General features: G+C 54.4%; 54 protein-coding genes (1 of these 54 cut by a window edge). 28 read left to right on the plus strand and 26 right to left on the minus strand.

All coding sequences use genetic code 11. The features are described from left to right. The 5 genes from livF to livK all read right to left on the minus strand — a co-directional run. Positions 1–229, minus strand: the 5' end (the start) of a protein-coding gene (gene livF / locus OGV94_RS21990; RefSeq protein ID WP_087050797.1) for a high-affinity branched-chain amino acid ABC transporter ATP-binding protein LivF. 485 nt of this gene lie to the left of the window's left edge; the window shows 229 of its 714 coding nt (coding positions 1–229); its start codon is at positions 227–229; its stop codon lies off the left edge, out of view. Between the two features lie 17 nt (positions 230–246). After that, positions 247–1,014 (minus strand): high-affinity branched-chain amino acid ABC transporter ATP-binding protein LivG, encoded by a 768-nt coding sequence (livG, locus tag OGV94_RS21995; protein WP_003827578.1) that lies wholly within the window; start codon positions 1,012–1,014, stop codon positions 247–249. Next, positions 1,011–2,288, minus strand: a complete 1,278-nt coding sequence (gene livM / locus OGV94_RS22000) for a branched chain amino acid ABC transporter permease LivM (RefSeq protein ID WP_043018609.1) — start codon at positions 2,286–2,288, stop codon at positions 1,011–1,013. The genes livG and livM overlap by 4 nt, the downstream gene beginning before the upstream one ends. Beyond that, the gene (gene livH / locus OGV94_RS22005) at positions 2,285–3,211 is read right to left on the minus strand and encodes a high-affinity branched-chain amino acid ABC transporter permease LivH (protein ID WP_047408085.1); all 927 of its coding nucleotides are present in this window, start codon (positions 3,209–3,211) and stop codon (positions 2,285–2,287) included. The genes livM and livH overlap by 4 nt, the downstream gene beginning before the upstream one ends. Before the next feature lie 61 nt (positions 3,212–3,272). Continuing rightward, a complete protein-coding gene (gene livK / locus OGV94_RS22010; RefSeq protein ID WP_043018611.1) occupies positions 3,273–4,382 on the minus strand; it encodes a high-affinity branched-chain amino acid ABC transporter substrate-binding protein LivK in 1,110 nt (369 codons plus the stop codon). Positions 4,383–4,804: 422 nt separating this feature from the next. Here livK and panM point away from each other — a divergent pair, with 422 nt between their 5' ends. After that, positions 4,805–5,188, plus strand: coding sequence for an aspartate 1-decarboxylase autocleavage activator PanM (panM, locus tag OGV94_RS22015; protein WP_080626357.1), 384 nt, complete (start codon positions 4,805–4,807; stop codon positions 5,186–5,188). A 104-nt stretch (positions 5,189–5,292) separates the two neighbouring features. On the opposite strand, the gene livJ is transcribed toward panM, so the two are convergent. The 5 genes from livJ to ftsY all read right to left on the minus strand — a co-directional run bounded on the left by livJ (position 5,293) and on the right by ftsY (position 11,028). Continuing rightward, positions 5,293–6,396 (minus strand): branched chain amino acid ABC transporter substrate-binding protein LivJ, encoded by a 1,104-nt coding sequence (livJ, locus tag OGV94_RS22020; RefSeq protein ID WP_140389828.1) that lies wholly within the window; start codon positions 6,394–6,396, stop codon positions 5,293–5,295. A 270-nt stretch (positions 6,397–6,666) separates the two neighbouring features. Next, on the minus strand, positions 6,667–7,521 hold the full coding sequence (gene rpoH, locus OGV94_RS22025; protein WP_286524401.1) for an RNA polymerase sigma factor RpoH: 855 nt from the start codon (positions 7,519–7,521) through the stop codon (positions 6,667–6,669). A gap of 270 nt (positions 7,522–7,791) precedes the next feature. Continuing rightward, positions 7,792–8,850 (minus strand): permease-like cell division protein FtsX, encoded by a 1,059-nt coding sequence (ftsX, locus tag OGV94_RS22030; protein WP_016154839.1) that lies wholly within the window; start codon positions 8,848–8,850, stop codon positions 7,792–7,794. Next, a complete protein-coding gene (ftsE, locus tag OGV94_RS22035) occupies positions 8,843–9,511 on the minus strand; it encodes a cell division ATP-binding protein FtsE (RefSeq protein ID WP_003023420.1) in 669 nt (222 codons plus the stop codon). The genes ftsX and ftsE overlap by 8 nt, the downstream gene beginning before the upstream one ends. 2 nt (positions 9,512–9,513) lie before the next feature. Next, entirely contained in the window at positions 9,514–11,028 is a 1,515-nt protein-coding gene (gene ftsY, locus OGV94_RS22040; RefSeq protein ID WP_181230994.1) for a signal recognition particle-docking protein FtsY, read from the minus strand. A 346-nt stretch (positions 11,029–11,374) separates the two neighbouring features. Here ftsY and rsmD point away from each other — a divergent pair, with 346 nt between their 5' ends. Together rsmD and OGV94_RS22050 are read left to right on the plus strand one after the other, a co-directional pair. Further along, positions 11,375–11,971 (plus strand): 16S rRNA (guanine(966)-N(2))-methyltransferase, encoded by a 597-nt coding sequence (gene rsmD, locus OGV94_RS22045; protein WP_043018614.1) that lies wholly within the window; start codon positions 11,375–11,377, stop codon positions 11,969–11,971. After that, positions 11,961–12,236, plus strand: a complete 276-nt coding sequence (locus tag OGV94_RS22050; protein WP_043018615.1) for a DUF1145 family protein — start codon at positions 11,961–11,963, stop codon at positions 12,234–12,236. Before rsmD ends, OGV94_RS22050 begins: the two co-directional genes overlap by 11 nt. A gap of 100 nt (positions 12,237–12,336) precedes the next feature. Here OGV94_RS22050 and OGV94_RS22055 read toward each other — a convergent pair whose 3' ends face one another. Further along, a complete protein-coding gene (locus OGV94_RS22055) occupies positions 12,337–12,696 on the minus strand; it encodes a DUF2500 domain-containing protein (protein WP_075145527.1) in 360 nt (119 codons plus the stop codon). Positions 12,697–12,837: 141 nt separating this feature from the next. Between OGV94_RS22055 and OGV94_RS22060 the strand changes: the two genes are divergently transcribed. Together OGV94_RS22060 and zntA are read left to right on the plus strand one after the other, a co-directional pair. Further along, positions 12,838–13,464: a lysoplasmalogenase gene (locus OGV94_RS22060; RefSeq protein WP_043018617.1), complete on the plus strand. Its 627-nt coding sequence runs from the start codon at positions 12,838–12,840 to the stop codon at positions 13,462–13,464. Positions 13,465–13,538: 74 nt separating this feature from the next. Beyond that, positions 13,539–15,737: a Zn(II)/Cd(II)/Pb(II) translocating P-type ATPase ZntA gene (gene zntA, locus OGV94_RS22065; RefSeq protein ID WP_286524404.1), complete on the plus strand. Its 2,199-nt coding sequence runs from the start codon at positions 13,539–13,541 to the stop codon at positions 15,735–15,737. A 94-nt stretch (positions 15,738–15,831) separates the two neighbouring features. On the opposite strand, the gene tusA is transcribed toward zntA, so the two are convergent. Next, complete coding sequence (gene tusA / locus OGV94_RS22070; protein ID WP_003827551.1) at positions 15,832–16,077, minus strand: sulfurtransferase TusA; 246 nt, start codon at positions 16,075–16,077, stop codon at positions 15,832–15,834. A gap of 168 nt (positions 16,078–16,245) precedes the next feature. Between tusA and OGV94_RS22075 the strand changes: the two genes are divergently transcribed. Beyond that, positions 16,246–16,911: a 7-cyano-7-deazaguanine/7-aminomethyl-7-deazaguanine transporter gene (locus OGV94_RS22075; protein ID WP_019078120.1), complete on the plus strand. Its 666-nt coding sequence runs from the start codon at positions 16,246–16,248 to the stop codon at positions 16,909–16,911. Positions 16,912–16,983: 72 nt separating this feature from the next. Beyond that, positions 16,984–17,541, plus strand: a complete 558-nt coding sequence (locus OGV94_RS22080) for a DcrB family lipoprotein (RefSeq protein WP_016154847.1) — start codon at positions 16,984–16,986, stop codon at positions 17,539–17,541. A gap of 3 nt (positions 17,542–17,544) precedes the next feature. Here the strand turns inward: OGV94_RS22080 and OGV94_RS22085 are convergent, their stop codons facing one another. Then, positions 17,545–18,762 (minus strand): MFS transporter, encoded by a 1,218-nt coding sequence (locus OGV94_RS22085; RefSeq protein ID WP_047408076.1) that lies wholly within the window; start codon positions 18,760–18,762, stop codon positions 17,545–17,547. Positions 18,763–18,895: 133 nt separating this feature from the next. On the opposite strand from OGV94_RS22085, the gene OGV94_RS22090 reads away from it, so the two are divergent. The 3 genes from OGV94_RS22090 to nikR all read left to right on the plus strand — a co-directional run bounded on the left by OGV94_RS22090 (position 18,896) and on the right by nikR (position 21,037). Continuing rightward, complete coding sequence (locus OGV94_RS22090) at positions 18,896–19,945, plus strand: AI-2E family transporter (RefSeq protein WP_043018840.1); 1,050 nt, start codon at positions 18,896–18,898, stop codon at positions 19,943–19,945. Between the two features lie 62 nt (positions 19,946–20,007). Continuing rightward, positions 20,008–20,586, plus strand: coding sequence for a 4'-phosphopantetheinyl transferase AcpT (gene acpT / locus OGV94_RS22095; protein WP_075145525.1), 579 nt, complete (start codon positions 20,008–20,010; stop codon positions 20,584–20,586). 49 nt (positions 20,587–20,635) lie between these two features. Further along, the gene (gene nikR, locus OGV94_RS22100; RefSeq protein ID WP_043018621.1) at positions 20,636–21,037 is read left to right on the plus strand and encodes a nickel-responsive transcriptional regulator NikR; all 402 of its coding nucleotides are present in this window, start codon (positions 20,636–20,638) and stop codon (positions 21,035–21,037) included. Positions 21,038–21,150: 113 nt separating this feature from the next. On the opposite strand, the gene OGV94_RS22105 is transcribed toward nikR, so the two are convergent. The 6 genes from OGV94_RS22105 to hpaR form a co-directional block, all read right to left on the minus strand. After that, positions 21,151–21,510: a type II toxin-antitoxin system HicB family antitoxin gene (locus OGV94_RS22105; RefSeq protein ID WP_003837808.1), complete on the minus strand. Its 360-nt coding sequence runs from the start codon at positions 21,508–21,510 to the stop codon at positions 21,151–21,153. Further along, entirely contained in the window at positions 21,507–21,782 is a 276-nt protein-coding gene (locus OGV94_RS22110) for a type II toxin-antitoxin system HicA family toxin (protein WP_003837806.1), read from the minus strand. Before OGV94_RS22110 ends, OGV94_RS22105 begins: the two co-directional genes overlap by 4 nt. Positions 21,783–21,859: 77 nt before the next feature. Next, complete coding sequence (locus OGV94_RS22115; RefSeq protein ID WP_286524407.1) at positions 21,860–22,984, minus strand: ABC transporter permease; 1,125 nt, start codon at positions 22,982–22,984, stop codon at positions 21,860–21,862. Next, positions 22,984–25,731, minus strand: a complete 2,748-nt coding sequence (gene rbbA, locus OGV94_RS22120; RefSeq protein ID WP_043018623.1) for a ribosome-associated ATPase/putative transporter RbbA — start codon at positions 25,729–25,731, stop codon at positions 22,984–22,986. The genes OGV94_RS22115 and rbbA overlap by 1 nt, the downstream gene beginning before the upstream one ends. Further along, complete coding sequence (locus OGV94_RS22125; RefSeq protein WP_043018624.1) at positions 25,728–26,795, minus strand: HlyD family secretion protein; 1,068 nt, start codon at positions 26,793–26,795, stop codon at positions 25,728–25,730. The genes rbbA and OGV94_RS22125 overlap by 4 nt, the downstream gene beginning before the upstream one ends. A gap of 442 nt (positions 26,796–27,237) precedes the next feature. Then, positions 27,238–27,678: a homoprotocatechuate degradation operon regulator HpaR gene (hpaR, locus tag OGV94_RS22130; RefSeq protein ID WP_043018625.1), complete on the minus strand. Its 441-nt coding sequence runs from the start codon at positions 27,676–27,678 to the stop codon at positions 27,238–27,240. Between the two features lie 283 nt (positions 27,679–27,961). On the opposite strand from hpaR, the gene OGV94_RS22135 reads away from it, so the two are divergent. The 11 genes from OGV94_RS22135 (at position 27,962) to OGV94_RS22185 (ending at position 38,403) form a co-directional block, all read left to right on the plus strand. Beyond that, on the plus strand, positions 27,962–28,594 hold the full coding sequence (locus OGV94_RS22135) for a fumarylacetoacetate hydrolase family protein (RefSeq protein ID WP_043018626.1): 633 nt from the start codon (positions 27,962–27,964) through the stop codon (positions 28,592–28,594). After that, a complete protein-coding gene (locus OGV94_RS22140; RefSeq protein WP_100193716.1) occupies positions 28,591–29,355 on the plus strand; it encodes a fumarylacetoacetate hydrolase family protein in 765 nt (254 codons plus the stop codon). Before OGV94_RS22135 ends, OGV94_RS22140 begins: the two co-directional genes overlap by 4 nt. Further along, positions 29,352–30,818 (plus strand): 5-carboxymethyl-2-hydroxymuconate semialdehyde dehydrogenase, encoded by a 1,467-nt coding sequence (gene hpaE, locus OGV94_RS22145; protein WP_286524410.1) that lies wholly within the window; start codon positions 29,352–29,354, stop codon positions 30,816–30,818. Before OGV94_RS22140 ends, hpaE begins: the two co-directional genes overlap by 4 nt. 1 nt (position 30,819) lies before the next feature. Continuing rightward, the gene (gene hpaD, locus OGV94_RS22150) at positions 30,820–31,677 is read left to right on the plus strand and encodes a 3,4-dihydroxyphenylacetate 2,3-dioxygenase (RefSeq protein ID WP_075145523.1); all 858 of its coding nucleotides are present in this window, start codon (positions 30,820–30,822) and stop codon (positions 31,675–31,677) included. A gap of 10 nt (positions 31,678–31,687) precedes the next feature. Continuing rightward, positions 31,688–32,068 (plus strand): 5-carboxymethyl-2-hydroxymuconate Delta-isomerase, encoded by a 381-nt coding sequence (locus OGV94_RS22155; protein WP_047408060.1) that lies wholly within the window; start codon positions 31,688–31,690, stop codon positions 32,066–32,068. Between the two features lie 107 nt (positions 32,069–32,175). Beyond that, complete coding sequence (hpaH, locus tag OGV94_RS22160; protein ID WP_100193717.1) at positions 32,176–32,979, plus strand: 2-oxo-hept-4-ene-1,7-dioate hydratase; 804 nt, start codon at positions 32,176–32,178, stop codon at positions 32,977–32,979. Between the two features lie 10 nt (positions 32,980–32,989). Further along, complete coding sequence (gene hpaI, locus OGV94_RS22165) at positions 32,990–33,781, plus strand: 4-hydroxy-2-oxoheptanedioate aldolase (RefSeq protein WP_043018632.1); 792 nt, start codon at positions 32,990–32,992, stop codon at positions 33,779–33,781. Positions 33,782–33,852: 71 nt separating this feature from the next. Next, positions 33,853–35,229, plus strand: a complete 1,377-nt coding sequence (gene hpaX, locus OGV94_RS22170; RefSeq protein WP_286514308.1) for a 4-hydroxyphenylacetate permease — start codon at positions 33,853–33,855, stop codon at positions 35,227–35,229. 9 nt (positions 35,230–35,238) lie between these two features. Further along, the gene (gene hpaA / locus OGV94_RS22175; RefSeq protein ID WP_286524413.1) at positions 35,239–36,129 is read left to right on the plus strand and encodes a 4-hydroxyphenylacetate catabolism regulatory protein HpaA; all 891 of its coding nucleotides are present in this window, start codon (positions 35,239–35,241) and stop codon (positions 36,127–36,129) included. Between the two features lie 179 nt (positions 36,130–36,308). Further along, complete coding sequence (gene hpaB, locus OGV94_RS22180; protein ID WP_087050786.1) at positions 36,309–37,871, plus strand: 4-hydroxyphenylacetate 3-monooxygenase, oxygenase component; 1,563 nt, start codon at positions 36,309–36,311, stop codon at positions 37,869–37,871. Positions 37,872–37,890: 19 nt separating this feature from the next. Beyond that, positions 37,891–38,403, plus strand: coding sequence for a 4-hydroxyphenylacetate 3-monooxygenase reductase subunit (locus OGV94_RS22185; protein ID WP_043018636.1), 513 nt, complete (start codon positions 37,891–37,893; stop codon positions 38,401–38,403). A 143-nt stretch (positions 38,404–38,546) separates the two neighbouring features. Here OGV94_RS22185 and OGV94_RS22190 read toward each other — a convergent pair whose 3' ends face one another. Then, on the minus strand, positions 38,547–39,752 hold the full coding sequence (locus tag OGV94_RS22190; RefSeq protein WP_043018637.1) for a BaiN/RdsA family NAD(P)/FAD-dependent oxidoreductase: 1,206 nt from the start codon (positions 39,750–39,752) through the stop codon (positions 38,547–38,549). A 229-nt stretch (positions 39,753–39,981) separates the two neighbouring features. On the opposite strand from OGV94_RS22190, the gene pitA reads away from it, so the two are divergent. Beyond that, positions 39,982–41,481 carry an inorganic phosphate transporter PitA gene (pitA, locus tag OGV94_RS22195; protein WP_043018638.1) on the plus strand — a complete coding sequence of 500 codons (1,500 nt, stop codon included), beginning with the start codon at positions 39,982–39,984 and terminating at the stop codon, positions 41,479–41,481. A gap of 64 nt (positions 41,482–41,545) precedes the next feature. Here pitA and uspB read toward each other — a convergent pair whose 3' ends face one another. Then, a complete protein-coding gene (gene uspB / locus OGV94_RS22200; RefSeq protein ID WP_003023371.1) occupies positions 41,546–41,881 on the minus strand; it encodes a universal stress protein UspB in 336 nt (111 codons plus the stop codon). A gap of 392 nt (positions 41,882–42,273) precedes the next feature. Between uspB and uspA the strand changes: the two genes are divergently transcribed. Then, the gene (gene uspA, locus OGV94_RS22205) at positions 42,274–42,711 is read left to right on the plus strand and encodes a universal stress protein UspA (RefSeq protein WP_003023368.1); all 438 of its coding nucleotides are present in this window, start codon (positions 42,274–42,276) and stop codon (positions 42,709–42,711) included. Between the two features lie 281 nt (positions 42,712–42,992). Continuing rightward, positions 42,993–44,465, plus strand: a complete 1,473-nt coding sequence (gene dtpB / locus OGV94_RS22210) for a dipeptide/tripeptide permease DtpB (protein ID WP_043018639.1) — start codon at positions 42,993–42,995, stop codon at positions 44,463–44,465. A gap of 86 nt (positions 44,466–44,551) precedes the next feature. Here dtpB and OGV94_RS22215 read toward each other — a convergent pair whose 3' ends face one another. After that, positions 44,552–45,055 carry an RrF2 family transcriptional regulator gene (locus OGV94_RS22215; protein ID WP_003023361.1) on the minus strand — a complete coding sequence of 168 codons (504 nt, stop codon included), beginning with the start codon at positions 45,053–45,055 and terminating at the stop codon, positions 44,552–44,554. Between the two features lie 232 nt (positions 45,056–45,287). On the opposite strand from OGV94_RS22215, the gene OGV94_RS22220 reads away from it, so the two are divergent. Then, a complete protein-coding gene (locus OGV94_RS22220) occupies positions 45,288–46,487 on the plus strand; it encodes an NAD(P)/FAD-dependent oxidoreductase (protein WP_043018641.1) in 1,200 nt (399 codons plus the stop codon). 43 nt (positions 46,488–46,530) lie between these two features. On the opposite strand, the gene rsmJ is transcribed toward OGV94_RS22220, so the two are convergent. Next, the gene (rsmJ, locus tag OGV94_RS22225; RefSeq protein ID WP_043018642.1) at positions 46,531–47,280 is read right to left on the minus strand and encodes a 16S rRNA (guanine(1516)-N(2))-methyltransferase RsmJ; all 750 of its coding nucleotides are present in this window, start codon (positions 47,278–47,280) and stop codon (positions 46,531–46,533) included. A gap of 8 nt (positions 47,281–47,288) precedes the next feature. Next, positions 47,289–49,331, minus strand: coding sequence for an oligopeptidase A (gene prlC / locus OGV94_RS22230; protein ID WP_221922601.1), 2,043 nt, complete (start codon positions 49,329–49,331; stop codon positions 47,289–47,291). A gap of 214 nt (positions 49,332–49,545) precedes the next feature. Here prlC and OGV94_RS22235 point away from each other — a divergent pair, with 214 nt between their 5' ends. Both OGV94_RS22235 and gorA read left to right on the plus strand, forming a co-directional pair. Beyond that, positions 49,546–50,388 (plus strand): 23S rRNA (adenine(2030)-N(6))-methyltransferase RlmJ, encoded by an 843-nt coding sequence (locus OGV94_RS22235; RefSeq protein WP_043018644.1) that lies wholly within the window; start codon positions 49,546–49,548, stop codon positions 50,386–50,388. A 104-nt stretch (positions 50,389–50,492) separates the two neighbouring features. Beyond that, entirely contained in the window at positions 50,493–51,845 is a 1,353-nt protein-coding gene (gorA, locus tag OGV94_RS22240; RefSeq protein ID WP_043018645.1) for a glutathione-disulfide reductase, read from the plus strand. A 41-nt stretch (positions 51,846–51,886) separates the two neighbouring features. Here the strand turns inward: gorA and OGV94_RS22245 are convergent, their stop codons facing one another. Then, entirely contained in the window at positions 51,887–53,281 is a 1,395-nt protein-coding gene (locus tag OGV94_RS22245) for a cytochrome-c peroxidase (RefSeq protein ID WP_043018646.1), read from the minus strand. A gap of 425 nt (positions 53,282–53,706) precedes the next feature. On the opposite strand from OGV94_RS22245, the gene OGV94_RS22250 reads away from it, so the two are divergent. Further along, the gene (locus OGV94_RS22250; protein ID WP_043018647.1) at positions 53,707–55,356 is read left to right on the plus strand and encodes an alpha,alpha-trehalase; all 1,650 of its coding nucleotides are present in this window, start codon (positions 53,707–53,709) and stop codon (positions 55,354–55,356) included. Between the two features lie 27 nt (positions 55,357–55,383). Here the strand turns inward: OGV94_RS22250 and OGV94_RS22255 are convergent, their stop codons facing one another. Next, on the minus strand, positions 55,384–56,973 hold the full coding sequence (locus OGV94_RS22255) for an STY4199 family HEPN domain-containing protein (protein WP_286524415.1): 1,590 nt from the start codon (positions 56,971–56,973) through the stop codon (positions 55,384–55,386). Between the last annotated feature and the right edge of the window lie 54 nt (positions 56,974–57,027).

A 57,027-nucleotide genomic window follows, 5' to 3' on the forward strand; every position in this document is an offset into this window, starting at 1 on the left:
TTTTCGCCGTCTGCCAGTCGGTAATGTCTTTACCATCAAAGACAATTCGCCCGCTGGTCGCACGCGGATCGCCGCATAACGTACCGAGCAGCGTGGTTTTTCCCGCGCCGTTGGCGCCAATCAGGGTAACGATTTCACCCTGGTTGATATACAAGCTGACATCGTGCAGCGCCTGTATCTTGCCGTAGTGGGCGCTGACTTTGTCGAACGATAACATCACGTTATCCATATTATGCCTCGCCCCCATTATGCTTCTCCTAAATAGGCGCGGATAACATCCGGGTTATTACGAATCTGTTCCGGCGTCCCGTTCGCCAGCGGCGTGCCCTGGTTCACCACGTAAATACGGTCGGAAATCCCCATCACCAGCTTCATATCGTGCTCAATCAACAAAATGGTAGTGTTGTGATGGTTACGCAGTTCAGCAATCAGCTCGTCCAATTCTTTGGTCTCTTTCGGATTGAGGCCTGCGGCGGGTTCGTCGAGCATCAGGATTTCCGGCTGGGTCACCATGCAGCGGGCAATCTCCAGACGGCGCTGATCGCCGTAGGCCAGGTTACTGGCCTGCCGGTTGGCATGCTCCAGCAAACCAATACGCGCAAGCCAGGTGGCGGCGCGATCCAACGCTTCACTCTGCGCGCGACGGAACGACGGAGTTTTCAACAGACCGGAGAAGACACCGGTTTTCAGCTGCTGATGTTGCGCCACCAGCAGGTTTTCAATCACCGTCATTTCGCGAAACAGACGCACGTGCTGGAAAGTACGCACCACGCCCATACGCGCAATTTGCTGGCCCGGCAGCCCTTCCAGATGCTGGTCGCGCAGCTTAATCGTGCCGCCTGTCGGTTTATAAAAACCGGTCAGACAGTTAAAGACCGTGGTTTTCCCCGCGCCGTTTGGCCCGATTAACGAGACGATTTCCTGCGGACGCAGTTCCAGCTCAACGTTGTTTACCGCCAGCAGACCGCCGAAGCGCATCATCAGGCCGTTAACGGATAATAATGGCTGACTCATGCCTGCTCTCCTTTCGCTTCCCCGTTTTTCAGCTTCAACTGCGGACGGGTCATCGGCAACAAGCCCTGCGGACGCCAGATCATCATCAGTACCATTAAACCACCCAGCATTAACATGCTGTATTCGTTGAAATCACGCATTAGCTCACGTGACACCACCAGCAGGATAGCCGCGAGGATCACCGCAAACTGTGAGCCCATTCCGCCCAGTACCACAATCGCCAGCACAAAGGCCGACTCGGCAAAGGTGAACGATTCCGGGCTGACAAAACCCTGGCGCGCAGCAAACAGCGTACCGGCAAAACCCGCGAACGCAGCGCTGATGGTAAAGGCGGTCAGCTTGATGCGCGTAGGGTTTAAGCCCAGCGAGCGACAGGCAATTTCATCTTCACGCAGCGCTTCCCACGCACGGCCCAACGGCATACGCAGTAGACGGTTGATGACAAACAGCGAGAAGACCACCAGCAGCAGCGCCACCAGATAGAGGAAAATGACGCGGTCAGACGGATCGTACTTCACATTAAAGAAGTTGCTGAAAGTATCCCAGCCGCCTTCACGGGCGGTACGGCTGAACTCCAGACCGAAAAAGGTGGGTTTCGGGATCTGGCTGATACCATTTGGGCCACCGGTCACTTCGGTGTTGTTGAGCAGCAGGATACGGACGATTTCGCCGAAGCCTAACGTCACAATAGCCAGATAATCACCGCGCAGGCGCAGTACCGGGAAGCCGAGCAGGAAGCCCGCAGCAGCGGAAACCAGCCCTGCCAGCGGCAGACAGGTCCAGAAGCCGAGTCCGTAATAATGGTTCAGCAGTGCGAAGGTGTAAGCGCCGATGGCATAGAAGCCGCCGTAGCCCAGCACCAGCAGGCCGGAAAGCCCCACTACCACGTTTAAGCCGAGGCCGAGGATGATATAAATCATCGTCAGCGTGGCGATATCCACCGTTCCGCGCGACACCATAAACGGCCACGCCACGGCAATCACCAGCAGCGCCACCAGGAACAGCTTCTGTTTAACGGTGGAGCCATCAATCGCCGGCAGAATAAACTTCGGTCCGGAGACGCTCTTCAGCCCCTTCTGGAAAGCAGGACGCAACAGTTGAAAGAGAAAGACCACGCCAGTGCCGATAAATACCCACTGCCAGCGGATATCCGCAGCGGTATCCACCACCAGTTTGGTGCCGTCAAGTTCCAGTTGAACGCCCATAAAGACGCCCGCCAGAATGAAGAACATAGCGGCGGAAAGCAGCGCCATTGCAAAATGCATCGGTTTCATACTTTCTCTACCTCCGGGCGACCCAGAATACCGGTCGGCATCACCAGCAGCACCAGAATCAGCAGCGCGAACGACACCACGTCTTTGTATTCGGTACTCAGGTAAGCAGAGGAGAGCGCCTCGGCAACGCCCAGAATCAGGCCGCCGATCATCGCCCCAGGAATGCTGCCGATGCCGCCCAGTACCGCCGCGGTAAAGGCCTTCATCCCGGCCATAAAGCCGATGTACGGGTTAATTACCCCGTAGAACTGACCGAGCAGCACGCCTGCTACCGCCGCCATTGCCGCGCCAATCACAAAGGTCAGCGCAATCACGCGATCGGTGTTAATACCGAGCAGGCTGGCCATCTTCAGATCTTCCGCGCAGGCACGACAGGCGCGACCCATACGCGAATAGCGGATGAAAATCGTCAGTGCCAGCATCGCCAGGAAGGTTACGATCCAGATAACCAACTGCATGGTGGTGATAGACGCAGAGAAGTTTTCGCTACTGCCGATAGTCCACTGGCCGTTGAACAGGCTGGGCAGCGCCACATCACGCGAACCTTCGGTGAGGCTGACGTAGTTTTGCAGGAAGATAGACATCCCGATGGCGGAAATCAGCGCAATCAGGCGCTTGGAGCTGCGCACGGGCCGATACGCCACGCGTTCAATACTCCAACCGTAGGCGCTGGCAATCACAATCGCGCCGACGAAACCCGCCGCGACCAGTAGCCAACTGGAATCAATACCCATCATCATTAGCGCAGCGATGATCATAAAAGAAACATAGCTGCCGATCATATACACCTCGCCGTGGGCGAAGTTGATCATGCCGATAATGCCGTACACCATCGTGTAACCGATAGCGATCAGCGCGTAGGTGCTTCCCAGCGTGACGCCGTTAAACATCTGCTGCAAGAAATAGAGGAACTGCTCGGACATAAGGTAACCTTTCTTAACCCGCCCGTTTTGTACGGGCGGTGGGATAACTCGTCTTCAGCGATTACTTCGCGACGGTCGATGATCCGTCCGCGTGCCACTGGAAGACACCAAACTCAAATCCCTTCAAATCGCCTTTTTCGTCCCATTTCAGCGGCCCAATCACGGTATCAGCCCCGTGTGCTTTCAGATCTTTCACCAGGTCCAACGGCTCTTTGCTACCGCTGCGATCCATTGCAGTTGCCAATGACTGGACGGCTGCATAAGTGATCCACACGTACGGACCAGTTGGATCTTTCTTGTCAGCTTTGAGCGCATCGACGATAGCTTTATTCGCCGGATCCTGGTCATAGCGTTTTGGCATGGTCACCAGCATGCCTTCAGCGGCATCACCGGCGATGTTAGACAGCGACGCATTGCCGACGCCCTCTGGTCCCATAAACTGGGTTTTCAGCCCGACAGAACGCGCCTGGCGCAGCATTTGCCCCATTTCCGGGTAGTAGCCGCCGTAATAAACAAAGTCGATATTTTCTTTTTTCAGGCGGGCGATCAGCGCAGAAAAATCTTTTTCCCCGGCGGTGATCCCATCGAAGAAGACGATGTTGCCTTTGCCCGCTTTCAGGCTGTCCTGAACTGAACGCGCCAGGCCTTCACCGTATTGCTGTTTATCGTGAATGATGGCGATGCGCTGCGGCTTCACTTTCTCCAGGATGTATTTCGCGGCGGTCGGCCCCTGAGAGGAGTCCAGGCCCGCTGTACGCATAATGTGTGCATAACCGCGCTGGGTCAGTTCTGGATTGGTTGCGCCAGGAGAAATCATCAGAATGCCTTCATCTTCATAGATATCTGATGCAGGCTGCGTAGAAGATGAGCACAGATGACCAATAACGTACTGAATGCCGTCATTGACGATTTTGTTCGCTACCGCAACGGCTTGTTTTGGATCGCAAGCGTCGTCATATTCCACAGCGACCAGTTTGTCGCCTTTGACTCCACCTTTGGCATTGATATCTTTTATGGCCTGACGTGCGCCATTAAATTCCATATCACCCCACTGCGCGACCGGACCTGACATCGCGCCAACAACAGCGACCTTGATATCTTCCGCCATGACCGCATGCGACATTGCCAGTGCTATCACCCCTGCGATGATTGTTTTCGCATTCCGTTTCATTTCTGAATCCCCATTCGTGACGTAATTAATATTTTGTATTTATGTGGTTAAAAAGCAGACTGTGCTTTTTTTGCGCTGTGCTATTTTTACCAGTCTCATTAATGGCTTAGCACAGTTTTTTAAGCAAATTACGGCTAAAAGCTCTATTTTTCAGTCGATTAAGAAAAGATAATATTCTGCTTTTCACTATAGATAAACAAAAAAAAGCGCGTTTGTCAGCATAAAATAATGGCACAAAGAGCGGAATAAAATGCTGCATTCCAGGGGATTATCCTGCCTGTTTTTCAATCTCTACTGTTTCAATCTGTCATTACCGTTGTTACAAAACTATTAACCTGGTGAATCATGTAAAAAAGAGAAAGCATCCGGGCGAATTATTTCGGTACACTGATTCCATCTTTTGTGATTTGGACATGCTGTTAATGAAGCTGACCATCGTTCGTTTAGATAACTTTAGCGACCAGGACCAGATTGATCTGGGTAAAATCTGGCCGGAATATTCCGCCTCATCGTTAAGCGTAGATGAAACGCACCGGATTTACGCCGCGCGCTTTAACGAGCGTCTGTTAGGCGCAGTTCGCGTAACCCTGAGCGGCACACAAGGCGCGCTGGATTCATTGCGCGTGCGCGATATCACCCGCCGTCGCGGCGTCGGGCAGTATTTGATCGAAGAAGTGATCCGGGAAAACCCTGACGTGAGTTCATGGTGGATGGCCGACGTCGGCGTTGAAGACCGTAGCGTGATGGCCGCGTTTATGCAGGCGTTAGGGTTTACGGCCCAGGCGGATGGCTGGGAGAAGCGCTAAAAGAAAGCCGGATGGCGCTGACGCTTATCCGGCCTACGAAGTGCTCGTTGTAGACCTGGTAAGTATGTAGGCCGGGTAAGGCGAAGCCGCCACCCGGCACTCAATTACTTGGCGTCTGTCGCCGTCCCGTTTGCGTGCCAGTCAAACACGCCGAACTCGAAGCCTTTCAGATCGCCCTTCGCATCCCATGACAGCGGCCCCATTACGGTTTCCACTGAGTTTGCTTTCAGGTATTTGGCAATTTCAGCCGGATCGTCAGACTGGTTCAGGCCGGCCTGTAAGGATTGCAGCGCGGCGTAGGTGGTCCAGACGAATGCGCCGCTCGGATCCTGTTTCTTGGCTTTAATAGCATCTACGATGGGTTTGTTCGCGGGAACCTGATCGTAGTTCTTCGGTTTCGTCACCAGTAAACCTTCCGCAGACTCACCCGCGATGTTAGACAGCGATACGTTCGCTACCCCTTCCGGTCCCATAAACTGGGTTTTCAGGCCAGCAGCGCGCGCCTGACGCAGAATCTGCCCCATTTCCGGGTGGTAACCACCGTAGTAAACGAAATCAATATTTTCTTTCTTCAGACGCGCCACCAGCGTAGAGAAATCTTTTTCGCCGGCGGTGATACCGTCGAAGAACACCACATCAGCGTTGGCTTTCTTGAGGTTGTCCTGCACGGAGCGCGCCAGGCCTTCGCCGTACTGCTGTTTGTCGTGAACGATGGCAATGCGCTTCGGTTTCACTTTATCGACGATATATTTCGCCGCAGTTGGGCCCTGATCGGAATCGAGACCGGTGGTACGCAACACCAGATTATAGCCGCGCGCGGTCAGTTCTGGCGCCGTTGCCGCTGGGGTGATCATCAGAATACCTTCGTCTTCATAGATGTCTGATGCAGGCTGAGTGGAAGAAGAGCACAGGTGACCAATAACGTATTTAATCCCGTCGTTGACCACTTTGTTAGCAACCGCTACCGCTTGTTTCGGGTCACAGGCATCGTCATATTTCACCATGACCAGTTTGTCGCCTTTCACGCCGCCCTTGGCGTTGATATCTGCAATCGCCTGCTCTGCGCCAGTAAATTCCTGATCGCCATACTGCGCTACCGGACCGGACATCGCGCCGACGACGGCCACTTTAATATCCTTAGCAAACGCCATATTGCTCAAAGACAGGGCGATACATCCTGCCAATAACGCTTTACCCTTCATATTCATCCTGACAATCCCCATTATTGTGGTTATTACGTGTGTTGTGATGTTGTTGTTCAGCACTTTATTTCGATTATTGGATAGCCACCCGTGCTTTAGCAGCATACTCTGCTAAAACATACCCGATTTTTATTATTTTGGAATAGCTAAATTTGACATGCAGATAACAACTTGATGACAAAAAGCATAAACGTCAGGAGGGAGAGGGAGTAATAAAAACAAAAAACCCCGGATTTTCATCCAGGGTTTATCAGCATTTCCAGGTCGGCTGGAAGATTACGCTTCGATCGCCGCACGCAGTTTTTTCATGGCGTTCTTTTCAAGCTGACGAACACGTTCAGCGGAAACGCCGTAGCGATCGGCCAGCTCCTGTAACGTCGATTTGTTGTCTTCGTCCAGCCAACGGGCACGAATGATGTCCTGGCTACGCTCGTCCAGGCCTTCCATTGCGTGGGTCAGTTTGTTCGCGGCCTGATCTTCCCAGTTATCTTCTTCAATGCCGTCGGCAAAGTTAGAAGATTTATCCTGCAGATACAGCACCGGAGCCATCGGCTGGCTGCCAGACTCATCGTCTGAAGACATGTCAAACGTCATGTCCTGCGCCGCCATACGGGATTCCATTTCGCGCACGTCTTTGCTGGAAACACCCAGTTCGCGAGCAACCATTTCGACTTCATCCTGATTAAACCAGCCCAGACGCTGCTTGGTTTTACGCAGGTTAAAGAACAGTTTACGCTGCGCTTTGGTGGTCGCGACTTTAACGATACGCCAGTTACGCAGGACGTATTCGTGGATCTCAGCTTTGATCCAGTGCACGGCGAAAGAAACCAGGCGCACACCCACTTCCGGGTTGAAACGGCGCACGGCTTTCATCAGGCCGATATTACCTTCCTGAATCAGATCCGCCTGCGGCAGGCCATAGCCCGCATAATTACGAGCAACATGAACAACAAAGCGCAGGTGAGACAGGATCAGCGTTTTAGCTGCTTCCAGATCGCCCTGGTAATGCAGCTTTTCAGCCAGTGCCCGCTCCTCGTCAGCCGACAACATCGGCCACGCGTTCGCAGCCCGGATGTAAGATTCCAGGTTACCAACAGGGGCTAAAGCTAAATTTTGCATTTCTTTGGTCATTCAAATCCTCTCAATCTTTTCATCTGGCGCATTGGCTAAAAACTAATTAACAAAAACCAGTAGCAACAACCATGCCAGAGCTTATGAGCAACGAGAATATCATTCAATCTTTTATCAGACAGTGATTTTATCCACAAGTTCCATGTCGTAATGTGTATAGATTACGCACAAAATGTGACATCACAATGAATACGCTGGGAAGAGACAACAGGGACTCTTTCCCTGCAGAGCGAACTACTCAGTGCAGGGAAAGATTATACCAGAGATTTTTTAATCGGGGGTAAAGTGGCGTAAATGTTGAACCGTGGCAAGCCAGGCTGCCACCCAGCCAATCATCGAGCACACCAGCAGCAATAACAGGCATTCGTCGAATGATAAGCCGTTGATATCAAACTTGGTTCCAAAAACCTGCGCCACTTCAGTTACCGCTGACGACAGACGCATCACCAAAATTTCTGACAAAATCAGTGAAAGAAATGCGCCGGAAAAACCGAGCAGTGCACCACCATAAAGGAACGGACGCAGGATAAATCCATCCGTCGCGCCAATCAGTTTCTGCACGTTAATGGTATCGCGACGCGCAAAAATACTCAGACGCACGCTGTTACCAATGACGAGGAAGACCGCCGCCACCATCAGCACGCCAATCATCGCGGAAACGCGTCCAACAAGGCCCGTCAGCGCCGCCAGGCGAGCGAACCAGCTGTCATCCATCCGCACTTCATCAATACCGTTGATTTGTGCGATGCGGTCACGCAGCGTGTTCAGCGACTCCGTCCCCTGGAAGTCCAGTTTAGGGATAACCACCGCCACGGCCGGCAGCGGGTTCTCTTCCAGCATATCCAGCGCGCCGCCAAAACCAGACCAGTTACGGAATTCACCCAGCGCGTCGTCACGGGAAAGATAATTCACTTTCTCAACGCCCTGCTCGGCCTGCAACTGACCCACCACCCGCGCCGCCGCATCATCATCCAGCGTTTTTTGCAGGTAAACGGTGATCTGCGGGGACGGATAATACTGGCTTGCCGCATGGTCTACGTTCTTATAAACCATGTAGCACACGCTTGGCAGCGTCAGGGAGATGGCAATAACCATCACCGTCAGAAACGTCGCCAGCGGCTTGCTTTTCAGGTCCTGCAACGCGCCCTGGAACGCATAACGTACCTGCTCGTTAAAGACATTGGTTTTACGCGAGTTCGGCTTTGGCGCAGCTTTCGCCCGCTTTGGCGCGTTGCGACCGCCGTCACCCGGCGCACCGCCCGATTTACGAAAGCGATCCAGTCGGCCACCGAACTGCTTGATTTGATTAATAGCGTCACGTCTATTCATGCGCCAGGCCTCCATGCAGATGTCCATCGCTCAGAACCATTTGGCGATAGGAGCGACGGGAAATCAGGCCAATATCGTGCGTGGCCATTAATACCGTGACCCCGACGCGGTTAAACTCTTCGAACAGGCGAAGGATTCCTTCTGACAGCGCGTCATCCAGGTTCCCCGTTGGTTCGTCCGCCAGCAGTACCGCAGGTTTGTTCACCACCGCACGAGCGATGCCCACGCGCTGTTGTTCACCGCCGGAGAGCTGAATCGGGAAGTTTTTCGCTTTGTCCAGTAGCCCGACTTTATCCAGCGCCGCTGACACGCGACGACGAATATCGTCCCCGCTGGCGCCCGCGATGATCAGCGGGATTGCCACGTTGTCAAACACGGTTCGGTCCATCAACAGGTGGTGATCCTGAAAAATCATGCCAATCTGACGACGCAGAAACGGCACTTCACGGTTTTTCAAACGGCTGATGTCATGCCCGCTGAAGTAGATTTTCCCGGCGCTGGGCCGTTCAATTCCACAAATCAGCTTCAGCAGGGTACTTTTCCCCGCGCCGGAGTGGCCGGTCAGAAACGCCATCTCGCCAGGCTGCATATGGAAGGTCACTCCCTGCAGCGCTTGTCTCCCACCGAGATAGGCCTTGCTGACATGTTCAAAGCGAATCATTGTTAATCCTCTCGGGCAAAAAGTGCCTCTATAAAATCGTCCGCTTTAAACGGACGTAAATCCTCGATACGTTCGCCCACACCGATATAGCGGATAGGGATGCCAAACTGATCGGCAACCGAGAAGATGACCCCGCCCTTCGCCGTACCGTCCAGCTTGGTCAGGGTGATACCGGTTAAGCCCACCGCTTCATGGAACAGTTTGGCCTGGCTTATCGCATTCTGCCCGGTGCTGGCGTCGATAGTCAGCATAACTTCATGCGGCGCATCTTCGTCCAGCTTCTTCATGACGCGAACGATTTTTTTCAATTCTTCCATCAGGTGCGATTTATTCTGCAAACGCCCTGCGGTATCAGCGATCAGCACGTCTACGTTACGCGCCTTCGCCGCCTGGATGGCATCAAAGATAACGGACGCAGAATCGGCACCGGTATGCTGAGCAATCACCGGGATATTGTTACGCTGACCCCAGACCTGCAGCTGTTCTACCGCCGCCGCACGGAAAGTATCGCCCGCCGCCAGCATGACCGATTTACCCTGTTGCTCAAACTGACGCGCCAGCTTACCGATAGTGGTGGTTTTGCCCACGCCGTTGACGCCAACCATTAAGATAACAAAGGGTGTTTTGCCATCAACATTCAGCGGTTCGTCAACCTTCGCCAGAATCTCGCCCATCTCGTCTTTCAGCAAACCGTACAGCGCTTCCGCGTCTTTAAGCTGCTTGCGACTGGCGCCTTCCGTCAGATTCGCAATGATCTTGCGGGTCGTTTCTACGCCCACGTCGGCGATGAGCAACTGCTCTTCCAGCTCTTCAAACAGATCATCGTCGATCTTTTTACCACGGAACAGACTGATAAATCCGGAACCGAGGTTTTCTTTTGTTTTCAGCAGGCTGCGTTTCAGGCGCGCAAAGAAACCTTCTTTAGTTGGTTTTTCCTGCTCCTGGACTGCCTCTTCTTTTACCGGTTCTTCAACGGCAGGTTCTTCTACCGGCACAACCATGACGGCTTCTTCAGCAGCCTCAGCGGCCAGCGCCTGTGCTTCCAGCTCTTCATCGGTCAGTTGCGGTTCGTTTTCAGCTTCTTCTTCAGCCGCCTCAACGATTTCCACGGTTTCCGCTTCGGCCTGCCACTCTTCGGCAGAAACATCTTCGGTTTTAACCTCTTCCGGCAGCGGCAATTCTTCGCGTTCGATGACCACCGCTGCTGGCGTTTCCACAACGGTTTCAGCAACCGGCTCAATTTTCGGCTGTGGTTGTTCGGCGACAGGTTCTTCTTCCGGCTGCAGTTTTTCGATTTCCGCAACCTGTTCAGTCACTTCAACGACTTCAGCTGCAAAGGCTTGCGTTTGTGCTTCGCTACGGGTTTCCTCGGCGCGCGGCGGTTCGCCAACGACGGTAGTTTCTTCAGCAACCGGTTGTTGTTCTTCGTTTTTTACTTCTGTCTCGTTTTCCGGTGCCTGCTCTTTTTGACCAAAGCCCAGCCAGGAAAAAAAGCCACGTTTTTTCTCTTTCGCCATTTGCGACTACACTCCCCCGCTGTTGCTTCATGGCACAGCGTCAACGCTATGTACATAGCAGCTAAAAAAATGATGAAATAGTCTATCACTTATACCCAATGAATTTCGAGTTACGTCAAGGCGGCAAGCGCACGACAAATTCGTCAGGAACGAATTTGAACAACCGAAGGTCACCTTCGGTCAGGGACAAGGATGTCCCTGATTCATCCCGATGAGCTTACTTTTAGTAAGTGATTCGGGTGAGTAAGTGCAGCCAACGAAGAGGTAACTTGAAAGGCGAAGGGTTAACTTAACTCACATCACCGCCTGGAATGACATGCTATAGGCGGATTGAGCAATAATAGAAATGAAAAAACCGAATCACTCTGGTAGCGGCCAGATTCGCATTATTGGCGGGCAATGGCGTGGCCGTAAACTCCCGGTTCCGGACAGCCCTGGTCTGCGTCCGACCACTGACCGTGTACGCGAAACGTTGTTTAACTGGCTGGCCCCGGTAATGGTCGATGCCCACTGCCTGGACTGCTTCGCCGGCAGCGGCGCGCTGGGTCTGGAAGCTCTCTCTCGCTATGCGGCAAATGCGACGCTTCTGGAGATGGATCGCGCGGTATCTCAGCAGCTACAAAAGAATCTCGCCACGCTGAAAGCCCCCCATGCCCGCGTCGTCAATACCAATACGCTGACATTTTTGGCCCAGACGGGTACGCCGCATAACGTGGTATTTGTTGACCCGCCGTTCCGCAAAGGATTACTGGAAGAAACATTAACTCTTCTGGAAACTCATGGCTGGCTGGCAAATGAAGCGTATATTTACGTTGAAAGCGAAGTAGAAAACGGTTTGCCGCCGGTTCCGGTAAACTGGTCGCTATACCGTGAAAAAGTCGCCGGACAGGTCGCCTATCGCCTGTACCAACGTGAAGCACGAGGAGAACACGATGCTGATTAACCTGGGACGCCTGCTGATGCTGTGCGTCTGGGCATTTTTACTACTGAATATTTTTCAACCCTTTCCACGCCCTCTTAACATCTTCGTTAACGTCGCGCTGATATTTATGGTGCTAATGCATGGCATGCAGTTGGCGCTGCTAAAAAGCACCATGCCCAAAGATGGCCCGCAGATGACCGGTGGAGAGAAAATCCGTATTTTTCTGTTCGGCGTTTTTGAACTGCTGGTGTGGCAGAAGAAGATTAAAGATCAGTTGAAGAAGTAACTGCGCTCTTTTCGCCCGGCGGCGCGTTGCGAGCCGGGGCGACAAAATTTGTAGGCCGGATAAGGCGTAAGCAGCCATCCGGCATCAGTCAGATGAAATCTTAGCGTTCAGCCGTAAAATCAATAAAACGCGAACCTTTGTAACTCAGCGTGCCTTTATCCCCAACCGTTAACGCATGGTACTGGCGGGCGTCCAAACGAAAGGTTTGCTCGAGGCCGCCGCTTTGTGGCTTAAAGCTGGCTTCATAGCGCATGCTGGTTCCTGCCGGGCTCACTTCCTGCTGACGGGATCGCCGATCGTTAAGCGGTTTTTCCCGTTTGTTACTCACCACCACCTGCTTTTGCACCAGCGGCGCCGCATCATTATCGGCTTTTTCACGCCGCTGCTGGACAAAACGAAACGACGCGGCGACAACGATTAAGATAATGATAATAATGAAAAAAAGTGGTGGTTTGCTCATGTTATTAACCCATCAGAAAATGCGGAAATAAGCATACATTGCCTGTTATGGTGTTGTCATCTGGCTGTGTCGGCCTCTACACTGGACAGTAGAGCCGTGAGCACCCCGCTTACGAAAAAATAACGAATTCAAGGAACTAAGATGCTTTGGTCGTTTATCGCTGTCTGTCTTTCCGCATGGTTGTTCGTGGATGCTTCCTATCGTGGGCCTGCATGGCAACGCTGGGTCTTTAAGCCCCTGACATTGCTGCTCCTGGCGCTGCTGGCCTGGCAGGCGCCAATGTTTAACGCTATCAGCTATCTGGTACTGGCTGGCCTGCTTGCCTCACTGCTGGGTGATGCGCTTACGCTGTTACCGCGCCAACGCCTGCTGTACGCCGTGGGAGCATTCTTCCTGTCGCATCTGCTGTATACCATCTACTTCGCCAGCCAAATGACGCTGTCGTTTTTCTGGCCTCTGCCGTTGGTGCTGGTCGTAATGGGGGCGTTGCTGATTGCCGTGATCTGGACGCGTCTGGAAGAGCTGCGTGTCGCTATCTGCACCTTTATCGGCATCACGCTGATGATGGTCTGGATGGCCGGAGAGCTGTGGTTCTTCCGCCCGACCGCGCCGGCGCTGTCGGCATTTATGGGCGCATCGCTCCTGTTCATCGGCAACATTGTCTGGCTGGGTAGCCATTATCGTCGCCGCTTCCGCGCCGATAACGCAATTGCCGCCGCCTGCTACTTCGCCGGACATTTCCTGATTGTTCGTTCGTTGTATCTTTAAAACGCTTGACTCTGGAGTCGACTCCAGAGTGTATCCTCCGGTTAATACGAAATGATTATCAACCGGAGGATGCCATGTCGACACCCGATACCCGTGGCAAAAAGGTCCCACAATTCTCTTCTTTCAAGCCAGTGCCTGCGCCACAAAAGGTGGATGACTGCTGCTGCGAAGGAAGCTGCTCTACCCCACCGCCCGTATCCGATACCGTACAAGGTACCCGCTATTCCTGGAAAGTGGCGGGCATGGACTGTGCGGCCTGCGCCCGAAAAGTAGAGAATGCGGTCCGCCAGGTCAGCGGCGTCAACCAGGTCCAGGTTCTGTTCGCCACTGAAAAACTGGTAGTCGATGCCAGTTCCGATATCCGTCAGCAAGTTGAAAACGCGGTGCAGAAGGCAGGCTATACCCTGCGCGATGAGCACGCGTCGGACGCCGCTCCCGAGTCACGCTTTAAAGAGAACCTGCCGCTGATTTCGCTGATTATCATGATGGCGATTAGTTGGGGGCTGGAGCAGTTCAATCACCCCTTTGGTCAGATAGCGTTTATCGCCACCACGCTGGTTGGTCTGTATCCCATTGCCCTTCAGGCTCTGCGCCTGATGAAAACCGGCAGCTACTTTGCCATTGAAACGTTGATGAGCGTGGCCGCCATTGGCGCACTGTTTATCGGCGCTACGGCGGAAGCCGCCATGGTGCTGTTGCTGTTTTTAATTGGCGAACGCCTGGAAGGATGGGCCGCCAGCCGCGCCCGCAAAGGGGTCAGCGCGCTGATGGCGCTCAAACCGGAAACCGCCACACGCTTGCGTAACGGCGAGCGCGAAGAGGTGGCTATCAATACTCTCCGGCCTGGCGATGTTATTGAAGTTGCCGCAGGTGGACGTTTACCTGCCGACGGCAAACTGGTCTCTGGTTTTGCCAGCTTTGATGAAAGCGCCCTGACCGGCGAATCGATCCCCGTTGAACGCGCCACCGGCGAGAAAGTCCCGGCCGGCGCCACCAGCGTGGACCGTCTTGTAACGCTGGAAGTACTCTCCGAGCCGGGTGCCAGCGCCATTGATCGTATTCTGAAGCTGATTGAAGAAGCGGAAGAACGCCGTGCCCCCATTGAGCGCTTTATTGACCGTTTCAGCCGGATTTACACCCCGGCCATTATGGCGATTGCGCTGCTGGTCACCCTCGTACCGCCGCTGCTATTTGCCGCATCCTGGCAGGAGTGGATTTACAAAGGACTGACGCTGCTGCTGATTGGCTGTCCTTGCGCTCTGGTGATTTCAACACCCGCAGCCATTACTTCTGGTCTTGCCGCCGCGGCGCGTCGTGGCGCGTTAATCAAAGGCGGGGCCGCGCTGGAACAGTTGGGTAGAGTCACGCAGGTGGCGTTTGATAAAACCGGCACCCTGACCGTCGGTAAACCACGCGTCACGGCGATTCATCCGGCAAGCGGTATTGGTGAGGCTGAACTGCTGGCGTTGGCAGCGGCTGTAGAGCAGGGCGCGACGCACCCGCTGGCACAAGCGATTGTTCGGGAAGCACAAACGCGCGAGCTGACTATTCCTGTCGCAAAAGAGCAACGGGCGCTGGTTGGCTCTGGAATTGAAGCGCTGGTCAACGGCGAACGCGTGCTGATTTGCGCGGCCGGTAAGCAGCCTGCCGATGCCTTTGCCGGACAGATAAGCGAGCTGGAAAGCGCGGGCCAAACGGTGGTGCTGGTGCTGCGTAACGATACCGTTCTCGGCGTGCTGGCCCTACAGGACACGCTGCGAGACGACGCTCGCAGCGCCATCAGCGAGCTTAATCAGATTGGCGTGAAAGGGGTGATCCTGACCGGTGATAACCCACGTGCGGCCGCCGCCATTGCCGGTGAACTGGGCCTCGAATTCAAAGCGGGTCTTTTGCCGGAAGATAAGGTACAGGCCGTTACCCATCTTAACCAACAGTCGCCGCTGGCGATGGTCGGCGACGGCATCAACGACGCTCCGGCAATGAAAGCGGCCACAATGGGTATTGCGATGGGAAGCGGGACCGACGTCGCGCTGGAGACCGCCGATGCCGCCCTGACCCACAACCGTCTGCGTGGTCTGGTGCAAATGATTCAGCTGGCGCGCGCCACCCACGCCAATATTCGCCAGAACATTGCGATTGCGCTGGGCCTGAAGGGGATTTTTCTCGTTACCACGCTGCTCGGGATAACCGGGCTGTGGCTGGCGGTGCTGGCCGATACGGGGGCGACGGTACTGGTGACCGCTAACGCGCTGCGGTTATTGCGTAAAGGATAATGTGTGCGCCGGGTGCGGCGTTGCCTTATCCGTCCTGGAGGTTACACCGTCTTTGTAGGCCGGATAAGCGTTAGCGCCATCCGGCATAACAAGATTACTGGCCTTTGCGCACCAGATAGCGGTACGGCAGAGAGTCAGTCTCTTTGGCCACCAGCTCATGTTCCATAAAGGTACAAAAGCCGGGAATGTCACGGGTTGTTGCCGGATCGTCGGCGACAATCAGCAGCGTTTCACCCGCCTGCATGCCGCGCACGGTTTTACGTACCATCATTACGGGTTCCGGGCAGCGCAACCCCTGGGCATCAAGAGTATGGTCGGGAGAGGTAAACAGATCGCTCATCGTAGTCTCGTTCATTCAAAAACGGCGTTATTTTACGCTCTGTTGTGGCGTAAGCCAATCAGGTTAACGATTGCGTGAAAAACAACCATTGCAATGTGCTCTTAAAGCAGTATCATGCGACGGTTTTTTATTGGGTTCCCTCACCCCATCCAACAAAAAGGTCACAATATGACTCCGTTTACACAATCTCAGCGCGTAAAAGCGTTGTTTTGGCTATCGCTATTTCATCTGCTGGTGATCACCTCCAGCAACTATCTGGTGCAGCTCCCGATCTCCATTTTTGGTTTCCATACCACTTGGGGCGCTTTTAGCTTTCCGTTTATATTCCTCGCGACCGACCTGACCGTGCGTATTTTTGGCGCGCCGTTGGCACGTCGTATCATCTTTGCGGTCATGATCCCTGCGCTGCTGATCTCTTATGTCGTTTCATCCCTGTTCTATATGGGATCGTGGCAGGGCTTCGGCGCGTTGCTGCACTTTAATCTGTTTGTCGCCCGTATCGCCGCCGCCAGCTTTATGGCTTACGCGCTGGGACAAATTCTGGATGTGCATGTCTTCAACCGCCTGCGTCAGAACCGGCGCTGGTGGTTGGCGCCGACGGCTTCCACGCTGTTTGGCAACATCAGCGATACATTGGCCTTCTTCTTTATCGCCTTCTGGCGCAGCCCGGACGCCTTTATGGCCGAGCACTGGATGGAAATCGCGCTGGTCGATTACTGCTTCAAAGTGCTGATCAGCATTATTTTCTTCCTGCCAATGTATGGCGTACTGCTGAATATGTTACTGAAAAGGCTGGCAGATAAATCCGAAATCTCTGCATTGCAGACGAGTTAAAGGTTCATTTTCCGAGTTGTGATAAGATGAACGAATGAGCCGTTATGGCCGTTTATCGAAAGGAAGAAGTCAATGCGCAATCTGGTTAAATATGTCGGTATTGGCCTGCTGGTTATGGGGCTTGCGGCCTGTGATAATAGCGATACAAAAGCGCCAGCAGAGGGTGCTGCCGCGGAGAGTAGCGCCACCGGACAACCGGTCAGCCTGCTGGACGGCAAACTCAGTTTTTCCCTGCCTGCGGATATGACCGATCAGAGCGGCAAGCTGGGCACTCAGGCGAACAATATGCACGTATATTCTGACGCAACCGGCCAGAAAGCGGTGATTGTGATTGTTGGCGACAATACCAACGAAGATCTTGCCGTACTGGCAAAGCGCCTGGAAGATCAGCAGCGTAGCCGCGACCCGCAACTGCAGGTCGTCACCAATAAATCTATTGAGCTGAAAGGCCACACGCTGCAGCAGTTAGACAGCATCATCTCGGCCAAAGGTCAGACCGCTTACTCTTCCGTAGTGCTGGGTAAAGTGGACAACCAACTGCTGACTCTGCAAATCACGCTGCCTGCTGACGATCAGCAAAAAGCGCAGACGACCGCAGAAAATATCATTAACACGCTGGTTATCCAGTAACGGTTAAGACGATGACGCGGCCTCCGGTGACACCACCTGAGGCCGTTTTTTTAACCGCCAGGTCAGCAACAACGCCACCGCTACCAGCCCGGCTGCCGCCAGATAGATAACCGGCACGCCCGCCCACGTCATGACCAGCCCGGCCAGCGGCCCGGTAACCCCCAGTGATAAATCCATAAACACCGTGTAGGTCGCCAGCGCAGCGCCCTGATTTTGCTGCGGAACGGCTTTTACCGCCACCACGCCCAGCGCCGGGAAGACTAGCGAGAACCCAGCGCCGGCCAACAGAACACCGATTTTCGCCATCCACGGCATGGAAGCCATCCCGACCAGCAGCAGCCCAACAATCTCGACGCTAAAGCAGATCATTGCCACATTCAGTCCGCCTAAGCGGTTGATGCCGTTTGGGAACAGCAAACGCGTGCCCACAAACGTGCAGCTAAAAAGCGTCAGCGCGAATGCGGCGCCATCCCAGCCTTTGGCATCATAAAACAGGGTAATGAAGGTAGCGATTACCCCAAATCCAGCGGAGGCCAGGGCCAGCGCCATACCGTACAACCAGACGCGCCCAAGTACCGCGCGAAACGGCAATGGTTTGCCTTTACTGGCTTTCACCGCCGGACGAGGGAGCGCCAGCAGTATCGCCAGCAACGCCACGCCCATCACGGTCAGCGCCAGCCCCCGTAAGCCTCCCCAGGCATAAAACAGAACGCCCAGCGGAGCGCCTATCGCCATCGCGCCATAAGTCACGATGCCGTTCCACGAAATCACCCGTCCGATGTGCATTGAGCCAACAACCCCCACGCCCCACAGCGTAGAGCCGGTTCCGGCAAAGCTTTGCCCGATGCCAAGAATCACGCGCCCCAGGCATAGCAGCAGCAGACTGGCCAGCGGCCAGCCGTTCGTTGAGCCCGCCAGTAAATAGCCCAGCCCACTTAAAAAGCAGCCGCACAGCCCGAATACCACAATCTTCTTTGGTCCCAGCAGGTCGGCATAGCGACCTGCATGAGGACGGCTCAGCAGCGTAGCGAAATATTGCAGGCTGATGACCAGACCTGCCCAGAAAGCGCTAAATCCCATCACGTCATGGACGTAGCCAGGCAATACCGCGAGCGGCAGGCCGATGGTCAGGTAGCTGGCGAAATTAAACATCACCACAGAAACAATACGCAGATTCAGGCGTAAACCGCTAAGCGTCGGTTCAGCGACGGGTTCGGGCATGGAGGGTCACCACATTTTCACAACAGTGTTTCATTTCTACCATGTTGCAGACTATAAATCAGCAGCCAGTTTAGGAATAACAGACGCAAGCCAACCGCTACACTTAATGCAAAAACGCAAACAGGAAGAAAACATGACAACCGCTCAGCCCGATAAAACGGGTTTGCACATTTTGCTCAAACTGGCCGCTCTGGTGGTGATCCTCGCAGGTATCCATGCCGCGGCGGATATCATCGTACAACTTCTGCTGGCCCTCTTTTTTGCCATTGTATTGAATCCGTTAGTCACCTGGTTTATTCGTCGGGGAGTTCGTCGCCCGGTAGCCATTACGTTAGTGGTGGTGGTGATGCTGATCGTTCTTACGGCGTTGGTCGGCGTTCTGGCGTCGTCAATCACTGAATTCATGGACCTGCTGCCAAAATACAATAAGGAGCTGACGCGCAAAGTTCTGTATTTGCAAGAGATGGTGCCTTTTCTGAATCTGCATATGTCCCCAGAACGCATGCTGCAACGCATGGACTCCGACAAGCTGATGACCTTCACAACCACGCTGATGACAAGTCTATCCGGCGCCATGGCCAGCGTCGTCCTGCTGGTGATGACGGTGGTCTTTATGCTGTTTGAAGTGCGTCATGTCCCCTATAAACTGCGCTTTGCGCTGAACAACCCACAAATCCATATTGCAGGACTGCATCGGGCGTTAAAGGGTGTATCTCACTATCTGGCGCTGAAAACGTTGCTCAGCCTATGGACCGGCGCTATTGTCTGGCTGGGGCTGGCGCTGATGGGTATTCAGTTTGCTCTGATGTGGGGCGTACTGGCATTCCTGCTAAACTACGTGCCCAATATTGGCTCGGTCATTTCCGCCGTCCCGCCCATGATCCAGGCGCTGCTGTTCAACGGCGTTTACGAATGCGTGCTGGTTGGCGCGCTGTTTCTGGTGGTGCATATGGTGATTGGCAATATCCTCGAACCCCGCATGATGGGGCACCGGCTGGGATTATCGACGCTTATCGTCTTTCTCTCTTTGTTAGTGTGGGGATGGCTGCTTGGTCCGGTTGGTATGTTGCTCTCCGTGCCGTTAACCAGCGTGTGTAAAATCTGGATGGAAACGACCACAGGCGGCAGTAAGCTGGCAATTTTGCTGGGGCCCGGCAGGCCCAAAAGCCGATTACCGGGATAAACTTGCAAACGGCATGTGAAGAATGGTACACAACCCCATTATTACTAAAGGTTAGCCGTGATATGTACCGGATTGTTCTTGGGAAAGTTTCTGTTTTAAGCACTGGCGCGTTGCCTGCCGCACTGAGTAATCAGGCCCCGCAAGGTGCTCACCGTGCGCGCTGGCTGGCAGGTCGCGTGCTGCTTTCCCATGCGCTTTCGCCATTACCGGACATTGTCTACGGAGAACAAGGAAAACCGGCCTTTTCCGCCGACACGCTGCTGTGGTTCAATCTCAGCCACAGCGGCGATGATATCGCCCTGTTGCTCAGCGACGAAGGGGAAGTCGGCTGCGATATTGAAGTCGTGCGCCCGCGCGATAACTGGCAGACGCTGGCAAACACGGTGTTCAGTCTCGGAGAACATGCCGAAGTTGAGGCCGAACGCCCGGAGCAACAGTTGGCGGCGTTCTGGCGCATCTGGACGCGTAAAGAAGCTATTGTGAAACAGCGTGGCGGCAGCGCCTGGCAAATTGTCAGCGTCGATAGCACCGCACTAACCTCCTCACTCTCTGTCAGCCAGTGCCAACTCGACGCCCTGAGTCTGGCGGTCTGTACTCCCACGCCGTTTACCCTGACCGCAGACGCCGTGCAGCGTCTGTAACGCCCTCATTCCCGTGCGCCACCGCGCCATATCGTAAGGTTGAAATCGGATGCAACGTATCACCATTACCCTCGATGATGATTTACTGGAAACGCTCGACGGCCTGAGCCAGCGCCGTGGCTACAACAACCGTTCCGAAGCGATCCGCGATATTCTGCGCGGCGCACTGGCGCAGGAAACCACTCAGGAGCATGGCACTCAGGGCTTCGCGGTGCTCTCGTATGTTTATGAGCATGAGAAACGTGACCTGGCGAGCCGCATTGTTTCTACTCAACACCACCACCACGATTTATCGGTCGCCACGCTGCACGTGCACATCAACCATGACGACTGTCTGGAAATCGCCGTGCTGAAAGGCGACATGGGCGAGGTGCAGCATTTTGCCGATGACGTGATTTCCCAGCGCGGCGTGCGCCACGGTCATTTGCAGTGCCTGCCGAAAGAAGAGTAATTGCCTGTTTCGTTGCCGGATGGCGGCTGCGCCTTATCCGGCCTACGTCCGTTACCGTCTGTAGGTCGGGCAAGCGAAGCGCCCCCGGCAATGATGAGCAAACCAGCTAGCAACTATGCCTGTTTGAGACTTTTGCTGAGCGTTTCGATGATCCATGTATTGACTGATACCTGTTCTTCCGCTGCCGCAAAACTTAAACGTTCTCCGAAAGACTCTGGATAGCGCAGAGTAAATGTCTTCAGCTTTTCCGGGTTTGCGTAAGGTTCTATCCCTGCGGCAGAGCAATCATCAAGATACTCTCGTAAGGAGATCTCTCCCTCTTTTTGCAGCCCCTGAATGCTGTCAGAGACAAAATCACAATAGCCTGACAATCCCAGGAACTTACCGCGAAACGCATTAAGCTCAGGGACATAATTAATCACCGCAGGTTGACCGGCGATTTCCATTGAGTTTGGCGTTTTGGGTTTGATCATGGTTTTACCCCTATACTTGTTAACCAGTCACGTACGTTTTCGACCGCGCCTTTATCTGTATCCGGAGAAGGATGTGGTCTATGAAAACTCGCAATGCTCTTATTTAAAAGAAATTTACACCGTGAGCCTCGTCCTTCTTTGATTTCGCCACCTAACGCCTTGATCAGTGACTCAATTTCCGACCACTTGATTCCCTGCGGCGTCGGTGCTTTAAAAAGCTGATCCAGCGTGTTCTTTTGCTTTTTGCGTAAAGACAACACTTTTTCCTTCATCGCATGTCCTTATGACTTCATCCTTTGAAGTCATATTATAACAGCACACAATGCAGTCAAGATATGAAGCCAACCAATTACGCCATCGTACCAATCGTCTTTCGAAAGCGTAGTAGCGCTATCAGGAAAAACGCGCAGCCGATCGCCAGCAGCGTCAGAAACTGCGGCCAGACGATGCTAAACCCGGCTCCGCGATAAAGTATCGCCTGCGCGAGACTGACGAAATGGGTAGTCGGCATCGACAACATAATGTCCTGCACCGCCTGCGGCATACTTTCACGCGGAGTGGAGCCGCCGGAGAGCATCTGTAACGGCAGCAGCACCAGAATCATCAGCAGCCCCAGTTGCGGCATAGAACGTGCCAGCGTGCCCATAAAAATGCCGATCGAGGTGGTGGCGAACAGGCTCAGCGCCACGCCCAGCATAAACAGCGGTATTGAGCCTTCAATCGGTACCCCGAGCACGCCTTTTACCATCAGCATCAGCGACAGACCGGAAACCACCAGCACCACCAGCCCCATCGACCAGATTTTTGCCATCATGATCTCAAACGGCGTCACCGGCATCACCAGCAGATGCTCAATGGTTCCGTGCTCGCGCTCGCGAATCAGCGCCGACCCGGTAAGCACGATCGCCAGCATGGTGATGTTGTTGATAATCGCCATTACCGCGCCAAATCGAGCAGGCTCCAGATTAGGGTTAAAGCGCATGCGCATTTCCAACGCCACCGGCGGCTCGCTGTTATCACGGTAACGTGCCACAAAGCTGTTCACCTCGCCGCTGATGATATTCTGGATATAGCTGTTGCCGGTAAAGGCCTGGCTCATCCGAGTGGCATCGACGTTCACCTGTATATCCGGTTGTCGTCCGGCCAGAACATCACGCTGAAAATCAGGCGGAATGTTCACGGCGAAGGTGTAGCGTCCGGCATCCAGCCCGGCATCCATCTCATCGGCAGTAATCATCTCCGGAGGTAAAAACCACGGGCGATAAAAGCTGTTCACAATCCGATTCGACAACTGCGACTGGTCCATATCGGCAATGGCAATCGGCGCCAGATGCAGCGAACCCGGGAGGACGGTCGCGGAAGAGTAAACCGAAATCGTGAAAGCGAAGACGATCAGCGTCAGCATCGCTTTGTCACCCAGCAAACTGCGTAACTCTTTGATGCCGAGGTTATAAATATTGCGTAATCGGCGCATCACCCCTCCTGTTTTTTCAGCAGTAATACGCTCAGACCAATCACCACCGGAATGGCCACCGCCAGCGGAATAAACAGCGGCCAGAGATCGGTCAGATCCAACGCTTTAGAGAACGTCCCACGCGCGATAGTCAGAAAATGGCTGGTCGGGTAAATTTCACCAATCCACCGTCCTGGCCCTTCCAGCGAAGCGACCGGGTCGATCATCCCGGAAAACTGCGTCGCCGGGATCAGCGTTATAATCGCCGTACCAAAAATGGCGGCGATCTGGCTTTTCATAAACGTAGAGATTAATAAGCCCAGCCCGGTGGCAATGGTGACGTACAGCAGCGCGGCCAGCGCCAGGGTCACAAAGCTCCCCTTATGCGGGACGCCGAACACAAACACCGACAGCGCGCACAGCAGCAAGAAGTTCAGCATGCCCAGCACGATGTAAGGCAACTGTTTGCCGAGTAAAAACTCGCTGCGGGTCGTGGGCGTAACGTACAGGTTGATAATCGACCCCAGCTCTTTCTCACGTACTACGCTGAGGGCGCTGAGCATGGAAGGGATCATCATCAATAGCAGTGGGATCACCGCCGGAACAATCGCCGGCAGACTTTTCACATCCGGGTTGTAACGATAGCGAGTTTCAATGGTCATCAATCCGTTTTGCCCACTGGCATTGGGTTGACGCGCCATCACATCCTGCAGCCAGGTCTGGTGCATCGCCTGCACATAGCCCCTGACCGTTTCAGCACGGCTCGGCATTGCGCCATCGATCCAGACGCCAATCTTCACCGGTGTTCCGCGCGCAATATCGCGGCCAAAATTTGGCGGGATTTCAATTGCTACCGCGACTTCGCCCGAACGCATCCGTTTGTCCAGCTCGTCATAACTGGCGAGAGGCGGCTGCTCGATAAAATAGCGCGAGCCCGCCAGATTCAGCGTCCACGCCTGGCTGCTGACGGTCTGGTCACGATCGAGCACCGAAAACCGCAGGTTTTCCACATCCATGCTAATGCCATAGCCCATGATAAGCATCAGGATCACCGTGCCCATCAGCGCCAGCGTTGAACGAACCGGGTCACGCCGCAGCTCCAGCGCTTCGCGGCGGCTGTAGCTGAACAAGCGCCGCAGGCTAAAACCCTGCCGCGGCGGGTTATTGTTTTCATGCACTGCCGGAACATTGGCTGGCGCTAACTGAGCTTCCGGCGCCGGACCAGCCGCTTCCTGTAACCAGGAGATAAACGCCTCTTCCAGACTGGCGGCGCCGCGCTGTTTCACCAGCTCCTGCGGCGTGCCGCTGGCCAGTACTTTTCCGGCGTGCATCAGCGACATCCTGTCACAGCGCTCCGCTTCGTTCATAAAGTGGGTGGAGATAAAAATGGTCACTTTGTCCTGGCGCGACAGATCAACCATCAGTTGCCAGAACATGTCCCTCGCCACCGGATCGACCCCGGAGGTCGGTTCATCGAGAATCAACATCTCCGGGCGATGGATAACCGCCACCGCCAGCGACAGGCGTTGACGGATCCCCAACGGCAGCGCGCCGGGCAACGCGTCTTCGACATCGGTCAGCGAAAAGCGCTCGCTCATCTCCTGTATCCGCCCCGGAATTTCTGCTTCGGGGATATGGAACAGCCGCGCGTGTAGTTCGAGGTTTTGCCGGACGGTCAGCTCGCTGTAGAGCGAAAACGCCTGTGACATATAGCCTACCCGGCGGCGGGTATCGATATTTTTCGGGTCAACCGCTTGCCCAAACAGCCACGCCTCGCCCTCGCTTGCGGGCAGCAGCCCGGTGAGCATTTTCATGGTAGTGGATTTACCGCAGCCGTTAGAGCCGAGAAAACCGAAGATTTCCCCGCGCGGAATACGGAAGTTAACGTGGTCCACCGCCACAAATTTACCGAAGCGCATGGTCAGGTCTTTCGCCTCGATGGCAATCTCTTCCTGCTCAGCGTGATACGGCGGGATCACCACCGGTTTATGCGCCTGGCGCTGGGCTTCGGGTAACAGCGCGATAAATGCCTGCTCCAGCGTGTCGCTGGCGGTTTGTTCACGGAGCTGCTGCGCGCTCCCGGTGGCTAACACCTCCCCGGCGTTCATCGCCACCAGCCAGTCAAAGCGCTCGGCTTCTTCCATGTAGGCGGTGGCAACCAGCACGCTCATGTTGGTCTGTCGCTGGCGGATGCTGTTAATCAGATCCCAGAACTGGGCGCGGGACAGCGGGTCGACCCCGGTGGTGGGTTCATCAAGAATCAACAGTTCCGGGTCGTGGATTAACGCGCAGCACAGCCCCAGCTTTTGCTTCATGCCGCCCGAGAGTTTCCCGGCAGGACGATCGCGAAACGGCGCCAGTCCGGTGCTGTTCAGCAGCTCGGTAATCCGTGCTTCGCGCTCCGCTTTGTCATGACCAAACAGCCGGGCAAAGAAATCGACGTTCTCATACACTGACAGCGTGTGGTACAGGTTTTTCCCCAGCCCCTGCGGCATCCAGGCAATTCGCGGGCAGACATCCCGGCGATGCTTCGGGTCGCGCATATCGCCGCCCAGTACCCTCACGTTGCCGTGTTCAATAACCCGAGCCCCGGATATGAGAGACAGCAGGCTCGATTTTCCGACGCCATCCGGACCAATCAGCCCCACCATGCAGCGGGCGGGGATATCCAGCGTGATATTGTTCAGCGCTACCGTTTTCCCGTAATGCTGACTCACGCCGTCAAGGTGCGCCACGGGAGGAACGGGAACCAGCGCCAGATGTGTCATTGCGGCAACCTCACCACCAGGTCGTCAGGCCAGGCGCGATTTTCATCAACACGCACCCACGCCATACCCGGCAGACCGGTTTTCACGTACTCAAGATGCTGCTGTAACAACTCTGGCGGGATACGCGCTTTGACGCGAAACATCAGCTTCAGCCGTTCATCGCTGGTTTCGACCGTTTTCGGCGTGAACTGCGCCACGCTTGCCACAAAGCTGATGGTTGCCGGAATACGCAAATCCGGTGCGGCATCCAGCACCAGGCGCGCTTCACCGCCAATCTTCAGTAAGCCAGCCTGCTCGGTAGGCAAGAAGAACGTCATGTAGACATCGCTGAGATCGACCATATTCAGCACGCGCCCGCCCGCAGAAAGTACCTCGCCCGGTTCGGCTACGCGGTACTGCACGCGACCATCGCGCGGGGCTTTCAGCTCGCTGTCATCAATATCAGCCGCTATACGACGTTCGGTGGCTTGCGCGGCTTCTACACGGGTTTGCGCCTGAATAATGCTGGTGCGAGCGGCTTCAATGGCGGCTTTTGCCGCAGAGACCTGCGCCTTTGCGGATTCCAGCGCAGCGCGTGCGCTTTCTGCCGCAGCCCGATCGTCATCCAGTTGTTGCTCAGATACAGCCCCACGCTGGGATAGAGAACGAGAACGCACGTGGCGTTTAGAGACCGACTGCAGTTCCGCCTCGCGCTGTTTGACCACCGACTGCGCGGCGCGCATTTCACTTTGCCGCTGTTCTAACAGCGCCCGCGCCGCCGCCACCGCGCTTTCAGCTTCCTTGATTTGGGCGACCGCTTCCAGCCGCTGCTCCTGCAGCACACGGGTATCCATTTTCGCCAGCACTTCGCCCTGACGAACGAATTGCCCTTCTGACACGAGGATCGTGTCAATTCGTCCGGCAATCTTGGTGGCAATATCCACTTCCGTGGCCTCAATTCTGCCGTTGCTGGCTGCGAACCCTTCCGGTATTCCGGCAGGGCGGAGCATCCACCACGCTATCGCGGCCACCACGACCAGGAGGCCCGCGCCCCACCACATCAAATGACGCTTCAACTTATCCATATTCGACCCGCCGTAATCCCTGTTTTCAAACGATGCGTGTCACAAAGCCCACTAAATAGCTATTCAGCGGGAGATTCCATCCGGGATGAGAAGGAATGAGAAACAATGGCCAGAGAGCGGACAGGCGCTAAGGCAACCTGCGCCGCGCAGGAAGTGAATGACGAAAGTGCTGTGAGATCGGGTAGTAATGTTGTCATCATCAGCGTTCCTGGCCGGAAATGAAACACGCATACTCATAACTGCTGTCTATTGAATACTAACACCTGGATTCAATATGTCTATTCGGTTGTAGCACGGATGTTGCAGGCAAAAAATCGTGCCCGGCAATCCATTTGCCGGACAAACGTTTTTCTTAGAAGGTTTGCTGGATGACTAATGTAACGCACTGAAAGTACCATTTTTTGTATGGCGTCCAGAACGTTATTTCTGGCTCTGGAACGCCTTAAGATCCCTCTTCCTCTGCCCGCGCTCCATTGCCCAGGGAAATAAACTCTTCCAGCAGCATGGTAAGTTGCTGCATTTTTTCGACGGTAAAATCGGCTTCTATCAGGCGATAGGCCTCTTCCACCTGGACCTGCGCACTTTCATAAAGTTTTGAACCGGCCGGGGTTAGAGAAACGTACAGCTTGCGCTGATCGTTAACTGGCTTGAGGCGCAGAACCAGGCCATCGCGTTCCATGCGGGTCAGGATGCCCGTCAGACTCGGGCGTAAAATACAGGCGCGAAAAGCCAGATCGTGAAAATCCATCGACGGGTTTTCGGCAAGGATACGCACGATACGCCATTGCTGTTCGGTAAGATTGTGGCGTTTAACGATCGGGCGAAAGTGGGCCATCGCCGCTTCCCGCGCCTGTAGTAGCGCGATAGTTAATGAATCATGCATGACTGACCTCTGAATCACACCTTCATTTGTTAATAAGTTAATAATTAGCGTTAATCACACCAGAACGCAACCGGTTTCTGTCTCTGAAAAGTACAGGTCGAGATAAGAAGATAATCTTATATATTGATTTATAAGAAATAAAAACGAAATCTGTAAATTTATTGTTAATAAGATCACAAATCATTCACTTCTGTTTGCCAAACCTTTCTGCAAAGCATAAAAAATGATCATTAATATGTTAATGAAATGATCGTATCCGAAATCAGAATCAGAGGAGTGGTGAATGAAAGGTACCATCTTCGCCGTGGCGCTTAACCACCGCAGCCAGCTCGATGCCTGGCGCGAAGCGTTCCAACAGGCCCCCTACAAAACGCCGCCAAAGACCGCGGTGTGGTTTATCAAACCGCGTAATACCGTTATCGGCAACGGAGATAGCATCCCCTTCCCGCAGGGTGAAACCGTGCTAAGCGGAGGGACTGTGGCTCTGATCGTCGGTAAAACCGCCCGTAAAGTAACTGCAGAAAAAGCGGTTGCTTACATTGCCGGATATGCGCTGGCTAACGACGTAAGCCTGCCGGAAGAGAGCTTCTATCGCCCGGCAATCAAAGCCAAATGCCGCGATGGCTTCTGCCCGATTGGCGCACTTTCTACGCTCAGCGACGTCGATAACCTGACCATTATCACCGAAATCAATGGTCGGGAAGCTGACAGTTGGAACACTGTTGATCTCCAGCGCTCCGCCGCCGAGTTGCTAAGCGCCCTGAGTGAATTCGCGACCCTCAACCCTGGCGACGCCATTCTGATCGGCACCCCGCACAACCGCGTAACCCTGCGACCAGGCGATCGCGTACGTATTCTTGCCGCAGGCCTCCTGCCGCTGGAAAACCCGGTGGTTACCGAAGGAGAACTGGCATGAAACAAGCACGTATTGAGTGGCTGGGACAACAACACGACGTTCAGATTGATGAACGCGAGCAGGTTCGCCTGGCTGACGGCAGACTGCTAAAAGAAGGCGAATTTCGTTGGCTGCCGCCCGCCGACGGCACGCTGTTCGCGCTGGGTCTGAACTACGCCGATCACGCCAGCGAGCTGGAGTTTAAGCCGCCCACCGAACCGCTGGTGTTTATCAAAGCGCCAAACACCTTTATCGGCCACCAGCAGGAATCGGTACGCCCGGATAACGTTGAGTACATGCACTACGAAGCCGAACTGGTGGTGGTGATCGGCAAAACCGCGCGTAAGGTCGCCGAAGCCGACGCCATGGAGTACGTAGCCGGATACACCGTCTGCAACGACTACGCCGTCCGCGACTATCTGGAAAACTACTATCGCCCCAATCTGCGGGTAAAAAGCCGCGACACTCTGACGCCAATAGGCCCCTGCATCGTCGACAAAGCGGATATTCCTGACCCGCACACCCTGGCCCTGCGCACCTGGGTCAACGGCGAACTGCGCCAGCAGGGCACCACCGCCGATCTAATCTTCAGCATCCCGTTCCTGATCGCTTATCTGAGCGAGTTTATGACCCTGCAACCGGGCGACATGATCGCCACTGGTACGCCAAAAGGGCTGTCAGACGTGGTGCCGGGCGATGAAGTGATCGTCGAAGTGGAAGGCGTCGGCCGTCTGGTCAACCGCATCATCAGTCAGCAGGCATATGAGGAGAAGCTGTCATGAAAAAGATTAACCATTGGATCAACGGCAAAAACGTCGCGGCTACGGAGTATTTTCACACCACCAACCCGGCAACCGGTGAAGTGCTGGCGGAAGTGGCCTCCGGCGGTGCCGACGAAGTGAATCAGGCGGTGGCGGCAGCGAAGGAAGCGTTCCCTAAATGGGCCAATCTGCCGATGAAAGAGCGTGCACGCCTGATGCGCCGTCTGGGCGACCTGATCGACCAGAACGTCCCTGAAATTGCCGCCATGGAGACCGCCGACACCGGCCTGCCGATCCACCAGACCAAAAACGTGCTGATCCCTCGCGCGTCGCATAACTTCGAATTTTTCGCCGAAGTGTGCCAGCAGATGAATGGCAAGACCTATCCGGTCGACGACAAGATGCTCAACTACACCCTCGTACAGCCGGTCGGCGTTTGTGCACTGGTGTCGCCGTGGAATGTGCCGTTTATGACCGCCACCTGGAAAGTCGCGCCGTGCCTGGCGCTGGGCAATACCGCTGTGCTGAAGATGTCCGAGCTTTCGCCACTGACTGCCGATCGTCTGGGTGAACTGGCGTTAGAAGCAGGCATTCCGGCAGGCGTATTGAACGTGGTTCAGGGCTACGGCGCAACGGCAGGCGATGCGCTGGTACGCCACCACGACGTACGCGCGGTGTCGTTTACCGGCGGTACCGCCACCGGGCGCAATATCATGAAAAATGCCGGGCTGAAAAAATACTCCATGGAACTTGGCGGTAAATCACCGGTGCTAATTTTTGAAGATGCCGATATTGAACGTGCTCTTGATGCCGCGCTGTTTACCATCTTCTCGATCAACGGCGAACGCTGCACCGCTGGCTCGCGCATTTTTATCCAGCAGAGCATCTACCCCGAATTCGTCAAAAGCTTTGCTGAACGCGCCAACCGCCTGCGCGTCGGCGACCCAGCCGACTTGAACACTCAGGTAGGCGCGCTGATTAGCCAACAGCACTGGGAGAAAGTCACCGGTTATATCCGCCTCGGCATTGAAGAAGGGGCGACCCTGCTGGCGGGCGGCCCGGATAAACCCGCCGACCTGCCTGCACATCTGAAAAGCGGCAACTTCCTGCGCCCAACGGTGCTGGCGGATGTCGACAACCGCATGCGTGTCGCGCAGGAAGAGATATTTGGCCCGGTAGCCTGTCTGCTGCCGTTTAAAGACGAGGCGGAAGGTCTGCGCCTGGCCAACGATGTGGAGTACGGCCTCGCCTCTTATATCTGGACCCAGGACATCAGCAAAGTGCTGCGCCTGGCACGCGGCATCGAAGCCGGAATGGTGTTCGTCAATACGCAGAACGTCCGCGATCTGCGTCAGCCGTTTGGCGGAGTGAAGGCTTCTGGTACAGGCCGTGAAGGCGGCGAATACAGCTTTGAAGTGTTCGCCGAAATGAAAAACGTCTGCATCTCGATGGGCGACCATCCGATCCCAAAATGGGGAGTCTGATATGGGAAAGTTAGCTTTAGCTGCAAAAATTACACACGTTCCGTCGATGTATCTCTCTGAACTGCCGGGGAAAAACCACGGCTGTCGTCAGTCAGCCATCGATGGACATAAAGAGATAAGCAAACGCTGCCGCGAAATGGGCGTCGATACCATCATTGTGTTCGACACCCACTGGCTGGTCAACAGCGCCTACCACATCAACTGTAGCCCCCATTTTGAGGGGAACTACACCAGCCACGAACTGCCGCACTTTATTCGCGACATGGCCTACCGCTACGAGGGAAACCCGGAGCTGGGCCAATCAATCGCCGATGAAGCCGTCAAACTGGGTGTGCGTGCTCAGGCACACAATATTCCCAGCCTGACACTGGAATACGGCACTCTGGTACCGATGCGTTATATGAACGAAGACAACCACTTCAAAGTCGTTTCCATCTCAGCATTCTGTACCGTGCATGACTTCGCGGACAGTCGCAAGCTGGGTGAAGCAATTCTTAAAGCTATCGAGAAATACGACGGCACCGTGGCGGTCCTGGCCAGCGGCTCACTGTCGCACCGCTTTATCGACGATCAGCGTGCGGAAGAAGGCATGAACAGCTACACCCGCGAGTTCGACCATCAGATGGACGAGCGGGTCGTGAAGCTGTGGCGTGAAGGTAAGTTCAAAGAGTTCTGCACCATGCTGCCGGAGTACGCCAACTACTGCTACGGCGAGGGCAACATGCACGACACGGTGATGCTGCTCGGCATGCTGGGCTGGGATAAATATGACGGCAACGTTGAATTTATCACCGAGCTTTTCGCCAGTTCCGGCACCGGCCAGGTCAACGCCGTCTTCCCGCTGCCTGAGCAGGTTTAAGGAGTTCAGAATGCCGCACTTTATTGCCGAGTGTACCGACAACATCCGCGAACAGGCCGATTTACCGGGTCTGTTCGGCAAAGTGAACGAAGCGCTGGCGGCGACCGGTATCTTTCCCATCGGCGGCATTCGCAGTCGCGCCATCTGGCTGGATACCTGGCAGATGGCCGACGGCCAGCATGATTATGCCTTCGTGCATATGACGCTGAAAATCGGCTCCGGGCGTAGCCTGGAGAGCCGTCAGGACGTGGGTGAGATGTTGTTTGCGCTGATTAAGGCCCATTTCGCCACGCTGATGGAGAGCCGCTATCTGGCACTGTCGTTCGAAATCCAGGAGTTGCACCCGACGCTGAATTACAAACAGAACAACGTGCACGCGTTATTTAAATAATGTGCAAATTGCCCGGTGGCGCTGTGCTTACCGGGCCTACACCGGCCATGAATTGTAGGCCGGATAAGCGAAGCGCCATCCGGCAATGCAATGCCACAGGAACCACTATGCTCGATAAACATACCCATACTCTGATCGCCGAGCGTCTAAACCAGGCGGAAAAACAGCGCGAACAGATCCGCGCTATTTCGCTGGATCACCCGACGATCACCATCGAAGACGCCTACGCCGTTCAGCGCGAATGGGTAAAAATGAAAATCGCCGAGGGCCGCGTCCTTAAAGGCCACAAAATCGGTCTGACCTCCAAAGCGATGCAGGCCAGCTCGCAGATTAGCGAACCGGATTACGGCGCGCTGCTGGACGATATGTTTTTCCACGATGGCGGCGATATTCCTACCGACCGCTTTATCGTCCCGCGCATCGAAGTGGAGCTGGCCTTCGTGCTGGCCAAACCGCTGCGCGGCCCGAACTGCACCCTGTTCGACGTCTACAACGCTACCGACTATGTGATTCCGGCGCTGGAGCTTATCGATGCCCGCTGCCACAACATCGACCCGGAGACCCAGCGCCCGCGCAAGGTCTTCGACACCATCTCCGATAACGCCGCCAACGCCGGGGTGATCCTCGGCGGTCGCCCCATCAAACCCGACGAACTGGATCTGCGCTGGATCTCCGCCCTGCTCTATCGCAACGGCGTGATCGAAGAGACTGGCGTGGCTGCAGGGGTACTCAATCACCCAGCCAACGGCGTGGCCTGGCTGGCGAACAAGCTTGCGCCGTATGACGTCCAACTGGAAGCCGGGCAGATTATTCTCGGTGGCTCCTTTACCCGTCCGGTTCCGGCGCGCAAGGGCGACACCTTCCACGTTGACTACGGCAACATGGGCGCGATTAGCTGCCGGTTTGTTTAGGAGAAACATGATGAATAACGCCTTTAAAGATGCCTTAAAAGCCGGTCGCCCACAGATTGGCCTATGGCTTGGACTCACCAGCAGCTACAGCGCAGAGCTACTGGCCGGGGCTGGGTTCGACTGGCTGTTAATTGACGGAGAGCATGCGCCGAACAGCGTGCAAACGATACTGACCCAACTGCAGGCGATCGCCCCTTACCCCAGCCAACCTGTGGTGCGACCATCATGGAACGACCCGGTGCAAATTAAACAATTGCTGGATGTGGGTGCGCAGACTCTGCTGGTGCCGATGGTACAAAACGCTGACGAAGCGCGACTGGCAGTGAAGGCCACCCGCTACCCGCCCGCAGGTATTCGCGGCGTAGGTAGCGCGCTCGCCCGCGCCTCACGCTGGAACCGCATCCCCGAATATATCCATCAGGCCAACGACGCAATGTGCGTGCTGGTGCAAATTGAAACCCGCGAAGCGCTAAAAAATCTGCCACAGATCCTCGACGTTGAGGGCGTGGACGGCGTGTTCATCGGCCCGGCCGATCTCAGTGCTGATATGGGATTTGGCGGCAATCCGCAGCACCCGGAGGTGCAGGCTGCCATCGAACAGGCCATCGCGCAAATTCGTGCAGCCGGTAAAGCGCCGGGGATCCTGATGGCTAACGAACAGTTGGCGAAACGTTATCTGGCGCTAGGCGCACTGTTCGTTGCCGTCGGCGTTGATACCACTCTGCTGGCCCGTGGCGCAGAAGCGCTGGCGGCGCGGTTTGGGGGGGAAATAAACGCGCCGGGTTCACCAGGCGTCTACTAATGCCCGGTAAGCGCAGCGCTACCGGGCAAAATAGCCGTACCCTACAAAATTCCCATTAGAGGAAAATGACAATGAGCGATACATCATCTGCCATCCCGGAAAAGTTCGATCCGGCTAACCAGCACAAACAGCTGACGGCGCAGCAGCAGTCAGTTATCAACAAACTGTTCCGTCGACTGATCGTATTTTTGTTCGTACTCTTTATCTTTTCATTTTTAGACAGGATCAATATCGGCTTTGCCGGACTGACCATGGGGCAGGATCTGGGACTGAACGCCACCATGTTCGGCCTTGCCACCACCCTGTTTTACGTTACCTACGTGATTTTTGGCATACCCAGCAACGTGATGCTCAGCATCGTCGGCGCTCGCCGCTGGATTGCCACCATCATGGTGCTATGGGGCATCGCCTCTACCGCCACCATGTTCGCCACCGGGCCGAACAGCCTCTACATCCTGCGGATGCTGGTGGGGATTACCGAGGCCGGTTTCCTGCCCGGCATCCTGTTGTATTTGACCTTCTGGTTCCCGGCCTTTTTCCGCGCCCGCGCCAACGCGCTGTTTATGATTGCTATGCCTGTGACTACCGCGCTGGGGTCGATCGTTTCTGGATATATTCTGTCTATGGACGGCATGCTTAACCTGCGCGGCTGGCAATGGTTGTTCTTGCTGGAGGGCTTCCCGTCGGTGCTGCTCGGCGTTATGGTCTGGTTCTGGCTCGATGATTCACCGTCGAAGGCCAAATGGCTGACGGCAGAAGACAAAAAGTGCCTGCAGGAGATGATGGATAACGATCGCCTCACGCTGGTACAGCCGGAAGGCGCGATCAGCCATCACGCCATGCAACAACGCAGCCTGTGGCGGGAAGTATTTACGCCGATTGTGCTGATGTACACCCTGGCCTACTTCTGCCTGACGAATACACTCAGTGCGATCAGTATCTGGACGCCGCAGATCCTTAAAAGCTTTAACGAAAGCAGCAGCAACATCACTATCGGCCTGCTGGCGGCAATCCCGCAGATTTGTACCATTCTCGGAATGATCTACTGGAGCCGTCACTCTGATAAACATCGAGAGCGTAAGCATCATACCGCTCTACCTTTTCTGTTTGCCGCTGCAGGCTGGCTGCTGGCTTCAGCCACCGATCACAACCTAATCCAACTACTGGGGATCGTGATGGCCTCCACCGGCTCCTTTAGCGCCATGGCCATCTTTTGGACCACCCCGGATCAGTCGATCAGCCTACGCGCCAGAGCGATCGGTATCGCGGTGATCAACGCCACCGGCAATATCGGATCAGCAGTAAGCCCATTAATGATCGGCTGGCTGAAAGATATTACTGGCAGCTTTAGCAGTGGTCTGTGGTTTGTTGCCACCCTGTTGGTCATTGGCGCGGTGATTATCTGGGCTATTCCGATGAAAGGATCGCGTCCTCGCGCGACGCCGTAAGGAGCCGCTATGTGTCAGAGCTCTATCGCCAATATCGATATCAACAAAGAGTACGATGAGAGTCTGGGAACGGAAGATGTGCATTATCAGTCGTTTGCCCGCATGGCTGAGTTCTTTGGCCGCGATATGCAGGCGCACCGTCACGACCAATATTTTCAGATGCACTTTCTTGATACCGGGCAGATTGAGCTGCAGCTTGACGAGAGTCGTTATTCAGTACAGGCACCGCTGTTCGTTCTGACACCGCCGTCGGTGCCGCACGCCTTTATCACTGAGTCTGATAGTGATGGGCACGTACTGACGGTGCGGGAGGATTTGGTCTGGCCGCTGTTGGAGGTACTTTATCCCGGCACACGGGAAGCCTTCGGCCTGCCGGGTATCTGCCTGTCGCTGGTCGATAAGCCCGAAGAACTGGAGGCACTAACGCACTACTGGCGGCTGATTCAACGTGAGTCGACCTCGCAATTACCGGGACGTGAACACACACTGATGCTATTGGCGCAGGCGGTGTTCACCCTACTACTACGGAATGCGAAGCTTGACGATCATGCCGCCAGCGGGATACGCGGCGAGCTAAGGCTGTTTCAACGTTTTAACCAGCTAATCGATAACCACTATCACCAGCACTGGACGGTGCCGGACTACGCCTACGAGCTGCATCTGACCGAATCCAGACTGACCGATATCTGTCGCCGCTTCGCTAACCGCCCACCAAAAAGGCTAATTTTCGACAGGCAGTTGCGCGAAGCCAAGCGGCTATTGCTGTTTTCCGACAGCGCGATCAACGAAATAGCCTGGCAATTGGGTTTTAAGGACCCAGCCTATTTCGCTCGCTTCTTTAACCGCTTAGTCGGCTGCTCACCGAGCGCGTTCAGACTGAAGAAAGTGCCCGTGTCGTGACTCTGCTTACCCTTTCATTCTAAATGACGTCTGGATCACAGAACGTTATCTCACCTGAAAAGTACCCACAGATGACCTAAAAGTCTCTTCACGAAAACCTTGTTAACCGCTTCAATTGAACAACAAAAACAAAACATAAATTTAACATCACAATCCGATTAATACTGAAGAGGTCCCCTATGAAACCTGAAAATTTCCGTGCAGACGCTAAACGCCCGTTAACTGGTGAAGAGTATTTGAAGAGCTTGCAGGACGGCCGCGAAATCTATATTTACGGTGAGCGTGTTAAAGACGTGACTACGCATCCAGCTTTTCGCAACGCAGCCGCTTCTGTCGCCCAAATGTACGATGCGCTGCACAAACCCGAACTGCAGGACACCTTGTGCTGGGGTACCGACACCGGCAGCGGCGGCTATACCCACAAGTTTTTCCGCGTCGCGAGAAGTGCCGATGACCTGCGCCAGCAGCGCGATGCCATCGCCGAATGGTCGCGCCTGAGCTACGGCTGGATGGGGCGTACTCCGGACTACAAAGCCGCGTTTGGCTGTGCGCTGGGTGCTAACCCAGAATTTTATGGTCAGTTTGAGCAGAACGCCCGCGACTGGTACACCCGCATTCAGGAAACCGGCCTGTACTTTAACCACGCCATCGTCAATCCACCGATCGACCGCCATAAGCCAGCGGATGAAGTGAAAGACGTCTATATCAAGCTCGAGAAAGAGACCGATGCCGGGATTATCGTCAGCGGTGCAAAAGTGGTGGCGACCAACTCTGCGCTGACCCACTACAACATGATTGGCTTCGGCTCCGCGCAGGTGATGGGCGAAAACCCGGACTTCGCGCTGATGTTCGTCGCGCCGATGGATGCCGAAGGGGTCAAACTTATCTCGCGCGCCTCCTACGAACTGGTCGCCGGAGCAACCGGATCGCCATACGATTATCCGCTCTCCAGTCGCTTCGACGAAAACGATGCGATCCTGGTCATGGATAACGTGCTGATCCCGTGGGAAAACGTGCTGATTTACCGCGACTTTGACCGCTGCCGCCGCTGGACGATGGAAGGTGGCTTCGCCCGTATGTATCCGCTGCAGGCCTGCGTACGTCTGGCGGTGAAGCTCGACTTTATCACAGCCCTGCTGAAGCGCTCGCTGGAGTGCACCGGTACCCTGGAGTTCCGCGGCGTACAGGCCGAGCTTGGCGAAGTCGTGGCCTGGCGCAATATGTTCTGGGCGCTGAGCGACTCAATGTGCGCTGAAGCAACGCCGTGGGTCAACGGGGCATATCTACCGGATCACGCCGCGCTGCAAACCTATCGCGTGATGGCGCCGATGGCTTACGCCAAAATCAAAAATATTATCGAGCGCAGCGTCACCAGCGGCCTGATCTATCTGCCGTCCAGCGCACGCGATCTCAATAACCCGCAAATCAACGAATATCTGGCGAAATACGTACGCGGATCGAACGGTATGGATCACGTCGAGCGCATCAAGATCCTCAAACTAATGTGGGACGCCATCGGCAGCGAATTTGGTGGCCGCCACGAGCTGTATGAAATCAACTACTCCGGTAGCCAGGACGAAATCCGCCTGCAGTGTCTGCGCCAGGCACAGAGCTCCGGCAACATGGACAAAATGATGGCGATGGTCGATCGCTGCCTGTCCGAGTACGACCAAAATGGCTGGACGGTTCCACATTTGCACAACAATTCCGATATCAACATGCTGGATAAGCTGCTGAAGTAACCAGCAGCGGGAGGTCACAATGCAATTAGATGAACAACGTCTGCGTTTTCGCGATGCCATGGCCAGTCTGTCGGCCGCCGTTAACGTCATCACCACCGAAGGCGAAGCGGGCCGCTGCGGGATCACCGCTACGGCAGTCTGTTCGGTGACCGACTCGCCACCGTCGGTGATGGTCTGTATCAACGCCAATAGCGCGATGAACCCGGTGTTTCAGGGCAACGGCAAGCTCTGTATCAACGTGTTGAACCACGAGCAGGAAGTGATGGCCCGCCATTTCGCCGGGATGACAGGCATGGCTATGGAAGATCGCTTCAACCTTTCATGCTGGCAGAAAGGCGCGCAAGGCCAACCGGTACTGAAAGGATCGCTGGCAAGCCTCGAGGGTGAGATTAATCAAGTGCAGACTATCGGCAGCCATTTGGTCTATCTGGTCGAAATCAAGAACATTACCCTCAGCCAGCAAGGCCACGGGCTGATTTACTTCAAGCGCCGTTTCCATCCGGTGATGATGGAAATGGAAGTGGTCGCGTAGTGATCATATAGGGTTTACCTGGCCGCAAACCGGGTAAACCCTAAGTGAGGTTCTGTTCCCGCTAACGGCCTGAATAACGATAGCGATTGAGCACACTGCTAATTGATTCCATTCATAAAATGCTGACTTCTTGCTGGCAAAATCTACTGTGTTTTTACCCCAGAAGCTAAATCCTGTGCGCACGCCCAGGCGCTCGACCACGCCCACTGGAAGTTATAGCCGCCCAACCAACCGGTGACGTCCATAACTTCGCCGATAAAATACAGCCCCGGCACTTTGCGCGCTTCCATCGTGCGCGATGACAGCTCGTTGGTATCGACGCCACCTAACGTGACTTCAGCGGTACGATACCCTTCCGTACCGTTCGGCTGCACCCGCCACTCGGTCAGCGTTTCAACCAGCGTTTGCTGATCGCGTACGTTAAGCTGCTTCAGCGAGACATCCGGAATTTGCCCTAACTGCTGTAAGCATTCCACCAGACGCTTTGGCAACTGCATCGCTAACGTGTTCTTTAAGCTTTGATTAGGGTGTGCGCTTCGTTGGTCATCGAGGAAGCCCGCGAGGTCAACATCCGGCAACAAATTAATGCTGACAAATTCACCTGGCTGCCAAAAACTGGAAATCTGCAGCACGGCCGGACCAGAAAGCCCGCGGTGCGTAAAGAGCAGGTTTTCACGAAATACGGTGCCGTCCTCGGCGGTGATAACGGAGGAAACCGATACGCCAGAGAGCACCTGAAGCTGCTCCAGTAGCGGCTTATGTAAAGTGAACGGCACCAGACCTGCGCGGGTCGGCAACACGTTCAGGCCGAACTGTTCGGCAATTTTATAGCCAAACGGCGTTGCGCCCAGACCCGGCATAGAGAGGCCACCGGAGGCGATAACCAGCTTTTTCGTGCCGACAGTCATCCCATTCAATTCCAGGATAAAATCGTCACCATCGCGCTCAACGCTCAGGACTTCGCTACGTAACCGCATAGTTACGTTACCTTTTTCACACTCGTCCACCAGCATATCGACAATTTGTTGGGCGGAATCGTCGCAGAAAAGCTGACCTAGCGTTTTTTCATGCCAGGCAATGCCGTGCTTGCCCACCAGATCGATAAAATCCCACTGCGTATAACGCGCCAGCGCCGATTTGCAAAAATGCGGGTTTTGGCTCAAATACGCGGCCGGTTCGACATAAAGATTAGTAAAGTTGCAGCGGCCCCCGCCAGACATGAGAATCTTGCGCCCTGGCTTTTTACCATTATCGATCAGCAGTACGCGACTACCTGCTTGTCCTGCCTGCGCGGCACAAAACATACCCGCTGCGCCAGCGCCTATAATAACGGTATCAAACCTTTCCACGTTGCGATCCTCTCTAAAAAGCGGGAGTGAATTGTAAAGATTCCTCAGTGGTCGCACCAGCACCAAACTACCGATAAAGGGTATTTATCTGAAATATATAGGATAATTCTTTAGTGGTGTAAAACAAAGCAGGAGACAAATCAAAAAAACTCTATATTTCACTTTGCCCGCGCCGCCAAAGTCACTGATAATGCGCCGCGTTCATGTCCTCAAAATGGCGTAACGTCCTATGCTACATTTGTTTGCTGGCCTGGATTTACATACCGGGCTTTTACTATTGCTTGCTCTGGCTTTCGTGCTGTTCTACGAAGCAATTAACGGCTTCCATGACACAGCCAATGCTGTCGCAACCGTGATCTACACCCGCGCAATGCGTTCGCAATTGGCGGTGGTCATGGCTGCGTTGTTCAACTTCTTTGGTGTTTTGCTGGGCGGTCTCAGCGTGGCGTATGCCATCGTGCATATGCTGCCAACGGATCTGCTGCTAAATATGGGATCGTCACATGGCCTCGCCATGGTGTTCTCCATGCTGCTGGCGGCAATTATCTGGAACCTGGGTACCTGGTACTTTGGTTTGCCGGCCTCCAGCTCCCACACGCTGATTGGCGCCATTATCGGTATTGGTTTAACCAATGCGTTGATGACCGGCACCTCGGTGGTGGACGCACTTAACATCCCGAAAGTTATCGGTATTTTTGCCTCGCTAATCATCTCGCCAATTGTCGGTCTGGTGGTTGCAGGTGGTCTTATTTTCATTCTGCGTCGCTACTGGAGCGGTACGAAAAAACGTGCCCGTATCCACCTGACGCCGGCAGAACGTGAAAAGAAAGACGGTAAGAAAAAGCCGCCGTTCTGGACGCGTATTGCACTGATCCTCTCCGCAATCGGCGTGGCGTTCTCCCACGGTGCGAACGATGGTCAGAAAGGCATTGGTCTGGTGATGTTGGTGCTGATTGGCGTAGCGCCTGCAGGTTTCGTGGTGAATATGAATGCTTCCGGTTACGAGATTACCCGTACCCGTGATGCAATCAATAACGTCGAAGTCTTCTTCCAGCAGCGCCCTGACCTGCTTAAACAGGCCACAGGCGTAGACCAGTTGATTCCGTCACCGACGGACGCGGCACCCGCGACGGCGACAGAGTTCCATTGCCACCCGGCGAATACCATCAACGCGCTGGAACGCGCGAAAGGTATGCTGGCGAATCTGGAAACTTACGACAAGTTAAGCGTCGAGCAGCGTGGTCAGCTGCGCCGTATTATGCTGTGCATCTCTGATACCACCGATAAAGTGGTTAAGCTGCCTGGCGTAAGCGCTGACGATCAGCGTCTGCTGAAGAAACTGAAAGCTGACATGCTGAGCACCATTGAGTACGCGCCTATCTGGATCATTATGGCCGTCGCACTGGCGCTGGGTATTGGTACGATGATTGGCTGGCGTCGCGTAGCCACCACCATCGGCGAGAAAATCGGTAAGAAAGGTATGACCTATGCCCAGGGGATGTCGGCGCAGATGACTGCCGCAGTCTCTATCGGTCTCGCCAGTTACACCGGTATGCCCGTTTCCACCACTCACGTTCTTTCCTCTTCCGTTGCGGGAACGATGGTTGTTGATGGCGGCGGTTTGCAGCGTAAAACAGTGACCAGCATTCTGATGGCCTGGGTCTTCACCCTGCCGGCTGCGATTATTCTTTCCGGGGTGCTGTACTGGCTCTCCCTGAAGCTTATCTAAGCGAATGCACGGTAAAAAAGCGGGTCAGGAAACTGGCCCGCTTTTTTTGTATCTGTCGTTGGAATCAGTGCCAGATAATCAGCGCAACCATGCTGATTAACACCAGGCCGCATAGCGCGCTGGTGAGAATGAACTGACCGCGAACCCGCTCACAGCGGCGAATAAATTCATCATCATGATGATCGCGGTAACGCTGAGCGTAGATATACCACACCAGACGCATCTGCTTATTCGGTTGCCCATGCGAGGTAAAAAAGCCTCCTCCATCTACATACTGGTAAAGCAATGGATCGCAACCACGAAGTACCACTAACAGTGCGCGTAGCGAAGAAAAATAGCGCGCCATATTAACAATGCAAACGACACATAAAGCCCAGAACAATGCAATGGTGCTTATCATACCTCCTCCCCGGCGACCCGCCCACGGAACTCCTTTCCGGGACTACCGCTCCCCGATACCCTGCCAAACCATTCAGTGAAGAGTACAGCCGAAACCGTTCGTATTAGTATCACGCATCCGAACGCCTCTCTAGATAGTGTAGGAGATTAGTTAATTTTTTTGCCAGAAGGTTAATCGCTATCAATGCAATTAACTAAAAAATTTGTTTAACTGCTTGGCAAGCAAGGCGGATTGACGGATTATCCTGGTCGCTATAATGTAAGGATAGTCCTTATATGGTACGTTTTTACGACTGGGCTAGCCCCGCGCGCAAGGTTCGCAGGACGCGGATGACGCGGCGGCAGATAACGCCAGCAGGCTAGTCATCGACAACTTATGGAAGGAGTAACACTATGGCTTATAAACACATTCTTATCGCGGTTGATCTTTCTCCGGAAAGCAAAGTTCTGGTTGAAAAAGCGGTCTCTATGGCGCGGCCTTACAATGCTAAAGTCTCCCTTATCCACGTTGACGTAAACTATTCCGACCTGTACACCGGGCTTATCGACGTGAATCTGGGCGACATGCAGAAACGCATTTCTGAAGAAACCCACCACGCGTTAACCGAGCTGTCCACCAATGCAGGCTACCCTATCACCGAAACCCTGAGCGGTAGCGGCGACCTGGGTCAGGTTCTGGTTGATGCCATCAAAAAATACGACATGGATCTGGTCGTTTGTGGTCACCACCAGGATTTCTGGAGCAAACTGATGTCCTCCGCGCGCCAACTGATCAACACTGTCCACGTCGACATGTTGATTGTTCCGCTGCGTGACGACGAAGAAGCATAAAATGCTTACCGCCGGAACATAACCCGGCCCGCAGCAAGTCGCTTAGCCTGTAAACGCCCGCCTGTGCGGGCGTTTTTGTTTTTATCATTCGGACACAATTAGTACATCAATCCAACAAACAAATCATAATTAGTGTGATCAACTAATTGGATCGAAAACTATCTCTATAATACTCTACCCTCGCGGCCAATAACCGCAGTCTATAACAAAATAAGACTTTTTCGGCGCGTTTCAGCATACGCGTTCATACTTTTCGGGATGGCTTTGAAAGGCGATGGAATATGAATAAAACTGCACCTACGGGCTTGCTGCAGCAACCTCGTCCGTTCTTCATGATCTTCTTCGTAGAATTGTGGGAACGATTTGGCTATTACGGCGTTCAGGGCATCCTGGCGGTATTTTTTGTTAAGCAGCTCGGATTTTCACAAGAACAGGCATTCGTCACCTTTGGTGCCTTTGCCGCGCTGGTTTACGGCCTGATTTCGATCGGCGGCTACGTCGGCGACCACCTGCTAGGCACCAAGCGCACACTGGTACTCGGTGCCATTGTACTGGCCATCGGCTACTTCATGACCGGGATGTCGCTGCTTAAGCCCGATCTGATCTTTATTGCTTTGGGTACCATTGCCGTTGGTAACGGGTTGTTTAAAGCCAACCCGGCAAGCCTGTTGTCAAAATGCTATCCACCGAAAGACGCCCGTCTGGACGGTGCTTTCACCCTGTTTTATATGTCGATTAACATCGGTTCGTTGCTGTCGCTGTCGCTGGCGCCAGTGATCGCCGATAAGTTTGGCTACGCAGTGACCTACAACCTGTGCGGTGCCGGGCTTATCGTCGCGCTGCTGGTCTACTTTGCCTGTCGTGGCATGGTGAAGGATATCGGCTCTGAGCCAGACCATAAGCCGCTGAGTTTCCGTAATCTATTCTGCGTGCTGGCCGGTACGGTAGTGATGGTATTTATCTGCGCCTGGCTGATGCACAACGTGCAGGTTGCCAACCTGGTGCTGATTGTCCTGTCGATTGCCGTGACGATCATCTTCTTCCGTCAGGCATTCAAACTGGATAAAACCGGGCGAAACAAGATGTTCGTGGCCTTTATCCTGATGCTGGAAGCAGTGGTGTTTTACGTTCTGTACGCGCAGATGCCGACATCGCTGAACTTCTTTGCTATCAATAACGTGCACCATGAAATTCTCGGTTTTGCCATCAACCCGGTGAGCTTCCAGGCGCTGAACCCGTTCTGGGTGGTACTGGCAAGTCCGGTGCTGGCCGCTGTCTATACCCGTCTGGGAAACAAAGGCAAAGACCTGACCATGCCGATGAAATTTACGCTCGGTATGTTCCTGTGCTCGTTGGGCTTCCTGACGGCCGCCGCTGCCGGGATGTGGTTTGCCGATGCGCAGGGGCTGACGTCACCGTGGTTTATCGTGCTGGTCTACCTGTTCCAGAGTCTGGGTGAACTGCTGATTAGCGCCCTGGGACTGGCGATGGTCGCCGCTCTCGTGCCACAGCACCTGATGGGCTTTATTCTCGGGATGTGGTTCCTGACCCAGGCTGCGGCCTTCCTGATGGGGGGTTATGTCGCCACCTTCACCGCCGTACCAGAGAACATCACCGACCCGCTGCAAACGCTGCCTATCTACACCAACGTCTTCAGTAAGATTGGCCTGGTCACTCTGGCAGTAACGGTCGTGATGGCGATTATGGTGCCATGGCTGAACCGCATGATTAATACGCCAAGTACCGAGCAATAATCATCAGTGCCGGATGGCGGCTATTGCCTTATCCGGCCTACATTCAAAATGCCCGGTAGCCTGGCGCCATCGGGCATTTTCAATCGCTACCCTTTGCGGGCGTCTATCCACTCCTGAACTTCAACGACAAAAGTGTCCGGCGCTTTGCGATACATTTTGCGCGCCAAATCGAGGATCGTATGCTGGCCGAGCGCTTCTTCCATTCGCTGCTGGGCCATATCCATTACCGAGCGCACACCGCAAATGCCTTCACAGGCCCACTCTGGCGGATGCTCCTCAAATACCGCCAGCCGCTGGCGAATTTCGCGACATTCGAAGATGCGCTTATCGCCATCGATGGCGTTCACCACGTCCAACACCGTGATATGTTCAGCGGGTTTAGCCAACTGGAAACCGCCGCCCTTGCCCTCAATACTGCGTACCAGGCCCGCTTTCGATAAACGGGTAAAAATTTTCGCCAGATAGTCATACGGCACGCTTTGCAGCTCGGCAATTTCACGCACGCTCATATCCCGCGCGTCGCCCTTGCTGTCGACCATACACATCAGGCTATGAATGCCGTACTCAACCCCGGAACTGTAGAATGCCATTCTCTTATCTCAGCCAAAATGAATCTGAGTTTATTGTAGCTTTTTCGTCTCATTCATTCCAGACAGTAAAGTGAAGCCACTTTAAAATATAATTTTAAATACATATTTATCAGATAGATATTAAAAAACCCTTACCCTTTTTAGTAAAAAGGAGTTTGATCGCATTGCAATTCCTAACTACGACAAATAAAATCCGAGTAAATAATTCGTAGTCACTAGTGAGAAAACCCTAATGCGTAAACAAATTCTGATCGTGGGCGCCGGCTTTGCCGGTATGTGGGCAGCATTAAGCGCCGCACGACTGGCGGATAAACATCAGCAGGCCATTGATATTACCGTAATTGCGCCACAACCAGAGCTGCGTGTCCGTCCACGCTTTTATGAAAGCGCCGTACAAACCCTGGTCGCCCCGCTGCAGCCGTTGTTTGACGTTACTGGCGTCAACTTCCTGCAAGGCCACGTCGAGCAGATCCTCCCGGACTCTAAAGAGATAAGCTGGAAAGATGCCAACGGTGAAATTCATCTGCGCCGCTATGACCGCCTGGTGCTCGCCAGCGGCAGCCACGTAAACCGCGACATTGTCGCCGGCGCCGCTGAGCACGCGTTTGACCTCGACCAGCTCGAGAGCGCCGCTGTACTGGAGCAGCACATTAAGGATCTCGCATTACAACCGGAAAGTGAGGCCCGCAATACGGTCGTGGTCTGTGGTGGCGGCTTTACCGGGATTGAGATGGCGCTGGAATTGCCGGGGCGTTTGCGCGAAATATTGGGCGCTGATGCTAAGACCAGAGTTGTCGTAGTTGAACGCGGCGCTCAGCCAGGCGGGCGCTGGAGCCAGGAATTACGTGACGTCATTATCGAAGCCTCCGCTGAACTGGGCGTCGAATGGCTGGTCAATGCGGAAGTAGAGTGCGTGGATGCCTCCGGCGTCACGCTGAAAGATGGTCAGATGATTGCTTCGCAGACGGTTATCTGGACGGTCGGCGTACAAGCGAATAGCCTGACAGCACAGATTAACGCTCCGCGCGATCGCCAGGGCCGTCTGCATGTAAATACCCATCTGCAGGTTGTGGGTCACGATGATATCTACGCCACCGGCGATGTGGCCTATGCCGCCACCGACGACAAAGGCAACCATGCGTTAATGACCTGCCAGCACGCAATTTTATTGGGCAAGTTCGCCGGGAACAACGCCGCAGCAAGCGTGCTGGACGTGGCGCCGCTGCCGTACCGCCAGGAGATGTACGTCACTTGTCTGGATCTGGGAGCCTGGGGCGCGGTATATACCGAAGGTTGGGACCAACAGGTGAAACTGACGCGCGCAGAAGCGAAGAAGCTGAAGGTGTCGATTGTCAGCGAGCTGATTTACCCACCGAAAGCAGACCGTGCGGTAGCGTTTGAGATTGCCGATCCGCTGGCACCGTTTGTTTAAGCCGTAATGCCGGATGCGGCTACCGCCTTATCCGGCCTACAAACTATGCTGTCCCTGAGTAGATATCGAACCGATGCCCTTTCGTGACTACCGCATTCGGCGTGGCGACATCCGCCAGCGGCGGCGCGTAGTCCGGGCGTTTCACCACTACACGTTTGGTGGCCAACTGACGCGCAGGCTCCAGCAGGCCGTCCGCATCCAGATCCGGCCCTACCAACGACTGAAACACCCGCATCTCTTTTTTCACCAGCGCGCTTTTCTGCTTATGCGGGAACATCGGGTCGAGATATACCACCTGCGGGCGCGGGGTGATATCGGTTAACGCCGTCAGGCTGGAGGCATGGATCAGTTGTAAACGTTCCTGCAGCCACGGGCCGATTTCCGGGTCGGCATAGCCGCGCGCCAGACCATCATCAAGCAGCGCCGCCACTACCGGGTTACGTTCCAGCATTCGGACGCGGCAGCCTACCGAGGCCAGTACAAACGCATCGCGCCCCAGCCCGGCTGTCGCATCGACTACATCCGGAAGGTAATCGCCTTTAATGCCAACCGCCTTCGCCACCGCTTCACCGCGGCCACCGCCAAACCTGCGCCGATGGGCCATTGCACCGCCCACGAAATCAACGAAGATACCGCCAAGTTTAGGTTCGTCACGTTTGCGCAGTTCCAGATGTTCCGGCGTCATCACCAGCGCCATCAGGTTATCTTCATCGTGTTCCAGTCCCCAGCGGGCGGCCAGAACAGATAAGGCGCCGTCTCCGGCGCCTGTTTCATCCAGTAAACAAATTTTCACGCGAACAATCAGCCCTTGATCCCGTAATGCTCCAGCATTGCATCCAGCTGCGGCTCGCGGCCACGGAAGCGCTTGAACAGTTCCATCGGCTCTTCAGAACCACCACGGGTGAGGATGTTATCGAGGAACGATTGTCCGGTTTGGCGGTTGAAAATCCCTTCATCTTCAAAGCGAGAGAAGGCATCTGCCGCCAGCACGTCGGCCCACAGATAGCTGTAGTAACCTGCCGCATAGCCACCAGCAAAAATGTGGCTGAAGGCATGTGGGAAGCGGCCCCACGTTGGGCCCGGCACCACGGCAACCTGCTTTTTAATTTCCGCCAGTGTGTCGAGGATTTTCGCCCCTTGCTGCGGGTTAAACTCCGCGTGCAGACGGAAATCAAACAGGCCGAACTCCAGTTGACGGAGAATAAACAGCGCCGCCTGATAGTTTTTCGACGCCAGCATTTTATCCAGCAGTTCCTTCGGCAGCGGCTCACCGGTCTCAAAGTGACCGGAGATAAATGCCAGCGCTTCTGGCTCCCAGCACCAGTTTTCCATAAACTGGCTCGGCAGTTCGACCGCATCCCACGGCACGCCGTTGATGCCGGAAACCCCCGCGGTTTCGATACGAGTCAGCATATGGTGCAGACCATGGCCGAACTCGTGGAACAGGGTAATCACTTCATCGTGGGTAAACAGGGCGGGTTTGCCGTTCACCGGACGGTTAAAGTTACAGGTCAGGTAGGCAACAGGCTTTTGTAGCGTACCGTCGGCTTTACGCATCTGCCCGACACAGTCGTCCATCCACGCCCCGCCACGTTTATGCTCACGGGCATACAGGTCAAGATAGAAGCTGCCGCGCAGTTCGTTGTTTTCGTCATACAGCTCGAAGAAACGGACTTCCGGGTGCCAGACGTCAACATCGGTGCGCTCTTTGGCGGTGATGCCATAAATACGTTTAACCACTTCAAACAGGCCGTTAACGGCTTTGTTTTCCGGGAAATATGGGCGCAACTGCTCGTCGCTGATGCTGTAGAGGTGCTGTTTTTGTTTCTCGCTGTAGTAAGCGATATCCCACGGCTGCAGCTCATCAACGCCAAATTCCGCTTTTGCGAAGGCGCGCAGCTGGGCTAACTCTTTCTCACCCTGCGGACGGGCGCGTTTCGCCAGATCGGTCAGGAAGTCGAGCACCTGCTGCGGGTTCTCCGCCATTTTGGTGGACAGCGATTTAAAAGCGTAGCTTTCGAAACCCAACAGCTGTGCCAGTTCGTGGCGCAGCGCGAGGATCTCTTCCATTATCGGGCTGTTGTCCCATTTGCCAGCGTTTGGTCCCTGGTCAGACGCGCGAGTGGAGTAAGCGCGATACATCTCCTCACGCAGTCCCTGGTTGTCGCAGTAGGTCATGACCGGCAGGTAGCTTGGGATATCCAGCGTTAACAGATAGCCGTCCTGCTCTTTAGCTTCAGCCTGGGCTTTTGCGGCGGCCAGCGCGCTCTCCGGCATGCCGGAGAGTTCCGCTTCATCAGTCACCAGCTTAGTCCAGCCCATGGTGGCATCAAGCACATTGTTGCTGTACAGGTTACCCAGTTCAGACAGGCGGGTAGCGATCTCGCCATAGCGCTGCTGTTTTTCCTTCGGCAGACCAATACCAGAAAGTTCAAAATCGCGCAGTGCGTTATCGACCGCTTTTTTCTGTGCGGTGTTCAGAGTGGCGTAATGATCGCCATCACGCAGATCGCGGTACGCCTGATACAAACCTTCATGTTGCCCAACCCAGGTGCTGTATTCAGACAGCAGCGGCAGCGTTTGCTCATAGGCTTCGCGCAATTCCGGGCTGTTTTTAACCGAGTTCAGGTGGCTAACAGGAGAGAAAATACGCCCCAGCACATCGTCAACTTCTGCCAACGGCTGGCAGAGATTTTCCCAGGTGTACGGCGCGCCCTGCGCAACCACTCGCTCAACGTTTTCGCGGCAATCATTCAGCGCCTTAGTGACGGCAGGCACAACGTGCTCAGGCTGAATTTTAGAAAACGGCGGCAGTTCGAAGGGAGTCAGCAATGGATTGGTCATTAGCGCGGTCCTGTTGAAAAGAGTGAATGAAGCGCGTATCCGGCGCTGTGCATATTAATTTGTACAATGGGGTTAAGTGTAGAGGATTTCAATGCCAGGCGTTGCGCTTTCGCGGCAGTGACGACTTTTCTGTATACTGTGGCGATACGCTTTATTTTCGCCCGATATCGCGCTGTTTTCGGGCCTACGTTTATAACCTGGAACACGTTTACCCATGCTCAGTTATCGCCACAGTTATCACGCTGGCAACCACGCCGACGTCCTTAAACACACCGTTCAGAGCCTGATCATTGAATCGCTCAAAGAGAAAGAAAAACCGTTTCTCTATCTGGACACCCATGCTGGCGCAGGCCGTTATCAGCTGAGCAGTGAGCATGCCGAACGTACCGGTGAATATCTTGAAGGGATCGCCCGTATCTGGCAGCAGGACGATTTGCCTGCCGAGCTGGAACCCTACATTGGCGTGGTGCAGCACTTCAACCGTAGCGGTCAGTTGCGCTACTACCCGGGCTCTCCGTTAATTGCTCGCCAGCTGCTGCGCGAACAGGACAGCCTGCAATTAACTGAACTGCACCCGAGCGACTTTCCTCTGCTGCGCGGCGAATTCCAGAAGGATGAGCGCGCTCGCGTGGCCAAAGCCGATGGTTATCAGCAGCTAAAAGCAAAATTACCGCCAGTTTCCCGTCGCGGGCTGATCCTTATCGATCCACCATATGAAATCAAAAGTGACTACCAGGCGGTGGTGACCGGTATTAACGAAGGCTACAAGCGTTTCGCGACCGGCACCTATGCGCTGTGGTATCCGGTAGTTTTGCGCCAGCAAATCAAGCGCATGGTCCACGATCTCGAAGACACCGGCATCCGCAAAATTCTGCAAATTGAGCTGGCGGTACGCCCGGACAGCGATCAGCGCGGCATGACGGCGTCCGGCATGATTGTGATTAACCCGCCGTGGAAGCTGGAGCAGCAGATGAACAACGTTCTGCCGTGGTTACACAGCAAACTGGTACCGGCAGGAACCGGCCATACCTCGGTAAGCTGGATCGTGCCGGAGTAATCGCAGCCATCGGTGGAACCTTTTAATATCAGGTATACAATCGCGAATATTTTGGCGGATGGCGTAACGCTTCTCCGCCCTACAATGAACATGAAGGAGCGGTCATGACCAAGCACTATGATTACATCGCTATTGGCGGCGGCAGCGGCGGTATTGCCTCCATTAACCGTGCAGCAATGTACGGCCAGAAATGCGCACTGATTGAAGCCAAAGAGTTAGGCGGCACCTGCGTTAACGTTGGCTGCGTACCGAAGAAAGTGATGTGGCATGCCGCACAGGTCCGCGAAGCGATCCACATGTACGGTCCGGATTACGGTTTCGACACCACCATCAATAAGTTCGACTGGGATAAACTGATCGCCACGCGTACCGCTTATATCGACCGCATTCATACCTCGTACGACAACGTGCTGGGCAAAAATAATGTCGATGTGATTAAAGGCTTTGCCCGCTTTGTAGATGCCAAAACCATTGAAGTGAACGGAGAAACCATTACTGCCGATCATATTTTGATTGCTACCGGTGGTCGCCCGAGCCATCCGAGCATTCCGGGTGTGGAATACGGTATCGACTCCGATGGCTTCTTTGAACTGCCAGCGCTGCCAAAACGCGTGGCTGTTGTTGGCGCAGGCTATATCGCCGTTGAGCTGGCGGGCGTGATAAACGGCCTGGGTGCCCAAACGCATCTGTTCGTACGTAAACACGCGCCGCTGCGCAGCTTCGATCCAATGATCGTCGACACGCTGGTTGAGGTGATGAACGCCGAAGGCCCGACTCTGCATACTCATGCAATTCCGAAAGCAGTCGTTAAAAATGCTGACGGCAGTCTGACCCTGCAACTGGAAGATGGCCGTAGCGAAACGGTAGATTGCCTGATTTGGGCAATTGGTCGTGAACCTGCTACCGACAACTTCAACCTGGCGGCGACTGGCGTGAAAACCAACGAAAAAGGCTACATCGTCGTTGATAAATATCAGAACACCAGCGTGCCGGGAATTTATGCCGTCGGCGATAACACCGGTGCCGTTGAGCTGACGCCGGTTGCTGTTGCCGCGGGCCGTCGCCTGTCCGAGCGTCTATTTAACAACAAACCGGACGAGCATTTAGACTACAGCAACATCCCGACCGTGGTCTTCAGCCACCCGCCAATTGGCACCGTGGGCTTAACCGAGCAGCAGGCTCGCGAACAGCACGGCGATGACCAGGTGAAAGTGTATAAATCATCGTTTACCGCGATGTATACCGCTGTCACCACGCACCGTCAGCCGTGCCGCATGAAGCTGGTTTGCGTCGGTCCGGAAGAGAAGATTGTCGGTATTCACGGCATCGGTTTTGGGATGGATGAAATGCTGCAAGGCTTCGCGGTGGCTCTGAAAATGGGCGCAACCAAGAAAGACTTTGATAACACCGTTGCGATTCACCCAACGGCAGCAGAAGAGTTCGTTACCATGCGTTAAGCAATTAAAAACCGGATGGCGCTTTGCCATCCGGTTTTCTCTTATTTACCCTGCATATACGGCGTATACACACCGTTCAGACTCTCAAGAAACGCCACGATATCGTCGATATCTTCCTGCGGCAGTTCTTTACCCACCTGATAACGCAGCATCAGTTTTACCGCACCGTCGAGCGTTGGCACATCACCGCGATGGAAATAAGGCGCGGTCAGCGCAACGTTACGCAAGCCAGGGACTTTTTGACGCAGCTTGTCACGTAATTCATTGGTGACGTTCATGCGGCCAATATCTGCGGCAGTGACCTCGCCGAAATTAAAGTCCTTTTTCAAACCCAGTGGTTCAAATGAACGTCCGCCTAAAATAATACCGCCATGACAGGTCGCGCACTTATTATCTTTAAATAACTGATAGCCATGTTTTTGCTGGGCCGTTAACGCGCCTTCATCACCACGCAGCCATTTATCAAACGGCGAATTTGGCGTGATCAGCGTTTTCTCAAACTCGGCAATCGCATCGGTAATATTATCCCCGCTGAATCCCTGCGGATAAACAGCGATAAACTCTTGCTTCAGGGTCGGGTCTTTATCCAGTTTCTGGATGATTTCATCCCAGGATTTAGACGCCATTTCAATTGGATTGAGCGGTGGACCACCCGCCTGCGCCTGCAGTGTTGGCGCACGGCCATCCCAGAATTGTTCTACGTTAAAGACCGAGTTAAATACCGTTGGCGCATTAATAGGCCCAACCGCGCCGCCTACGCCGATTGATGTTTTCCGGCCATCCACGCCGCCCGCATTCAGGGCGTGGCAGTGGGCGCAAGAAATTGTGCTATCGCCGGAAATACGCGGGTCGTGGTAAAGCGTAAAGCCCAGCGCCACTTTGCGGGCATCGGTCGGGATACTTTCCGGTATCGGCTGCACAGGTTCGTTACGATGCTGTGCGGCGGTATCGTTACTGGCGTAGTACTGCTCACGCTGTTTCGCAATCCAGCCCAGGATCTCGGCTCGCTCCGAATCGCTTACCTTGCCAGCCCAGTGCAATGCGGTATAACGCGTCGGTGGCATGGTGTCGTACTGCATCACCCATTCAATTTTATTCAGGTCGCTTTGCGATACGGGTTTATCCCCGACCAGCGCCGCACGAACGGCCTCAAGATTGAATGATTTGTATCCCAGTTGAATGTCGTAATTCATCAACTGTTTAGCGACAGGAAAAGAAGAATAGAAAGGTAATTCGGCTGAAGGGGTGTGACAATAATCGCATCCTTTTTCGCGTAAGAACCCTAATACTTTATTATTTTCTTCCAGCGTAGAGGCCTGAACATCAGCCTGTTTGCTACGTTGATTATCGTGATACCACACATAACCGGATAATCCAAAATAACAAATCGCGATGCCAGCTATAGCAATCGCGGTAAGACGGGTAATGATTTTCATTATTTTTACCCTCACCGTTGTGAGTTATTGTGACCCAGAAAATAGACTAATTAACACACAGTCTTTGTCGGACCTGACCATCATAGGAAATGAGGGGATTACTATTTTGATAAGTATCAAGCAATTACATGGGGGAGAACTATCGATAGAATAGCCTGTGCCTATTATAGAGATAAGACGTTACCTGTTTTGTTCACACCTCGTTGCAATCGAATGTTCTGAAAATGGAATATCTTCAGGTCGCGCAGAATTCTGAATTATTCATTATTTTCATTGGGATAGTCTTATTTTTTAAATATTGCCCAGCATTAAAACGTGATCGACCGCACGCTTTACTCACCAGACACCGAAGCGAATGTCTACGCTTAACTGACGAGCGGGCAATAGCCTTAATCTTTCAACGTCCATCGGAGGTCTTTCTCATTATGCTCAACCAGAAACTACCCCACGCCCCTTCTGAAGAAATGACGATCGACATCGATCTGCTTTATGAAATGGATCCGTGCGAGTTAAAGCTGGATGAAATGATTGAGGCGGAGCCTGAACCGGAGATGATTGCAGGGTTACCCGCCTCAGATGCGTTAACCCCCGCCGATCGTTACCTCGAACTGTTCGAACACGTTCAGTCGTCAAAACTGTTTGCAGATAGCAAAACCTTTCCCGATTGCGCGCCCAAAATGGACCCGCTGGACATTTTAATCCGCTATCGCAAGGTTAAACGCCACCGCGACTTTGATCTGCGACGCTTTGTCGAGAACCACTTCTGGCTCCCGGAAACGCCCTCCAGTGAATACGTTTCTGACCCGGAAAATTCGCTGAAAGAGCATATTGATCAACTGTGGCCAGTACTGACGCGCGAGCCACAGGATCACATCCCCTGGTCCTCCCTGCTGGCATTACCGCAGTCATACATTGTGCCCGGCGGACGTTTTAGCGAAACCTACTACTGGGACTCCTATTTCACTATGCTGGGCCTGGCCGAGAGCGGTCGCGAAGACCTGCTGAAATGTATGGCGGATAACTTTGCCTGGATGATTGAAAACTATGGTCACATCCCGAACGGTAACCGTACTTATTACCTGAGCCGCTCGCAGCCGCCAGTTTTTGCGCTGATGGTGGAACTGTTTGAAGAGGATGGCGTACGCGGCGCGCGTCGTTACCTTGATCATTTAAAAATGGAGTACGCGTTCTGGATGGATGGCGCTGACTCCCTGGTGCTTAACCAGGCCTACCGTCACGTGATCAGAATGTCTGACGGCTCTCTACTCAACCGCTATTGGGACGATCGCGACACGCCACGCGATGAGTCGTGGCTTGAAGACGTCGAGACCGCTAAGCATTCGGGTCGCCCACCCAATGAGGTGTATCGGGATTTACGCGCGGGCGCGGCCTCCGGCTGGGATTACTCCTCGCGCTGGCTACGCGACGCAGGCCGCCTTGCCAGCATACGCACCACTCAGTTCATCCCGATTGACCTGAACGCATTCCTCTACAAGCTGGAGAGCACTATCGCCAATATTTCGGCACTGAAAGGCGACAAAGAAACTGAAGCGCAGTTTCGCCAGAAAGCCAGTGACCGCCGCGATGCGGTGAACCGCTATCTCTGGGACGATGAAAACGGCTGCTATCGTGATTACGACTGGCGACGCGAGCAAATGGCCCTGTTCTCTGCCGCCAGTATTGTGCCGCTGTATGTCGGCATGGCAACCCATGAACAAGCCGACCGACTTGCCAATGCGGTGCGTAGCCGCCTGCTAACGCCTGGCGGGATTTTAGCCACGGAGCATGAAACCGGTGAGCAGTGGGATAAGCCCAACGGCTGGGCGCCGCTGCAGTGGATGGCGATCCAGGGTTTCAAACTGTACGGAGACGATCATCTCGGAGATGAAATCGCACGTAACTGGTTGAAAACGGTGAATCTCTTTTATCAGGAACACCATAAGATTATCGAAAAATACCACATTGCGGATGCCGCGCCGCGCGAAGGCGGCGGCGGGGAATATCCGTTGCAGGACGGCTTTGGCTGGACCAATGGCGTGGTGCGCAGACTCATCGGTCTGTATGGCGAGCCCTAGCGGCTGACGGTCTGAATCATCAGGCTGTCAGTTAATCGCATCATACAGTTCGGCGTGAATTTTCTGCCATTTCTTGTTTTCCGGGCTTGGCTGGGCGCGAACGCGCAGCTCGGCCTGTTCAAGATCATACTGCTGACGTGCGACGACCGCAGGCACTGAGCAAAAACTTTGCAGATAACTTTTGTGCAGCGAAGTGAGTGACGCCCCATTCGACATCGCATGGCTGAGCGTGGTCATAAACTGTCGGCATGGTTTGCTTTCGTCCATTTGCGAAGGGTAACGCAGCAGCAGCCTCAACACCTCGGTATTGCCCGCCGAGAACGCCTGCTCCGTCCATGCCAGCTTCCAGTCCATCCCGCCCTGCAGGAACAGAGACGTCACGCGGGTGTCATTGCGATCGATAGCCGCGCGCATGTTAAAGGCATCCCAGGTGATGCCCATTCGGGTTACCGCCTCCCGCGCGCTGGGGGCGTCACGTCGCGGTTCTTCCTGCACAATTTCAACGGATTGCCCGGATGGCGCCTGTGGCGCTGGCACAGTGAATAACCAGAACGCACCCAGCGAAATCGCCAGCACCATCACGCCTACCGCGACCCACAACATGCCGGAAATTAGCTGCTCACGTTCTTCCGCCGTGCGTTTGGTCCGCTTCTCCGGCGGATCGATACTGTCTGCGATTTCTTGTTTATCACCACCCGCCTGCTCGTCTTTTTGCTTTGCGGCTTCCCAAAACTGGCGAACCGTCGCCTCATCTGACTCCAGATACGACGCAGGATTAATGCGCGTACGCCGTTCTTCAAATGCTCGCTGCACAGAGTGAGTAATCTGACGGTACTGGTAATCCAGCAGCAACAGTTGTACTGAGGTTAGAGGTTGCTGCGCGATAACACAGTTACGGGCGAGGCGGCAATCATCCAGGAACATCCGCAGCGTGATACGTGGTTCAACAAACGACATGAGCACTGAGGTATCGTTAAAAATCTGGGTAAAGTGGCGTACGAATAATTTCTTATCGACGACCATCAGCGCCAGTTCGCTAAACATCATGCCGTCCAGCGCATCCCGGCTTTCCCCCAGCTTTAACCATCGACGCAAGCGTTCACCGCCAAAGTGCTGTTTCAGGAAGCTGTTGAGCGGATGTTGATCCGGCCATACCCGCGCAATCAGGGATTTGAGGGTTAATTCTATTGCGCGAAGCTGACGCTGCGCCCGCATCTGTGCATCCGGTTCTGCACGTTCAATATCGGTTGAATACTCCAGGATGGGCTGTTGCTGGCGCAACTGTTCCAGAGAGGCGACAAAACGCAGCGCAGAAATCAGTTGGTTTTCACTGACGTCCTGACCATTTTCATATTGGGGTACGCTCTGCTGAAGATGACGCAGGCGCAAAGTGAACTGGCTCAATTGCGCATCATTCATCTGCAACCGTCTGGCGACAACTCCCCAGCCGCCCAGATTCAGTCGTGCCTGGTCAAGCTGCTCGAGAAACCAGCGTGGATCTTTCCCCTCTGCTACGTGCACACCCAGCATCAGCAATATTTCTACCGACGCCTGGCGGATTATCCCCAAACAATGTTCAAATGGTGTACATGTCGCCTGTAATGCGCTATTGGTCATTATCTTCCCTAAAAGGCCCCAAAAAGTACGATCTCACAATGGTATGTAGTTATC

Origin of the sequence: Citrobacter sp. Ce006 (genome assembly GCF_030336535.1) — a bacterium.
Lineage (GTDB): Bacteria > Pseudomonadota > Gammaproteobacteria > Enterobacterales > Enterobacteriaceae > Citrobacter > Citrobacter europaeus.

Bases quoted from the DNA above. Each gene is read 5' to 3' on its own strand.
- livG (WP_003827578.1), bottom strand. From the start codon at position 1,014: ATGAGTCAGCCATTATTATCCGTTAACGGCCTGATGATGCGCTTCGGC.
- livM (WP_043018609.1), bottom strand. From the start codon at position 2,288: ATGAAACCGATGCATTTTGCAATGGCGCTGCTTTCCGCCGCTATGTTC.
- livH (WP_047408085.1), bottom strand. From the start codon at position 3,211: ATGTCCGAGCAGTTCCTCTATTTCTTGCAGCAGATGTTTAACGGCGTC.
- livK (WP_043018611.1), bottom strand. From the start codon at position 4,382: ATGAAACGGAATGCGAAAACAATCATCGCAGGGGTGATAGCACTGGCA.
- panM (WP_080626357.1), top strand. From the start codon at position 4,805: ATGAAGCTGACCATCGTTCGTTTAGATAACTTTAGCGACCAGGACCAG.
- livJ (WP_140389828.1), bottom strand. From the start codon at position 6,396: ATGAATATGAAGGGTAAAGCGTTATTGGCAGGATGTATCGCCCTGTCT.
- rpoH (WP_286524401.1), bottom strand. From the start codon at position 7,521: ATGACCAAAGAAATGCAAAATTTAGCTTTAGCCCCTGTTGGTAACCTG.
- ftsX (WP_016154839.1), bottom strand. From the start codon at position 8,850: ATGAATAGACGTGACGCTATTAATCAAATCAAGCAGTTCGGTGGCCGA.
- ftsE (WP_003023420.1), bottom strand. From the start codon at position 9,511: ATGATTCGCTTTGAACATGTCAGCAAGGCCTATCTCGGTGGGAGACAA.
- ftsY (WP_181230994.1), bottom strand. From the start codon at position 11,028: ATGGCGAAAGAGAAAAAACGTGGCTTTTTTTCCTGGCTGGGCTTTGGT.
- rsmD (WP_043018614.1), top strand. From the start codon at position 11,375: ATGAAAAAACCGAATCACTCTGGTAGCGGCCAGATTCGCATTATTGGC.
- OGV94_RS22050 (WP_043018615.1), top strand. From the start codon at position 11,961: ATGCTGATTAACCTGGGACGCCTGCTGATGCTGTGCGTCTGGGCATTT.
- OGV94_RS22055 (WP_075145527.1), bottom strand. From the start codon at position 12,696: ATGAGCAAACCACCACTTTTTTTCATTATTATCATTATCTTAATCGTT.
- OGV94_RS22060 (WP_043018617.1), top strand. From the start codon at position 12,838: ATGCTTTGGTCGTTTATCGCTGTCTGTCTTTCCGCATGGTTGTTCGTG.
- zntA (WP_286524404.1), top strand. From the start codon at position 13,539: ATGTCGACACCCGATACCCGTGGCAAAAAGGTCCCACAATTCTCTTCT.
- tusA (WP_003827551.1), bottom strand. From the start codon at position 16,077: ATGAGCGATCTGTTTACCTCTCCCGACCATACTCTTGATGCCCAGGGG.
- OGV94_RS22075 (WP_019078120.1), top strand. From the start codon at position 16,246: ATGACTCCGTTTACACAATCTCAGCGCGTAAAAGCGTTGTTTTGGCTA.
- OGV94_RS22080 (WP_016154847.1), top strand. From the start codon at position 16,984: ATGCGCAATCTGGTTAAATATGTCGGTATTGGCCTGCTGGTTATGGGG.
- OGV94_RS22085 (WP_047408076.1), bottom strand. From the start codon at position 18,762: ATGCCCGAACCCGTCGCTGAACCGACGCTTAGCGGTTTACGCCTGAAT.
- OGV94_RS22090 (WP_043018840.1), top strand. From the start codon at position 18,896: ATGACAACCGCTCAGCCCGATAAAACGGGTTTGCACATTTTGCTCAAA.
- acpT (WP_075145525.1), top strand. From the start codon at position 20,008: ATGTACCGGATTGTTCTTGGGAAAGTTTCTGTTTTAAGCACTGGCGCG.
- nikR (WP_043018621.1), top strand. From the start codon at position 20,636: ATGCAACGTATCACCATTACCCTCGATGATGATTTACTGGAAACGCTC.
- OGV94_RS22105 (WP_003837808.1), bottom strand. From the start codon at position 21,510: ATGATCAAACCCAAAACGCCAAACTCAATGGAAATCGCCGGTCAACCT.
- OGV94_RS22110 (WP_003837806.1), bottom strand. From the start codon at position 21,782: ATGAAGGAAAAAGTGTTGTCTTTACGCAAAAAGCAAAAGAACACGCTG.
- OGV94_RS22115 (WP_286524407.1), bottom strand. From the start codon at position 22,984: ATGCGCCGATTACGCAATATTTATAACCTCGGCATCAAAGAGTTACGC.
- rbbA (WP_043018623.1), bottom strand. From the start codon at position 25,731: ATGACACATCTGGCGCTGGTTCCCGTTCCTCCCGTGGCGCACCTTGAC.
- OGV94_RS22125 (WP_043018624.1), bottom strand. From the start codon at position 26,795: ATGGATAAGTTGAAGCGTCATTTGATGTGGTGGGGCGCGGGCCTCCTG.
- hpaR (WP_043018625.1), bottom strand. From the start codon at position 27,678: ATGCATGATTCATTAACTATCGCGCTACTACAGGCGCGGGAAGCGGCG.
- OGV94_RS22135 (WP_043018626.1), top strand. From the start codon at position 27,962: ATGAAAGGTACCATCTTCGCCGTGGCGCTTAACCACCGCAGCCAGCTC.
- OGV94_RS22140 (WP_100193716.1), top strand. From the start codon at position 28,591: ATGAAACAAGCACGTATTGAGTGGCTGGGACAACAACACGACGTTCAG.
- hpaE (WP_286524410.1), top strand. From the start codon at position 29,352: ATGAAAAAGATTAACCATTGGATCAACGGCAAAAACGTCGCGGCTACG.
- hpaD (WP_075145523.1), top strand. From the start codon at position 30,820: ATGGGAAAGTTAGCTTTAGCTGCAAAAATTACACACGTTCCGTCGATG.
- OGV94_RS22155 (WP_047408060.1), top strand. From the start codon at position 31,688: ATGCCGCACTTTATTGCCGAGTGTACCGACAACATCCGCGAACAGGCC.
- hpaH (WP_100193717.1), top strand. From the start codon at position 32,176: ATGCTCGATAAACATACCCATACTCTGATCGCCGAGCGTCTAAACCAG.
- hpaI (WP_043018632.1), top strand. From the start codon at position 32,990: ATGAATAACGCCTTTAAAGATGCCTTAAAAGCCGGTCGCCCACAGATT.
- hpaX (WP_286514308.1), top strand. From the start codon at position 33,853: ATGAGCGATACATCATCTGCCATCCCGGAAAAGTTCGATCCGGCTAAC.
- hpaA (WP_286524413.1), top strand. From the start codon at position 35,239: ATGTGTCAGAGCTCTATCGCCAATATCGATATCAACAAAGAGTACGAT.
- hpaB (WP_087050786.1), top strand. From the start codon at position 36,309: ATGAAACCTGAAAATTTCCGTGCAGACGCTAAACGCCCGTTAACTGGT.
- OGV94_RS22185 (WP_043018636.1), top strand. From the start codon at position 37,891: ATGCAATTAGATGAACAACGTCTGCGTTTTCGCGATGCCATGGCCAGT.
- pitA (WP_043018638.1), top strand. From the start codon at position 39,982: ATGCTACATTTGTTTGCTGGCCTGGATTTACATACCGGGCTTTTACTA.
- uspB (WP_003023371.1), bottom strand. From the start codon at position 41,881: ATGATAAGCACCATTGCATTGTTCTGGGCTTTATGTGTCGTTTGCATT.
- uspA (WP_003023368.1), top strand. From the start codon at position 42,274: ATGGCTTATAAACACATTCTTATCGCGGTTGATCTTTCTCCGGAAAGC.
- dtpB (WP_043018639.1), top strand. From the start codon at position 42,993: ATGAATAAAACTGCACCTACGGGCTTGCTGCAGCAACCTCGTCCGTTC.
- OGV94_RS22215 (WP_003023361.1), bottom strand. From the start codon at position 45,055: ATGGCATTCTACAGTTCCGGGGTTGAGTACGGCATTCATAGCCTGATG.
- OGV94_RS22220 (WP_043018641.1), top strand. From the start codon at position 45,288: ATGCGTAAACAAATTCTGATCGTGGGCGCCGGCTTTGCCGGTATGTGG.
- prlC (WP_221922601.1), bottom strand. From the start codon at position 49,331: ATGACCAATCCATTGCTGACTCCCTTCGAACTGCCGCCGTTTTCTAAA.
- OGV94_RS22235 (WP_043018644.1), top strand. From the start codon at position 49,546: ATGCTCAGTTATCGCCACAGTTATCACGCTGGCAACCACGCCGACGTC.
- gorA (WP_043018645.1), top strand. From the start codon at position 50,493: ATGACCAAGCACTATGATTACATCGCTATTGGCGGCGGCAGCGGCGGT.
- OGV94_RS22245 (WP_043018646.1), bottom strand. From the start codon at position 53,281: ATGAAAATCATTACCCGTCTTACCGCGATTGCTATAGCTGGCATCGCG.
- OGV94_RS22250 (WP_043018647.1), top strand. From the start codon at position 53,707: ATGCTCAACCAGAAACTACCCCACGCCCCTTCTGAAGAAATGACGATC.
- OGV94_RS22255 (WP_286524415.1), bottom strand. From the start codon at position 56,973: ATGACCAATAGCGCATTACAGGCGACATGTACACCATTTGAACATTGT.